Annotated in this window: 53 protein-coding genes and 5 pseudogenes (2 of these 58 running past the window's edge); 46 read left to right on the top strand and 12 right to left on the bottom strand. The window is 46.0% G+C overall.

What is annotated here, in order from left to right:
• The 5 genes from NQ564_RS01410 to NQ564_RS01390 all read right to left on the bottom strand — a co-directional run.
• On the bottom strand, positions 1-468 hold the beginning of the coding sequence (locus NQ564_RS01410; RefSeq protein WP_008151827.1) for a hypothetical protein. Its footprint begins 1,068 nt before the window's first position; the window shows 468 of its 1,536 coding nt (coding positions 1-468); the start codon lies at positions 466-468; its stop codon lies off the left edge, out of view.
• The gene (locus NQ564_RS01405; protein WP_227963202.1) at positions 465-1,487 is read right to left on the bottom strand and encodes a hypothetical protein; all 1,023 of its coding nucleotides are present in this window, start codon (positions 1,485-1,487) and stop codon (positions 465-467) included. Before NQ564_RS01405 ends, NQ564_RS01410 begins: the two co-directional genes overlap by 4 nt.
• Positions 1,488-1,762: 275 nt before the next feature.
• Positions 1,763-2,740 carry a hypothetical protein gene (locus NQ564_RS01400; RefSeq protein ID WP_227963201.1) on the bottom strand — a complete coding sequence of 326 codons (978 nt, stop codon included), beginning with the start codon at positions 2,738-2,740 and terminating at the stop codon, positions 1,763-1,765.
• A gap of 8 nt (positions 2,741-2,748) precedes the next feature.
• Positions 2,749-3,651, bottom strand: a complete 903-nt coding sequence (locus NQ564_RS01395) for a hypothetical protein (protein ID WP_008151831.1) — start codon at positions 3,649-3,651, stop codon at positions 2,749-2,751.
• A 185-nt stretch (positions 3,652-3,836) separates the two neighbouring features.
• On the bottom strand, positions 3,837-5,246 hold the full coding sequence (locus NQ564_RS01390; RefSeq protein ID WP_008151833.1) for an ATP-binding protein: 1,410 nt from the start codon (positions 5,244-5,246) through the stop codon (positions 3,837-3,839).
• 418 nt (positions 5,247-5,664) lie between these two features.
• On the opposite strand from NQ564_RS01390, the gene NQ564_RS01385 reads away from it, so the two are divergent.
• The 18 genes and pseudogenes from NQ564_RS01385 to NQ564_RS01300 all read left to right on the top strand — a co-directional run bounded on the left by NQ564_RS01385 (position 5,665) and on the right by NQ564_RS01300 (position 20,707).
• Entirely contained in the window at positions 5,665-6,018 is a 354-nt protein-coding gene (locus NQ564_RS01385) for a hypothetical protein (RefSeq protein WP_008151836.1), read from the top strand.
• Positions 6,019-6,231: 213 nt separating this feature from the next.
• Entirely contained in the window at positions 6,232-7,575 is a 1,344-nt protein-coding gene (locus NQ564_RS01380) for a hypothetical protein (RefSeq protein ID WP_008151842.1), read from the top strand.
• 52 nt (positions 7,576-7,627) lie between these two features.
• On the top strand, positions 7,628-8,413 hold the full coding sequence (locus tag NQ564_RS01375) for a hypothetical protein (protein ID WP_008151843.1): 786 nt from the start codon (positions 7,628-7,630) through the stop codon (positions 8,411-8,413).
• Between the two features lie 156 nt (positions 8,414-8,569).
• A complete protein-coding gene (locus tag NQ564_RS01370; RefSeq protein ID WP_050771060.1) occupies positions 8,570-8,977 on the top strand; it encodes a helix-turn-helix domain-containing protein in 408 nt (135 codons plus the stop codon).
• Positions 8,974-9,423 carry a helix-turn-helix domain-containing protein gene (locus tag NQ564_RS01365; protein WP_008151846.1) on the top strand — a complete coding sequence of 150 codons (450 nt, stop codon included), beginning with the start codon at positions 8,974-8,976 and terminating at the stop codon, positions 9,421-9,423. Before NQ564_RS01370 ends, NQ564_RS01365 begins: the two co-directional genes overlap by 4 nt.
• Positions 9,420-10,487 carry an AAA family ATPase gene (locus tag NQ564_RS01360; protein WP_008151848.1) on the top strand — a complete coding sequence of 356 codons (1,068 nt, stop codon included), beginning with the start codon at positions 9,420-9,422 and terminating at the stop codon, positions 10,485-10,487. Before NQ564_RS01365 ends, NQ564_RS01360 begins: the two co-directional genes overlap by 4 nt.
• A 58-nt stretch (positions 10,488-10,545) precedes the next feature.
• The gene (locus NQ564_RS01355; protein WP_008151850.1) at positions 10,546-11,430 is read left to right on the top strand and encodes a toprim domain-containing protein; all 885 of its coding nucleotides are present in this window, start codon (positions 10,546-10,548) and stop codon (positions 11,428-11,430) included.
• A 232-nt stretch (positions 11,431-11,662) separates the two neighbouring features.
• On the top strand, positions 11,663-12,112 hold the full coding sequence (locus NQ564_RS01350) for a hypothetical protein (RefSeq protein ID WP_008151853.1): 450 nt from the start codon (positions 11,663-11,665) through the stop codon (positions 12,110-12,112).
• A 1-nt stretch (position 12,113) separates the two neighbouring features.
• The gene (locus NQ564_RS01345; protein WP_039848333.1) at positions 12,114-12,440 is read left to right on the top strand and encodes a DUF4134 domain-containing protein; all 327 of its coding nucleotides are present in this window, start codon (positions 12,114-12,116) and stop codon (positions 12,438-12,440) included.
• Positions 12,441-12,514: 74 nt separating this feature from the next.
• Positions 12,515-12,880, top strand: a complete 366-nt coding sequence (locus NQ564_RS01340; RefSeq protein WP_008151856.1) for a DUF4134 domain-containing protein — start codon at positions 12,515-12,517, stop codon at positions 12,878-12,880.
• 12 nt (positions 12,881-12,892) lie between these two features.
• Positions 12,893-13,189, top strand: a complete 297-nt coding sequence (locus tag NQ564_RS01335) for a DUF4133 domain-containing protein (protein WP_008151858.1) — start codon at positions 12,893-12,895, stop codon at positions 13,187-13,189.
• 107 nt (positions 13,190-13,296) lie between these two features.
• Positions 13,297-14,664 (top strand): annotated as a pseudogene (locus NQ564_RS01330) (TraG/VirB4 family ATPase); the annotation flags it as partial.
• A 227-nt stretch (positions 14,665-14,891) separates the two neighbouring features.
• Positions 14,892-15,728 (top strand): helix-turn-helix domain-containing protein, encoded by an 837-nt coding sequence (locus NQ564_RS01325; protein ID WP_177909364.1) that lies wholly within the window; start codon positions 14,892-14,894, stop codon positions 15,726-15,728.
• Between the two features lie 14 nt (positions 15,729-15,742).
• A complete protein-coding gene (locus NQ564_RS01320; RefSeq protein WP_008151864.1) occupies positions 15,743-16,855 on the top strand; it encodes a site-specific integrase in 1,113 nt (370 codons plus the stop codon).
• A gap of 14 nt (positions 16,856-16,869) precedes the next feature.
• On the top strand, positions 16,870-17,274 hold the full coding sequence (locus NQ564_RS01315) for a helix-turn-helix domain-containing protein (protein ID WP_008151866.1): 405 nt from the start codon (positions 16,870-16,872) through the stop codon (positions 17,272-17,274).
• A gap of 11 nt (positions 17,275-17,285) precedes the next feature.
• Positions 17,286-18,038: a hypothetical protein gene (locus NQ564_RS01310; protein WP_039848389.1), complete on the top strand. Its 753-nt coding sequence runs from the start codon at positions 17,286-17,288 to the stop codon at positions 18,036-18,038.
• A 364-nt stretch (positions 18,039-18,402) separates the two neighbouring features.
• Positions 18,403-19,953, top strand: a complete 1,551-nt coding sequence (locus NQ564_RS01305) for a mobilization protein (RefSeq protein ID WP_039848334.1) — start codon at positions 18,403-18,405, stop codon at positions 19,951-19,953.
• Positions 19,954-20,422: 469 nt separating this feature from the next.
• The gene (locus NQ564_RS01300; RefSeq protein ID WP_008151875.1) at positions 20,423-20,707 is read left to right on the top strand and encodes a hypothetical protein; all 285 of its coding nucleotides are present in this window, start codon (positions 20,423-20,425) and stop codon (positions 20,705-20,707) included.
• A 48-nt stretch (positions 20,708-20,755) separates the two neighbouring features.
• Here the strand turns inward: NQ564_RS01300 and NQ564_RS01295 are convergent, their stop codons facing one another.
• The 5 genes and pseudogenes from NQ564_RS01295 to NQ564_RS01280 all read right to left on the bottom strand — a co-directional run bounded on the left by NQ564_RS01295 (position 20,756) and on the right by NQ564_RS01280 (position 25,143).
• Positions 20,756-21,013: a hypothetical protein gene (locus tag NQ564_RS01295; RefSeq protein WP_039848335.1), complete on the bottom strand. Its 258-nt coding sequence runs from the start codon at positions 21,011-21,013 to the stop codon at positions 20,756-20,758.
• A 104-nt stretch (positions 21,014-21,117) separates the two neighbouring features.
• Positions 21,118-21,399: a hypothetical protein gene (locus tag NQ564_RS01290; RefSeq protein WP_008151879.1), complete on the bottom strand. Its 282-nt coding sequence runs from the start codon at positions 21,397-21,399 to the stop codon at positions 21,118-21,120.
• Positions 21,400-21,407: 8 nt separating this feature from the next.
• Positions 21,408-23,726 (bottom strand): carboxypeptidase-like regulatory domain-containing protein, encoded by a 2,319-nt coding sequence (locus NQ564_RS01285; protein ID WP_117852450.1) that lies wholly within the window; start codon positions 23,724-23,726, stop codon positions 21,408-21,410.
• Positions 23,727-24,109: 383 nt separating this feature from the next.
• Positions 24,110-24,400, bottom strand: a pseudogene (locus tag NQ564_RS19295) (hypothetical protein); the annotation flags it as partial.
• Positions 24,401-24,414: 14 nt separating this feature from the next.
• Complete coding sequence (locus tag NQ564_RS01280) at positions 24,415-25,143, bottom strand: DUF5036 family protein (RefSeq protein WP_008151886.1); 729 nt, start codon at positions 25,141-25,143, stop codon at positions 24,415-24,417.
• 569 nt (positions 25,144-25,712) lie between these two features.
• On the opposite strand from NQ564_RS01280, the gene NQ564_RS01275 reads away from it, so the two are divergent.
• From NQ564_RS01275 to NQ564_RS01185, 19 genes and pseudogenes are all read left to right on the top strand, one after another.
• Complete coding sequence (locus NQ564_RS01275; protein WP_008151888.1) at positions 25,713-26,195, top strand: hypothetical protein; 483 nt, start codon at positions 25,713-25,715, stop codon at positions 26,193-26,195.
• A gap of 312 nt (positions 26,196-26,507) precedes the next feature.
• Positions 26,508-27,851 (top strand): annotated as a pseudogene (locus tag NQ564_RS01270) (TraG/VirB4 family ATPase); the annotation flags it as partial.
• 13 nt (positions 27,852-27,864) lie between these two features.
• Entirely contained in the window at positions 27,865-28,551 is a 687-nt protein-coding gene (locus NQ564_RS01265; protein ID WP_039848395.1) for a hypothetical protein, read from the top strand.
• 4 nt (positions 28,552-28,555) lie between these two features.
• A complete protein-coding gene (locus NQ564_RS01260) occupies positions 28,556-31,093 on the top strand; it encodes a hypothetical protein (RefSeq protein WP_008151891.1) in 2,538 nt (845 codons plus the stop codon).
• Complete coding sequence (locus tag NQ564_RS01255) at positions 31,090-31,815, top strand: hypothetical protein (RefSeq protein WP_008151892.1); 726 nt, start codon at positions 31,090-31,092, stop codon at positions 31,813-31,815. The genes NQ564_RS01260 and NQ564_RS01255 overlap by 4 nt, the downstream gene beginning before the upstream one ends.
• Before the next feature lie 19 nt (positions 31,816-31,834).
• Positions 31,835-32,602, top strand: a complete 768-nt coding sequence (locus tag NQ564_RS01250; RefSeq protein WP_008151893.1) for a DUF5045 domain-containing protein — start codon at positions 31,835-31,837, stop codon at positions 32,600-32,602.
• Between the two features lie 12 nt (positions 32,603-32,614).
• Positions 32,615-33,460 (top strand): annotated as a pseudogene (locus tag NQ564_RS01245) (hypothetical protein); the annotation flags it as partial.
• Positions 33,461-34,007: 547 nt separating this feature from the next.
• On the top strand, positions 34,008-34,343 hold the full coding sequence (locus NQ564_RS01240; protein ID WP_008151899.1) for a helix-turn-helix domain-containing protein: 336 nt from the start codon (positions 34,008-34,010) through the stop codon (positions 34,341-34,343).
• Between the two features lie 28 nt (positions 34,344-34,371).
• Positions 34,372-35,145: a helix-turn-helix domain-containing protein gene (locus tag NQ564_RS01235; RefSeq protein WP_008151901.1), complete on the top strand. Its 774-nt coding sequence runs from the start codon at positions 34,372-34,374 to the stop codon at positions 35,143-35,145.
• A 199-nt stretch (positions 35,146-35,344) separates the two neighbouring features.
• Entirely contained in the window at positions 35,345-35,695 is a 351-nt protein-coding gene (locus NQ564_RS01230; RefSeq protein WP_008151902.1) for a plasmid mobilization protein, read from the top strand.
• The gene (locus NQ564_RS01225) at positions 35,692-36,768 is read left to right on the top strand and encodes a relaxase/mobilization nuclease domain-containing protein (RefSeq protein ID WP_008151903.1); all 1,077 of its coding nucleotides are present in this window, start codon (positions 35,692-35,694) and stop codon (positions 36,766-36,768) included. Before NQ564_RS01230 ends, NQ564_RS01225 begins: the two co-directional genes overlap by 4 nt.
• Positions 36,765-37,544 carry a hypothetical protein gene (locus tag NQ564_RS01220; protein WP_008151905.1) on the top strand — a complete coding sequence of 260 codons (780 nt, stop codon included), beginning with the start codon at positions 36,765-36,767 and terminating at the stop codon, positions 37,542-37,544. Before NQ564_RS01225 ends, NQ564_RS01220 begins: the two co-directional genes overlap by 4 nt.
• A gap of 11 nt (positions 37,545-37,555) precedes the next feature.
• Entirely contained in the window at positions 37,556-38,767 is a 1,212-nt protein-coding gene (locus NQ564_RS01215) for a site-specific integrase (RefSeq protein ID WP_008151907.1), read from the top strand.
• Positions 38,768-38,997: 230 nt separating this feature from the next.
• Complete coding sequence (locus tag NQ564_RS01210) at positions 38,998-43,983, top strand: DEAD/DEAH box helicase (RefSeq protein WP_008151909.1); 4,986 nt, start codon at positions 38,998-39,000, stop codon at positions 43,981-43,983.
• A gap of 42 nt (positions 43,984-44,025) precedes the next feature.
• Positions 44,026-44,994, top strand: a complete 969-nt coding sequence (locus NQ564_RS01205) for a DNA-processing protein DprA (protein WP_008151911.1) — start codon at positions 44,026-44,028, stop codon at positions 44,992-44,994.
• Between the two features lie 4 nt (positions 44,995-44,998).
• Positions 44,999-45,496, top strand: coding sequence for an HAD family hydrolase (locus NQ564_RS01200; RefSeq protein WP_008151912.1), 498 nt, complete (start codon positions 44,999-45,001; stop codon positions 45,494-45,496).
• Positions 45,497-45,503: 7 nt separating this feature from the next.
• Entirely contained in the window at positions 45,504-46,421 is a 918-nt protein-coding gene (locus NQ564_RS01195; RefSeq protein ID WP_008151914.1) for a hypothetical protein, read from the top strand.
• A complete protein-coding gene (locus NQ564_RS01190; RefSeq protein WP_008151916.1) occupies positions 46,418-48,178 on the top strand; it encodes a YqkE family protein in 1,761 nt (586 codons plus the stop codon). The genes NQ564_RS01195 and NQ564_RS01190 overlap by 4 nt, the downstream gene beginning before the upstream one ends.
• A gap of 136 nt (positions 48,179-48,314) precedes the next feature.
• Positions 48,315-49,010 carry a HEPN domain-containing protein gene (locus NQ564_RS01185; RefSeq protein WP_008151918.1) on the top strand — a complete coding sequence of 232 codons (696 nt, stop codon included), beginning with the start codon at positions 48,315-48,317 and terminating at the stop codon, positions 49,008-49,010.
• 124 nt (positions 49,011-49,134) lie between these two features.
• Here the strand turns inward: NQ564_RS01185 and NQ564_RS01180 are convergent, their stop codons facing one another.
• Both NQ564_RS01180 and NQ564_RS01175 read right to left on the bottom strand, forming a co-directional pair.
• Positions 49,135-50,283 (bottom strand): site-specific integrase, encoded by a 1,149-nt coding sequence (locus NQ564_RS01180; protein ID WP_008151920.1) that lies wholly within the window; start codon positions 50,281-50,283, stop codon positions 49,135-49,137.
• Positions 50,284-50,303: 20 nt separating this feature from the next.
• Complete coding sequence (locus tag NQ564_RS01175) at positions 50,304-51,473, bottom strand: site-specific integrase (protein ID WP_008151922.1); 1,170 nt, start codon at positions 51,471-51,473, stop codon at positions 50,304-50,306.
• A 234-nt stretch (positions 51,474-51,707) separates the two neighbouring features.
• Here NQ564_RS01175 and NQ564_RS01170 point away from each other — a divergent pair.
• From NQ564_RS01170 to NQ564_RS01130, 9 genes and pseudogenes are all read left to right on the top strand, one after another.
• Positions 51,708-52,016, top strand: a pseudogene (locus NQ564_RS01170) (hypothetical protein); the annotation flags it as partial.
• A gap of 27 nt (positions 52,017-52,043) precedes the next feature.
• Positions 52,044-52,439 (top strand): hypothetical protein, encoded by a 396-nt coding sequence (locus tag NQ564_RS01165; RefSeq protein ID WP_008151927.1) that lies wholly within the window; start codon positions 52,044-52,046, stop codon positions 52,437-52,439.
• Between the two features lie 3 nt (positions 52,440-52,442).
• The gene (traK, locus tag NQ564_RS01160) at positions 52,443-53,057 is read left to right on the top strand and encodes a conjugative transposon protein TraK (protein ID WP_008151929.1); all 615 of its coding nucleotides are present in this window, start codon (positions 52,443-52,445) and stop codon (positions 53,055-53,057) included.
• Positions 53,058-53,068: 11 nt separating this feature from the next.
• Complete coding sequence (locus tag NQ564_RS01155) at positions 53,069-53,434, top strand: hypothetical protein (protein ID WP_008151931.1); 366 nt, start codon at positions 53,069-53,071, stop codon at positions 53,432-53,434.
• The gene (gene traM / locus NQ564_RS01150; RefSeq protein WP_008151933.1) at positions 53,431-54,576 is read left to right on the top strand and encodes a conjugative transposon protein TraM; all 1,146 of its coding nucleotides are present in this window, start codon (positions 53,431-53,433) and stop codon (positions 54,574-54,576) included. The genes NQ564_RS01155 and traM overlap by 4 nt, the downstream gene beginning before the upstream one ends.
• 172 nt (positions 54,577-54,748) lie before the next feature.
• Positions 54,749-55,600, top strand: a complete 852-nt coding sequence (traN, locus tag NQ564_RS01145) for a conjugative transposon protein TraN (protein WP_039848397.1) — start codon at positions 54,749-54,751, stop codon at positions 55,598-55,600.
• A complete protein-coding gene (locus tag NQ564_RS01140) occupies positions 55,597-56,109 on the top strand; it encodes a hypothetical protein (RefSeq protein ID WP_008151938.1) in 513 nt (170 codons plus the stop codon). The genes traN and NQ564_RS01140 overlap by 4 nt, the downstream gene beginning before the upstream one ends.
• Positions 56,110-56,116: 7 nt before the next feature.
• Positions 56,117-56,788 (top strand): DUF1566 domain-containing protein, encoded by a 672-nt coding sequence (locus NQ564_RS01135; RefSeq protein WP_008151940.1) that lies wholly within the window; start codon positions 56,117-56,119, stop codon positions 56,786-56,788.
• 138 nt (positions 56,789-56,926) lie between these two features.
• Positions 56,927-57,671, top strand: the 5' portion of a protein-coding gene (locus NQ564_RS01130; protein WP_129649713.1) for a type IV secretory system conjugative DNA transfer family protein. It continues 1,442 nt past the right edge of the window; only the first 745 of its 2,187 coding nucleotides appear in the window; its start codon is at positions 56,927-56,929; its stop codon lies off the right edge, out of view.

The following is a 57,671-nucleotide window of genomic DNA, read 5'->3' as shown; positions in this document are numbered from 1 at the left end:
CATCACGGCTCTCAATTGCGTTGACACCTTGTCATAAAGGGCTACTAACTGTTCATATACCTGAGCATACTTACTCCTTTCGAATCTTTGGTATTCATGTCTAAGTTCACATCCGAGCTTCGTCCATACTGCCCCCTCTCTTTCTTCACCATGACCTAATAGCAAACGGCATCCCTCCACCCTAATACCTTCAAGGTTCTTGATATGATAGCATTTCTCAAAGGTGTATGTACCATTCAAACTGCCCCTTAAACTGGTCATCAGGTCTATCAATATAAACCTCATGTCCATCCGCAGTTCTACAGCCAGTCTTAGCAATTGTGGTACATCTTCATTTAATTCTTTCAAGAGTGAAATATCTTCTACTACCTTCTTGTACAAATCCTCGATGGTCTTTGAGAAGTTGCCTATCAGGTTCTCTACAGTCTCTTTTGAAGCCTCCTTATATATAACTTTTATATCTGTCATTTTGCTTTCTCTACTATCTTCCTTGCAAGTAATGTCGTTTCTATCAGATGTAATATCAATACATGACAAAGTCTACAAACCGACATCAAAGTCGTTTCATATACCTTACTATCATCAGTTGCATCGTAGTGGCATTTTATGTGTTGTGTCGTGGAATCGTAATCAATGCCTCCACTATGACTAGCAGCATTCCTGATTTTATTATTCATTGAACCGTCCAGATAATCCATAAATGCACCATTCCCTTCAAGAACTTCTATCATCTTTCCTGCTGCTTTTCCGGCAAACTTTGTGATAGTATCAACATCGCTTAGCCCAGAATGGGTAAACACATCTATATCTCCGTTCTCTTGAAGATTGTTCAATCCTACAAGTATCTTTAAGCTATGTGCAAATACCTCATAACCTTCTTTGTACAAATCCATAACATCATCACAACCTATAGTAACAATCTTCAAATCGCCATTTTCTGTCACATCTTTGATGCCAGCACTTGCATATATCATGACCGGTAGAATTTTTTGTATGTTGTCAATAGACTTAGCTAAAAAAGGCAATACCTCATCTTTATACCATTTTGAAATCAAGCCGCTAGCATCCAGTTTAACTTTGATATTCCGCACCTCATCTACAGTCAACTTATTGATAAGGTCTTCCAGCGGTTTAATAAACCTTGCATGGCAGTCATCCAGATAGTATTGTGGAGCAATGTTTAAATATACAACTTCCAGCAGCTTAAAGTAGGAATCATACATATCCTGAACACTGCCAAGGGGCTTATATTTCTTCACATCGAACAATGTGGCCATCTTCTGACTAAACGCTTCCGCATTCCCTTTCTTCAGGATAGGCAATAGTGAATTCAGTGCTCCCTTATAGGGTAACAACCCATTCTGCATCCTTGTTAAGAACACATCATACTTATGAATCTCTTCTAGTGAAAAAAAAGGACTTTTAAACGATAAACTCAAAAATAACGATGAAAGAGCCATGGACTGTGCAAAGTCTAAGTCTTTCATATACAAATCGTCAATAATTGGCAGAGATGAAGAATAACCAATGGTTGTTATTGGTGGGTCTTGAGGCGAAGGCATGTACATAAATTCCCTTGGGGAAAGGCCTCGCTTCCCATATTTATAAGTAAGGTTATCTCCGCAATCCACGCACTCAAAATTGATGGGCCATTCATAGATGTTTATGGTCTGGTCTATCTGAAACTTCAACTGATATACTTTCCCGCAACTGGGACATTTTACATATATGCGCTGTACCATAAATTACCTTTAATTTATTTTTAAATCATCAATCTCATCCTTTCCTGCATAGTTTTAGCTGCTGCCAAGATGTTTGACAGCGAGCAAATTTCTCCTAACTTTTGCCATTCACAGAACTGATAGATTAACGTCCACAAATAAACATAGCTAAAAGTCAACAAATAGTATGAAAAAGCATAGGTATTTAGTGTCGCCTTATCGCTCTTAAAAGGAGAGAAATAGTCCCCATGAAAACGTTCACACCTATACGTATAAAGCACACAACTCAACATAAATAATAGCCGGTTTTCTATGTCAACCATATATTCATTGCTGTTCACCGTCACTTTTTCTCCTCTCAATATCTTCTGGAGCAAAAGCGAAGACCGCCTCAACACGTCTGCACTAGGCTTCACCGTTTCCTCAAGTTTATACTTGGCTTTAAGATCAGCATACAATTCTTTCGTTAAGATGTCTTTTGCCCTTTCCGAAACTTTTTCTGCTTTATCTGTAATAGCCAAATCATGTTGGATAAAGCAGCGCAAAATTGCAAATCTTAATACAGAAATGGGTATTTCACTTAAAAACCTCTCCCACATTTCTTTTACCCGCAGATCTTTATTGACAAGAGGCATGATCAACTCTTTTACTGTTCTCAGCATTAGGTGAGTTGCCTTATCGTTATCTTTCGGCCACGCTATACTTCTATGATGATTCATAAATATCTCCAGCGAACGCCATGCGATATTGAATCCTTCATCTGGTCTGTAAGGTAATTCGTCATAGATATCAATGATACCCGAGAACACCTTGTTCAATTTCGCATTGGGAAATAGGATATCTTTTGCCCCTTCTGATAACTTCACAGGTTCAAAGATTTGTGTTATCCCTTGCCCATGAAGCCATTCGTCTAGCATCTGCTGTACATCACTATACCACTGTCCTGCTTCTGGCCACGTATTGTTATAGGTAATACGTTTCTCTGTCCAAAGCAATTCTCGCTTATCTTTTTCTATCATAACCATTTTTATATGCCGTAAAGTTCTCTTAAAGTTTTTACTCTCCATGTCTGTGTCCAAAAGTTGTTGTTCACGACATCATAGAATCTAATTTCATCTCCATACCGTCTACAAACAAAAACGAATTTATATCTATTCCGAAAAGGACGTCCCTTAGGCTCCACATGACTCACAAAATACTTCGCATTCGCTTTAATGTTCTTTCCAATATCATTTAACCTTCTGACCATTTCTACGTAACTCCGCATTGCCATCATGCTTGTCCCTGCTGACGTTATACCACCTCCCATAGGTAAATATGAATCCCCGGTAGATAATTCATGAAAAGTATTTACACCAGATTTTCTTAATAACGTGATATTCTTTTCGTCAAATGAGGTTTCAGGTTTCCCTCCTTCCATCTTATAGATTGAAAGTAATTCTGGCCAGTTCTCGTTTACTATTTCCAAAAGTCCTTTATCCGACCATCCTACGTGGTCTCTGATATCAATAAAGTATACATTATCGTTACGAAAAATGGCGAAAAGCACAGGACCTGTACGCTTTACATAGCCAGGGGCAGAAAACGTTTCTCCTAAATGCAAATGATGTATGCCCCAGTCATACAAAAGCCCATCAAGTTTGTCTTTCTTGGTAGCATTGTTCAAGTGAGGATTCACACTTTCTCCTTTACGAATTTTCTCTTCCAACCATTTTAGTCCAATCTCTACTTCTACTGGACAAGTAAAAGAGGTTGCTTTGTAAATTGTCCTGGGCCTTTTATCTATAAGACGATAGGTGTATGAACAGTAAGACTGCAATACATCATCATTAGTAGTCAAAGAAGATGTATCAAAACCTAGTTCTTCTATTTCTCTCTTGAAAATATTGGCAAGCGTTTCCTTAAGTTTACAAGTAATTTCTATACCCATTGTTTAACCCTTTTATACGCTTCATCATAGTACCAATGAAACGAAACAGTTCGTGTTAAGACCTTAAACGAAAGAAACATTAATATAATATTTCTTAATCCCATGGTTTCTATAATCTTAATCAAGATAATTATAATAGACGTTATCAATTGATAACTTACAAAACCAATTAAAGTCCTTTAGCTTTACTTCATTCCCGTGTTCATATTTACGTTAAATAAACTCACATCAACATCAGGAATGATAACGTCCGCAAGCTTATCTTCGACAAGGAACCCCATATACAACGGAATGGTCAGTATATCCCCCTCACGTCCTACATTATATTGGCCCAACTTGATTGCATTCCCGACATGATACACATCCTTGTTTCTAAGAATTGTTGTCATACTTTTTGTCTTACCCGTCTTTGCCTTGACTTCAAGGATAACGCATTCACCCTTGAACCTTACCAGAAAGTCCAGTTCAAGTCCACTGTCTTTATGGAAATAGTATAGTTTCTGCCCGGACTTGCATAGGAAATCCGCCATGAGATTCTCAAAGAGAGCCCCCTTGTATCCAAGAAGATTACCCTTTAAAATATCTGCCTGAGTGCCATAATCAAGCATTGCCACAAGGATACCTATGTCGGTAGTGTACACCTTGAAACAATCTTTGATAGAATTGCCCTCTAACGGCAGTTCCGTAATCTGCGTATTGTAGCATCTACGGACTATTCCGGCATCTTCCAACCATTGAATGCTACCGATGTATTGAGAAGATCTTCCTCCTTTCTTAACTACGGAATACTGGAATTTCTTGTTCTCCTTGGCTAATTGCTTCGGAATGGATTCAAAACATTCACGGATATTAGGTTTGTCCGCATCATCTGCATATTTAACCATATCCTCTTCGTATTCGGCAATAAGATTACGCTGCACTTTATATATAAGTTCGATATTCTTGGTTTCAAGGAAGCAATTCACCACTTCCGGCAAACCTCCGACAATGACATATCTGTACAACAGCTCCATCATTGCCTTGTGAACCCCATCGGGAACTGCCTTTTCGTTCTCAAAACATGATCTGACAGAATCAATAACCGTCTCACTGATTCCGTTTGCCCATAGAAATTCTTCAAAATCCAATGGGTACATATCAATCACAGTTTCATATCCGACAGGAACAGAATCTTGTCCGACATCCTCTTGCTTTTTCTTACTTTGACCGTAGCCTTTCACTCCCAAAAGAGAACCTGTTGCAATAACATCGAAACGTCCGTCTATATGAAATGACTTCAAGGCTGTCCTTGCTTCCTTGCATTCTTGAATCTCATCAAGGATAATACAGGTTTTCCCTTCAATGAACCGACTGCCTTGAATCAAAGCGGAGAGATTGAGAATGATGGTATCGACATCTATATTGCCAGTAAAGGCAGACTTCTTATCAGGTTCAAGAATGAAGTTCATATAAACCACACTCTCATAATTCTCCTTTGCAAATTTCTGGACAATATATGTCTTTCCACACTGGCGGATGCCTTTTATAACAAGAGGCTTTCTGCCCTCAGTCTGTTTCCAGTTGGCTAAATATGTTTCTATTTTCCTTTTAAGCATAGCGCTATCTTATTCTTTCCGCTACAAAATTACACTTTTTCAAGCGAATAAACAAGAATTGAACACACTTTTTCAAACGAATAAATTCGATTTGCTACACTTTTTCAAACGAATTATCCCCATTACACGACATTTTTTCAAGCGAATCACAGCAGAAACTAACTTTACTTTATCTCCGTATTCATATATACGTGCATTAAAGTAAAGCTAACAGAGGGAGAAAAAGAGATGGCTTCACCAAAGTTGAGCAGAGCCATATCTGCCGACTTTCTCTTTTATTCATCAACCAAGATACAAAAAAGTCTCTTGAATTTAATTGAGATTATCGACGAAGACATAGCTAAATTTTGTACTTTTGTAACTGGATAGAAAACAGATAAATTGCAAGGGAACAACATTATTATCAAACTATTAATTTATGAAACAAAAAAAAGCATGCATCACAATACTTATATGTATTTTAGCACTCTCATTATTAAATAGCTGCACAATAGATATTGATCCGTCAGTAGCCAATACAACATTTGGTATGCAAGCTCTGCATTATGAATTTATCATCATCTTGATCAGCCTAATTGGCGGAATAGGATGTTTAATTGCAGGAATAGTTTTAACCGTACTTGGATTTACAGGTTCAATTGAATGGATAATTGAAGTCTCAGGATTCACATCAAGACTAATCAATGCCTCTCCGGGTATTGTATTAATGATTTTAGGGTTATTTTTAACACTTAAAAGCCGTTTAAAAATAAAAGCAAAGAAACACAGTTAGGTTTACATTATCGGCGAAATTATCCCCGACATATCTTATCTTTGCGAATCGGAGGTTTCGGGGCGAAAGAGAGCGATTTTCTCCATTTTCCCTCTGTTTTGAGACAGGCAACGAAGAAAAGTGTTAAATCTTCGATTTCCAGCGAAAAAACAAGTAAATTTTTGAGCCTTCTATCTTTTAAACCATAAACCACTGATAACTAACCAGTCTAATATGCTGTATCGCCAAATAACCAATATCGGATTTACCGATTTGCTGGAGGATTATGTGCAAAAACATGAGGAAGAGATCGAGTCCGCCTATGTTTGGGTGCTTAACAAGTATGTGAAACAAATGCGAGATTTGCAGTCTCTCTGTGATAAACAGAGCGTCAAAGAGAGAGGCCCGTATAAAGATTTGATAGCATCGTTGGCCAACGAGCAGGTTGCGACTTTGCTGCAAAGAGCGGTTGATGCGGGAATACTGGATTGCCATTACCAGCCTACCCTCCAAGCAAAGACCATGCAACTAAAAATCATCGCCTTTGCGGTATCGTCTCTTTGTGGTTTTCCCCGTGCCTATGCCCATTTCGAGAAGCAATGGAACCGGGAAGGAAATCGAATCGCCACATGTCGTATGCCCAGACGTCATGTGGAATGCTATGAAGCGGCCAAAACCCTTTATCCCGAAGTGGATTTCTCCTCGTTCGAGCCGAAACATGAGATTGCCACTTTTTATGTTCCGCAAGGCGATGACGACATAATAGAAATGTATAATGACCTGATTAAATTCGGCTATATTGCGCCGGATACGGATTTATCCGTATTCTTGGGAATCTTTGACAAGAAGAAGTTCCGGAAACCGGTGGAATGGATAAAGGGGCAACGTCAGTTGGCCTATTTCGTCTATCTGGCTTTCCAGAAGTTCAACAAAAAGACCTTGTGGATAAAAGGCGAGACTTGTTTCCGTGTCAACGGGAATATTCCCCACAGGGCGAGTTTTGTTACGGGGTACAGCTACCTCAAACGGGCCGGCTGGATGAATAAGTACGATGTGAAGTTACAAGCGATTTGCAATAAGTTCAATCATATAGAGGGGAGTGTAATGCCCCACGAAGGCACGGACGAGCGACTGATACATACAAGCCGGTGCGTATTTTATAGCACCAAGGGCGACAAGGAAAAACAGAAGATGTATTCGGATCTTGCAGAAGGAGGATACATCGCACCGGAAACGTCTTTTTCCATATTCGAAGGCATCTTTGACGAAACGAAGTTCACGGAACCCGTTCAATGGACAAAGAGCCAAGCACAGCTCATGTATTTCGTTCAACTGGCGTTCAAGGCGGACAACCCTTTCGACGTATGGAGAAAATGCGTCCACTGCTTTTGCTTTCCGGGCGGAGCAAAACCGAACCGGGGCAGCATGAACAGCAATTTTCGCTCTATCAAGAAAAAGGGGTTGTTGGACACGTTTAACATTGAATTGAAAAGGATAGCTAACAACTATACTTGTAAGGATATGGACGTTCCCGACCAAACGGGAGCGTTTATATTCAGCAATTTAACACCAAATTAAATCAAAATGACAAAGAATTTTCCTTTGCACCTCTCTCTTTTTGAAAAGAGCGATGCGGGGCTTCCGAGGGATGCCTGCGCAGACCGGTAAACAAGGGCTATTCCGGTTGGTCAAGCAAGCCCAAGAGTCGTACACTGCCGAGGTTTTGACTCATCAAAAGAGTTACAGGCGATATGTACTTGATTTTATACATTCCAAGCGCTATCACGATGAAACAGATGCTTGGAGTAAGAACGAGCATTGGAAGAATTACCGTACCATTGCTGATCTGTTAAGCGACCACGAAGAGTTGGTACGCAAATATTTCGAGCGGGCCGTGTTCGACGAAAACAGCATTTCCGATTTGCTTAACGAGTTCTACACCCTCGACCTGCCACAGACAGACGTCCCGGAGAACATTCTGGAAGGCACTTCGAATCCGCAATCAACAACATCATCATCTTTCATTTTCAAGCCTTCACTTGACAGGGCCACTATTGACCTCATTGTACAACTCGTCAATGAGGTCAATTTGTTTAAGGAAAAGTTGAACGCGGACGATGTTTTCGCCCATTACGAAACGGACACGTTGCAGGCTGTCACGTCGAACAACAATACCCGGTTGGCTCTGGCGTTCGACAAGCTGGCTTCGCATGGCATCATACCCTACCATTGGCAATCCTTTATCGCGAAAAGGAGGCTTATCATAAGTTCTTCGGGTAGGAAGTATCTCGACCAGCACGATCTGTCCTCTACCCTCAATCGGATAAAAGACATGCAGCCCGGCATCTCCGAAAAGAAACTTCTGGCTGTCATCGACAGGTATGTAAAGCTAATCAAGAACAAAGAAGTCCAATAAAAGAAACCCGATTTGTTGATAGTTGTATCGAGAGATACGTTGACACTCAATAATATCAACATCGAAGGCCGGACATACACTTTTACCTTTGCCCTCCGTAATCGATTACACTACGGAGGGTAAACTTCTTTTTGTCAAATCAAATTTTACAAAACAATGAGACATAGAAAGACAACAATGGGAAACAATGCGTTTTCCAAATACATGGCTCAAATGGAAGAGATTATCTCCATGATGACATCGGAGAAACCCATTGAACGTATCAAAACGTTGGAACGGAAAATCAATGAGGTGGAAAAAATCAAATCCATCGAGGCCAGTATCAGACAAATCAAGGAACAGATGTGGACTGTCAAAGAAACGCTTACGATTCATGAGGCATCGGTCTATCTGGGTGTTTCGGAGAGCTATATCTATAAGCTCACTTCATCGAAACAGATTCCCCACTACAAGCCTAACGGCAAGCTGGTCTATTTCAACCGGAAAGAGTTATGCAAATGGGTTATGAGAAATCGAGTACAAACAACCGGGACTACACCCCGCACGGAAAACGAAGCGTTATGAATAGAAAAGAGATTGACTTATTGCTCTCGCGAATCGAAGGGCTTAAAGCCTTTCTCGAAAACAACTCTCTGGAAGGCTTTAAGCAAGAGGTATTGAGAGTCGAAAAGTTCCTGCAACGGTTCGGTTCTCTGAACGAATTGCTGTCCCATCTGGCAAGGGTGGAAAGAATAGCGTATATGGCAAAAGATTTTTTGAGCATAGATGAAGTAGCGGCTTATCTGCAAGTATCCAAAAGCTACGTTTACAAGCTGACCTCTTCCAGAGAGCTGACGGTGTACAAACCCAATGGCAAGAACATCTTCATTCTTCGGAATGATCTGAACGAGTGGATAAAACGTAATCCTTGCCTGTCCAACGAGGAAATCGAGAAGCAGGCGAACATCATGGCTTATCTATTGGATAAGGATAACAAACAAAAACAAATCAAGAAAGGAGGGAAACGATGAAAACAGATATGGCTTTACCCGATAATCACCGTATTGACGAAGAGAAATACCGGTCGCTATTGAAATACATCCGGTTGAGCGTTACCGAAAAGTATGACTTCCCGCAGGAGATCGTACAGATAGACGGCGTGACCATCGCAACGTTAGGCAATTTCAGTGCATCTACCGGAAAGCCCAAAAGCAAAAAGACGTTCAATGTCAGTGCCATCGTCGCGTCCGCCCTTTCGGGGAAAGAGGTATTGAAATACAAGGCAGAGCTGCCTCCCTGCAAGAACCGTGTCCTGTATATCGACACGGAACAGAGCAAATGCCATTGCCACAAAGTCCTTCACCGGATATTGACCTTGGCCGGCCTGCCGACAGACCAAGAAAACGACCGGATAGAATTTTTCGTCCTCCGCGAATATACTCCCGACCAGCGTCGGGACATTATCCGGTGGGCGCTTCACGAGGAAGAGAACATCGGGCTGGTTATCATCGACGGTATCCGCGACCTGATCCATGACATAAACAGTCCGAGCGAATCCCTCGACATCATCAATGAACTTATGAGATGGTCGAGCTATTACGAGTTGCATATCCATACGGTTCTGCATTTGAACAAAGGCGATGACAACACGAGAGGACACATCGGTACGGAGCTGAACAACAAAGCCGAGACAATCCTGCAAATATCGAAAAACGCAGAGAACGGCAAAATCAGCGAAGTCAGGGCCATGCACATAAGAGACCGGGAGTTCACCCCTTTCGCATTTGAAATCGGGGACGATTCTCTTCCGCACTTGGTAGAAGACCACCAGTTCAAAATGAGTAAAAGAGAACGGTTGTCGTCTTATACGGACATGACGGAGCAACAACATCGTTCCGCCTTGGAGGCGGCCTTCTCGGACAATGATGTTTCAGGCTACCAGTCCTTGCTCGATGCCTTAAAGAAAGGGTACGACAGTATCGGCTATTGCAGGGGGCGCAACACGCTGGTCAATCTGTGCAAGTTCCTTATCCAACACGACGCCATACAAAAAAACGGACGCGGGTACGTGTACAACGAGAATTTCCATATCTGACCATGCCGGTTTAGTTTGTGGATATATATAGTAGAACCATACTAAACGCTCCTTTCCCATGAATATATCAGAAGCAAAGCGAATCCGGATCGTCGATTTCCTGCAATCGCTCGGTTATGCTCCGGTCCGGGTCTGCAATCACCAGTATTGGTATTTATCTCCTTACAGAGAAGAACAGTCGGCATCTTTCAAGGTCAACGACTGGTTGAATGAATGGTACGACTTCGGTTTGTCAGAGGGCGGCGGCATCATAGAGCTTGTCATGCAACTCTACCGTTTGAGTACCGTGCATGAAGCTCTACGCACGATAGAGAGCCGGTTGAGCGTATCGCTTCCTGTCCATACCCGTATGCCTCGTTTCGACACCGACATCGAGGAAGCCATGAAAGACGTGCGGGTACTGGATTTGAACCACCACGCGCTGCTGTCGTATCTGCATTCTCGCAGCATAGATACGGACATTGCCCGGAAATACTGCAAAGAGATCCATTATGAATTGCGCAAGCGGCATTACTTCTCGATTGCCTTTGAGAATGTGTCCGGAGGGTATGAGATACGCAATCCTTATTATAAAGGTTGTATAAGGAATAAAGACATATCCTTCATCGGGCATATCGCAGAAGAAAGACAGAAGCACGTTTGCGTGTACGAGGGTTTTATGGATTTTCTGTCCTTTCTGACCTTGCAACGAAAAGGCGACACGGTTGCCTGCGTTCAAGTGCCGTGCGACCATGTTGTCATGAACTCCGTCAGCAACCTGAAAAGAGCCTTGCAGGTACTGGAACCGTATTCATATATCCATTGCTACTTGGACAACGACATGGCTGGGCAAAAGACCGTGGAGACCATCGTCGAGCTGCACGGCATCGGAGCGATCAACGAAACCGCCCGCTATGCCGAGTACAAAGACCTGAACGACTACCTGCGCGGGAAAAAGCGGTAAATCATCATCTGTCCCATTCCCCCGAAAGCTCTCCGACAGGAGGGCTTTTTTTATGCCTGCCTATCCTGTAAAAAAACGCCTTTAAGTATGAAATTAGAGTATGATTTTTATATTTTAGAAAAATATTTTCCCTAAAATAATGATTTAAGAATAAGTTTCTTTTGCGTTTTTAGATATAATACTTTTCTTTGCGATCATATTTTAATTAAAGTCTAATTTCATACTTAAACAGATGGATTCATACTTTATATTCGCCATTGCCCTAACGGTAGTGTATATCATCTATTATGCAGTCATCGTCGTTCAGGATCTTTATGGGAAAAAAGGGACGGATAAACCGGGCGAAGAGATTTTCGACCTCGATATGGAAGACACCACGGAAGAGAGTATCGACGTCTCGGAGAACGATACCGGTTTCAGTATCGGCAGCGAGAAATACGATACGGAAAATTTTCAACCTGCTTCCGAACCACCCCAAGAAACCGACACCGATCAAGGAGAGGGAGCCGCGCAGGAGCGGTTCGAACAACTGAAAGCGAAAGTCGAAGCACGGCTGGAAGATACCGAACCCTACCTGTCCGATCCGCTGACAGCTGAAGAGATGTATAAAGCAATGGTCTCCGGAGGACGGCTGGACGGGCGTGCCGAACTGTCATGGAAACCTATCAAAGATAAGCTGTAAGATGTCGAATACAAAGAAAATACTGTGTACGTTATGCTCCATTATTCCCTGTTCGGCAATGGCCAAAAGCGGCAGTGTGAATTACAGTTGGGGCGCCGACGCACTGGCCACGATGCACGATTTCGTAGTTACCAATATGCTGTATGTCCTGTACATCTGCTACGCTATCGCCTCGCTCTGTGTCATCGTATCCGCGCTCCAGATTTACATCAAGTGGAATGCCGGTGATCAGGACATTCTCAAGTCCATTATGACGCTCTTCGGGGCGTGTCTTTTCATTATCGGGGCTTCTATCGTTTTCCCGGCCTTTTTCGGCTACCGCATATAAGCGTCAGAACGATTCCCTGCCGCCGATAAGCCAATTCGGAACAACCATAATATTCACTTAAAATACAATCAAGCATGTTTCAGAAGACAAAAAAACTGATTAGAAAGATGATTTCTGCGAAAAAACCGCAGACGCTGATGCTGATGCTGCTGTGCGGAGTGACAACCGTCATGGCGCAGAACTCCGCCGGTGATTATTCAGCCGGTACAACCGCTTTGGCTACCGTAACGGAGGAGATTGCCAAGTATGTCCCCATTATGGTCAAATTGTGTTACGCCATCGCGGGGGTCGTTGCCATCGTGGGCGCCATCTCGGTATATATCGCGATGAACAACGAGGAGCAGGACGTCAAGAAGAAAATTATGATGGTGGTCGGAGCCTGTATTTTCTTAATCGCTGCCGCTCAAGCCCTTCCGATGTTCTTCGGTATTGGCGGATAAAGGTCTTGCACGATGAAAGGTAAGGACGAACGCTATCTCGACTACCCGCTTTTCAAAGGTCTGCAACGACCTCTGGAACTGATGGGACTGCAAGGCAGATATATCTATTGGGCGGCGGGTGCTGCCGGCGGTGCTATCGTCGGTTTTATCATCGCCTACTGTCTGATCGGGTTCGTGGCAGGACTGGTTACGCTGGTCGCTGCCTTATCGACGGGTATTGCGCTCATCATGCTCAAACAGCGTAAGGGTCTGCATACCAAAAAGAACAGACATGGTGTGTATATCTATGCCTATTCGAAGAAGTTATGACCTACGAAAGAAAAACCATCACGAACAACGTGTGGTCTTATTGATGTTGAACGCGGGCAGGTCCGCCTGAAGTTCAGGCGGGCTTGCCTTTATTTATGGATTTTGAAATGACTCTGTACATTATTCTGATCTTCATAGCCGTATGTACCGGCATGGCCATATCGGTCTATGCTTTCGGAACCGGCGGCAAGCGTAAACGTATCTTTCAGGACATTTACTATTCCGTGGAAGATACGGACGGCATAGGCGTATTGTACACCAAAAGCGGCGAGTATTCCGCCATCTTGAAAATGGAGAATCCGGTGCAGAAATACTCCGCGAATATCGACAGTTACTACGAGTTCACGCAGCTTTTCACGGCCCTTGCACAGACTTTGGGCGAAGGATATGCCATTCACAAACAAGACATTTTCGTCAAGAAACAGTTCGAGAACGAGACGGGCGGCAAGCACGAGTTTCTCTCGTCGGCCTATTTCCGCTATTTCAAAGGGCGCAACTACACGGACAGCGCGTGCTACCTGACGATTACGCAGGAAGCCAAGAAAAGCCGGCTGTTTTCGTTCGACAGCAAGAAATGGCGTGATTTTCTCGTGAAAATCCGCAAAGTACACGACCAACTGCACGATGCCGGCGTACAGGCGAGGTTTCTGAACAAGAGCGAAGCAAGCGAGTATGTGGACAGATATTTCGCCATGAATTTCAAAGACAAGGTAGTCTCCATGAGTAACTTCAAGGTGGACGACGAAACCGTCTCGATGGGCGACAAACGTTGCAAGGTGTACAGCCTTGTCGATGTGGATTGCGCAGCTCTGCCTTCTCTTATCCGGCCCTACACGAATATCGAGGTGAACAATACCGATATGCCCGTGGACTTGCTGGCCGCCATCGACAGCATACCGGGTGCGGAGGCAGTCGTCTATAACCAGATTGTCTTTCTACCCAACCAGAAACGAGAACTGGCGCTGCTCGACAAAAAGAAGAACCGCCATGCCAGTATTCCGAATCCTTCCAACCAAATGGCCGTAGAGGACATCAAGCGGGTGCAGGAAGTGATTGCACGAGAGAGCAAGCAACTGGTGTACACCCATTTCAACCTTGTGGTGGGGATAGCAGCGAACACCGATATACAAAAATGTACCAACCATTTGGAAAACAGTTTTTCCCGCATGGGTATCCACATCTCCAAAAGGGCATACAACCAGTTGGAACTGTTCGTGAGTTCGTTTCCGGGCAACTGTTACAGCATGAACGAGGAATACGACCGCTTTCTGACGCTTAGCGACGCGGCGATGTGCCTAATGTACAAGGAGCGTATTCTGCACAGTGAGGAGACACCGTTGAAAATCTACTACACGGATCGCCAAGGTGTACCTGTGGCCATCGACATCACGGGAAAAGAGGGAAAGAACAAACTGACAGATAATTCGAACTTTTTCTGTTTAGGGCCTTCGGGGTCGGGGAAATCTTTCCACATGGAGTTTCGGAGGGCAAAACGGCGACAAATGGCTGCAAAAATCGGCGTTATAATACCTTGATTTTCAGCTAATAGATTTTAACAAACGAGATTTTCGCCTGTTGGCGATTCGTCCTTTTCGGAGTATTTTTGTACCGCGATTGTACCACGCGAGAGGGGTCACACGGCACGACTTCCTTTCAGCAACGTGCAACAGCTTTCAAGAGCGTGCAACAAATTTCTTCGATAATGGACCGTCAAATTAAACACAATTTAACAGGTCAGCCCGGATATGACCGGGGCATGACCGACAAGCCTTTCCTCACCATCGGGGAAGTGGCGGACATCCTGCAAGTGAGCAGCCGGACAGTGTATAACCTCATTTACAAAGGAACTCTCCGGGCTTGCAGACTGACATACCACATCACAATCATCACCAGGGAGGATTTCTTTCTGATGATTAGAGAGACAACCTACTGCAAGCGGAGTGCTTCAATCTTCGCCAAGCAGGGTAAAAAGACAAAGAAGAAGATGAACGAAGATACACCGAACACTGAAAAAGACCTTTCCCAAAAGGAGGGAAAGAAGAAAGCGAAGGGCAGCCCGAAACGGCAGCTCATTCCGGCGGCTAACTACAAGCAGTCCGTGCGCGACACGTTCACGGAAAAAGAGAGTGCCGGAGGCGACCTTTATACGATGGCTGAGATATGCCGGAAATTCAATTATACCTACGGGCGATTTTACAATCTCCGTATGCGCTACTCGATACCCTGTGTCAAAGCCAATGCCACAAAGTGCTTCCCGAAAGCGGAGGTTGACAAGGCTATGGCTCAGGAAGCGGAACGGCTGGGAAGCAACCTATCGGAGCACTGGTATTCCTGTTTCGACATCATGCGCCTGTTCGGGCTGGGAAAAACCCAAGTCCGCAGGTTCGCGCTCACCCACGGGGTAAGGACGAAACGCATCCACGGCAACCGCCTCTACTACCTCAAAGCCGACTGGGACGAGGCACGGAAGGTGTCGGAGCGAAAGAGCGCAAGCACCAAAGCCAAGAGAGAGCCGGACAATGAATCAGACAACAATTAAAAATCACAACCGATATGACAAACATCTGCACGAAAGTGACGGTCAGGAAACGACCCATCAAGAACGGACAGGTATCACTTTACCTTGACTATTACCCGGCAGTGCGGCATCCCAAGACTGGCAAGCCGACAAGACGGGAGTATCTCGGCATATACATCTATGCCGACCCTAAAGACAAATTCGAGACAGAGTTCAACAAGACCATGCTCCGCAATGCCGAGCTTATCAAGTGTCGCAGAACCGAAGCCATCATCAACGAGGAGTACGGCTTCCTCGACCGCAACCGTGGCAAGGAGAGCTTCCTTGAATACTTCCGCTCAAAGATGGCTGACGACGACAATTTCAGGAACTGGAACACCGCCTACAAGCATTTTGAAAAGTATTGCTGCGGAAGCTGCACCTTCGATGATTTGACACTGGAATACTGCCAGGGATTCCTTACCTACCTGCTGTCGCTCACCACTCAGACAAAGGGCAAGATGATGGCTTCGACCGCCAACAACAACCTTAACAAGCTGAAATGCGTTCTCCGCATCGCCTACGAGGAAAGACGCATCAAGGAGAATATCGCCCCACGGCTGAAACACGCGAAGGAGGACAGCACAAGGCGCGAGTTCCTGACGCTTGAAGAGGTGAGGATGCTTGCCGAGACCCCTTGCGAGAAGCCTGTCATAAGGAGTGCCGCGCTGTTCTCCTGCCTTACGGGGCTGCGCATCAGCGACATCATCCGTCTGCAATGGGAGAACATCATAAGAGGAGCTGACGGCGGCTGGTGCATGCACATCGTCACCAAGAAGACACGGACGGAAGCAGTGCTGCCGCTGTCGGATGAAGCACTCGCGCTGTGCGGTGAGCGCGGCGAGGGTCAGGTGTTCAAGGGGCTGACAAAGACAATCCTTCCCCTCTATCTCAAAGACTGGATAAAGTCTGCCGGGATAAGGAAGCACATCACGTTCCACGGGTTCAGGCACACCTACGCGACCCTGCAACTCGCCGCCGGGACTGACCTCTATACCATTTCAAAGATGCTTACGCACAGCAACGTGGGAACGACACAGGTTTATGTCGATGTCGTGAGCGACCTGAAGCGCAAGGCATCCGAACAGATTACACTCAAACAGCAATAAACACACAACAGTATATGAACAACATAACATTTGAACAACTGCCGCAGGCGGTCTCCATGCTGATCGAAAAGGTGGGGCTGCTCACCGACAAGGTGGAGAAAGTGCTCGGCATGACACCTCAGCAGCATGGCGAGTGTCGCACCCTTCTCACCCTTAATGAAGTCGCGGCACTTCTCGGCAAATCGGCTTCCACCATCTATGCCATGACCTCCGACAAGCGCATCCCGTATCACAAAAGGGGCAACAAACTCTACTTCTTCGAGGATGAAGTCATCGCTTGGATCAAACAAGGAGGCACATCGGGAGTAGCCAACGAGAGTGATATTGAAAGACGGCTTGAAGAACTGCGCAACGGCAAGAAACGCAAGCCGGGAGCGTTGACGGACGGCAACAGCCGGATGTCCGCAGTAGCACCATAATGTCACAGACCATGAGCAACGAGATACAGAACATACACTATTGCACCATCCTTTCTGCCGGACAGTGGGATTTTCTTTTGGAAGGCAGGTTTTCCCCTCTCAGGCAAAAGTGCCTCTTCCGTCTGATGAATGGTGCTGTGCGGACAAGAACCGCCTATAAAATCAAGGGCATTGATATTGTGCTGGAGGTGGGACAGGTGGCGGCTTCCGATGTGGAGCTTGCGGAGTTTTTGGACTGCAACCGTAAGACGGTCGGCAAGCTAATCGCCAGATTCAACCGCCTCGGTATGCTGACCACCCGAACCAACAACCGCACTTCCGTTCATTCCCTGCATTTTCTCACTGGCTGGTATGTCGGAGGTGTCCTTATCACCAATCCCCATTATGTCAGACCTTCGGCTACCGCCAAAGGACAGACAGGCGATGTGCGGACACCTGTTTCCGACAGTCTGCCATCAGGGGATGAACTGGAAGCCGCAGCCGTTGACTGCCACACAAGAGGGAAGGAAACGGACAGCCAGGCGACAGGCGCGGCATCCCTTTATTCTTCTTATTCTTCCCTTCTTTTGTCAGCCAGTTCCAATCCGTCAGCCGATGTGCATGACGGCGACAGCCATAATCCGCCGTCCGATATGTTCATGGCGGACACAGCCGCAAATCGGTATATCATAGACAGTGGCGACATGGCATCCGGCGGAAACGGCGCAGGGAGCTACAGCGAGGCGCAGGACGGCACGGATGGCGGCGAGGTTACTCCGGCATAGGCTCGGCAGGTCGGGAAGCATAGGGAGCGTTTTTGAGCGGTACTCCGTTGTCGTGGGGTGACTGACTGGGCTTGTCCAGATATAGCCCACTATAACTACACGCTTCGCTTCCGTAGTTGTGGGCTCTCCCGAGGGGCTGGGCTTTGCCCCGTCCCACTTATGGCTCTGCCCTAAGAACCCGGTCGGAGGCTTTCAGTCCCCAACACCCCTGACCAAAGAGTGACCCTCTCTTTGGAAACTCCGCTCAGAGGTCTCTACCCCTGAGAACCCCGAGCAGGAAGTGACCCTCTCCCTGCACCCTCCGATTAAGGCTCCGCCCTAATGACCCTTTCCCTATTGTAAATCTGTAAACATCATCATGCCTATGGCACAGAAGACATCAATCAACATCAAGCCCTGCAACATCGGAAGCAGCGAGGCGCACAACAGGCGGACAGCGGAATACCTCGCACATATCGGCAAGGAAAAGTTCTATGTCCGCACTGACCTCATGGCGGCAAACGAGACATGGGTAGCACCTGATTTCGGCGGCACTTCGCTGTCGGAACGCTACAATCAGATAGCCGCGATGGTAAAGGAAAAGACAGGTCGGGCGATGCAGACCAAAGACCGGGAACGCGTGAACAAGAAGACCGGGAAGGTGACCGTCGTGCGCGGCAGCACTCCGCTCAAAGAGGGTGTCGTGGTAATCAAGAATGATACCACTTTGGAGCAGTTGCAGCATTTTTGTGAGGTGTGCAAGGAGCGGTGGGGAATCACGGCACTGCAAATCTTCATCCACCGTGACGAGGGGCATTACGGCACTCCCGGAGATACCGCCACATGGAAGCCCAACCTTCACGCCCATATCGTATGGGACTGGATGAACCACGACACCGGGAAATCCTGCAAACTGGACGAGAAAGCCATGAGCGATATGCAGACGCTTTTGGCTGAGTGTCTTGACATGGAGAGGGGCACCTCAAAGGAGCAGACGGGAAAGGAGCACCTTGAACGTGCTGACTTCATCATCGCCAAGCAGAAGCAGGAAGCCGAACAGGTAAAGGCGGAAAAGGAAGCAGCCGAAGCCGACAGGGATGCCGCGATCCGTGAGACGGACAATGCCAAATCCGAACATGAAAAACTCCAGATCAGGAACGAGGAGAAGCAGCGGCGCAGCGAGGAACTTGACAGCGAAATCGCCGAAAAGGAGGAACGTGCGAGAGAGGTTGACAGGGAGAATACGGACAGCATAAAGTCCGGCATCGCCAACCTTTTCGGCAAGGGCAAGTACGCAGCCATCGAGCAGGAGAACGAGAGACTGAAAGCCGAGAACGAACATATCAAAGAATCGTTCCCCGATGAAGTCAGGAAAGAGGTGGCGAAGCGGACAAAGGCACTGACCGAGGCGAAGCGGACGGTCGAACTGGAGCGAGACAGTGCTATGGCAATCGCTGACACTTATGAATCCGAGAGGGACACGGCTCTGCGGCAGCTCCGGGAGCAGAAGACCGGGGAGCAGCACCGCATTAGCATGGCGGTGAGCCGGGCAACGGCGGAGAAGGACAAGACCATAAGACAGTTGCAAGGTGCGCTGAAATCGAGCCGGGATATTCTGAATATCATCGCCGATATTCTCTACAAGGCAAGCGAGGTGTTCAGGCGAGCCATTGAAGCGATTATCCATTTCGCCACGGAACGGCACAAGTCAATCTTCTCTCCCTCCGAAGCCGCCGACATCAAGAGCGTCATGCAGAGCTACGGCGAAACCATCGAGCAGCGGAAAGCGGTCGGCACATGGCTCTGTGACTATGCGGAACACCGACAGCCCTTTGATGAAATAAAACATCGCCATACACTCAACGAGGTTGGCGATGTCGCGGAAGGTCGGTATGATTGGAAGATTGATAGAGGGCGAGGTGGAATCCTAAGATAGATTTTCACTTTTGAGGGTTGAATGTGTCAGATATTTGCTTTGCAACCCTGTTTATTGCTCCTTTTATATCATGCGAAGCTCCTGCAACCCCAAGAGAGGAATATGCGCCTTTGCATGATGCTACAGGACGCCCTGTATTATAGTCTATAAAATTGACTGTAACAATAGTCTCTTCGGGTTGCACGTTTATACAGGAAGCACAAAACGAGAAAGGAAGAAAAAGAGAGTAATTGATTGATAATGAGAAGTAATTGGCTTTGAATGTCTTTGGTTGCCGAGTGGGTGAAATGCAGTTTTTAGCGGATAAAAGCAAACATTCCGTTTCTATCCCGTTACCCATTTTAGGCGGAGCAAAACACAGCAGTTGAGTGCCTTTAAGTGGCTGACTATAACGCTGTTTGTCTTCGGTTTACATTGTTCAAATAACTCACAATGGAAGTAATTTTATCAACTTAAAAATGTGAGTGTTATGAGCAACGAATTAAAAGTGTCTTTTTACCTGAAACGGGAAAGTAGATTAGAAAAAAGTAGTGTCGGAGAAAACACTGCTTACCCGATAATTGGGAAAATCATTATCGGCAACAGTATCGCCCAGTTCAGTACCAAACTGAAAATAGAAGAACGCTTATGGCACGTCAAGTCAGGACGGGCAAGCGGAAAAAGCCATACGGCTGTCAAACTCAACCGTGAGATTAATAAAATTAATCTCACTATACACGCACCAAAGTTCGGCAGAACGAAGCAACAAAAATAGGGGAATCCCTATGGACTCCCCTAAAATAGATTTGTAAATTCATGTAAATTAACGATTTACAAAATCATCTTTTTTCATCTTCTTCTTGCGGCTTTCACGAACGATAAGATTTTTCAGGTAATCTAACGCTTTGGTTAAGTTGTAGGGCTTGCGTTTGAATACTCGTTCTTTTGACTTGTGGGCATCCCCGAACGTGAAATTGAATGCCTGCTCCAGAGCATGGGCGATATGAATATATGGAGCAGGATTTCCTTCTTCATTAAAGAACTGTCCTGAAAGTTCAAATGAAACAGCAAATTCTCCCACGCTATCAATCCCCAAGCCTTGCGACTTGGGGACGAAATATACTTTTGAGTTGTAGGGAATAACGTTTTTATTAATAAGCTGATTCGTTTGTCTAAATGTGAATTTCAGTAAGTCAATTTCAGACTCAAGAAATAAAATCGCCTTTCGCTGATAAGTTTTTTTGAGCCTATTTTTTTTTCCAACTCGCAAAGAGGTGATGTTCCCAGAAAATCAAGCTCAATACGAGTAATACTTAACATCCGAAATATTTCAGAATAGCTTTGTTTAGATTGACTAATAGTCTTTACCAACTCCATAAAGTGCGTATAAGCATCTTGCATTTCTTCATTTGTCACTTGTGAAGCATCAGACAATAGCCTGAATAACTTCAAATCTATTTTATTCATAATAGACTTTATTTGTAACTGCCTTTTATTCCATAATCCGCATCTTGATTATTAAGAGATTTGTTTCCAGAACTATGAGTTTTTCCAAAACTAAAATTCCACGTAAGAGTAGCAACGATGGTTTGTGAAGCACTACTGAAACTTTCCCGTCTGAAAGGTGCTTGATTATTTTTATTCTCTATCACAGTACGTGAAACATTCTTGAATGGATTGAACGCTCCTATACCAAAAGAGAAGTTATCGGTATTGTATTGAATGGCTAAATAATGATAATTACCACTCTTAATAACGGTTTCACCATACAGCTTCTCATCAAATGGCTGTATCTGAACGATAAACATCCATTTCTTATACATTGCCAAGACATTCGCACTATAATAGAAATTAGAGTATTCATGAGAATAATTGTTCCCTTGACTGTTGAAATGATTGTACCCACCTGTAAGCGAAAATTGCAGTATGTTTTTTATCATTCCCACCTTTAGGTTCATTTCTGCATTATACTTGTTCCAACTCTTCATATTTTCGGGTATTATCAGGAAAATATTACCTTGTTCTTTGACTGATTCCATGATGGGATTATGCTTGTAATGATGTCGTAGGTTAGCATTGAATGTAAACAAGCCTTTTTTGTGTTCGTAAAAAAGGTTATTGTTCAGATTGCTGTAAGGCTTTAATAACAAGTTTCCTCTTTCGGCAAGATAAGGGTCGAGCCTTATTTCCGTGTCAGTCAACTCAACTAAAGTCGGGTTGGTTTGGCTCATCTCCACATCGTAACGAATAAAAGAATTTTCATTTAATCTATATCCCAACATGGCTTTAGGCAAGAAGTTATAATAACTCTTATTAATTGAGATATTAGAAAAATGTACCCGATTAGCCTTTAACCCAAGAGAACAGCTGAATTTATCTTTACTGTGATTCCATTCTGAAAAAACGGAAGTTTCCATTTGATTCAAATCGGACTTAAAAACTCCATTTTGCTGAACTTCTTGTTTCGTAAACGATTGAATATGCTTTGCTCCAAATTTCAAACTGCCATAAGTAAAGCCCTTCTCGTAAATACCTTCTGCTATCAATGAATATTTATCAGATGACAAACCGAACTGCTCTTTGAAAAGAGTATTGGCATTGTCGTATTCTATATAATTACGACCTGTTTCTACTTTGGCATAACTCCCAACAATGTTGGCATAGACTTTTTGCTGATTCTTCAAACCACGCTCATAGTATAGGTCTATTGAAGGGGTATTTATTTTCTGACTAACGCCATCAAATATCTGCCCTATCTTTATGCCATTTTCTATCAAATTACTTTTGAAATCATTATGCGGATGATTTGTCAAAGCATACTTCAACTTTGCATTGAAGAATACCGAATCACTTTGTTGATAGTTATATCCGAAAGTAACATCATGCATCTGATATGAATAATCTCCACCATCTCCGATTTCATCTCTCTGTATCGGAGTTGAGTTTTCAAACTGATAGCTTCCGGTACGTGTCCGATTATTGCTATTGAATTTCTGAAAAGCGGTTGTGTAATTTAATGTATATTCCGACTTCCCTTTGTTAAACTTGGCGAAAAGCACATCGCCGCCCGCAAGAATATTCAAAGAGTTCATCAAGTCCACTCCGATAACACCACCCTTATCGTCCCTTATAACAATAAAATTAACGATTTTAGATGCTGCTCCATATCTTATTCCTGCGTAATCCAAATATTCAACCCGCCTAATTTGACATGGTTGCAAAGTCTGAATCTCTTCTGAAGTAACATTTACTCCATTGATTTGCAACATGACTTTCCCGCCATCGAAGGATGAAATCGTATTCGTCATTGGGTTAATGTTCAATCCTGGAAGCATCATAGTATTCAATAGTTGCATTCCGTTTGCCGAATGGTTAAGTTGTAGTTTTGTCGGAAAAACTATTCGCTGATTTATTTTATTGATTGTGGATGAAGCTGAAATAACAATCTCACCAAGCGACAATACACTTTCATTTAATAACACGTCTATTTCTGCCGATTCTGAAAGGTTTTGTAACAAGATTTTTTTAGCTTCAAAGCCCATACAAGATACCGACAATACGTAATCATCGGAAGTGAGGTTTGTAAATACAAATCTTCCAATTGAATCAGCTGTCGTTCCGTTTAGGAATACGGAATCCTGCTTGAATAGAACAACACTGGCGTATTCAACAGATTCTTTTGTGTTTTGATTAAGTACTCTTCCTGAAATGCTATTCGATTGTCCCGAAGCATTCAAACTTAGAAATAGGAAAAATACAGTAAGATATAATAAATGCTTTTTATTTAAGTCCATACTTGTTTTCTTATAAATGAATATAGACACAGATATAGCATCTGCATCAAAATCCTGATTAATAAATAATAATAGAAAATCCGCCCTCAGAAGATTTGAGGGCTATAAGAAAACTGAGAAAACCTTTCTCAGTATAGACTATGCACGGATTCTAAAGGTACGTGCTAATGCACAGCGTATGCTTGACATGATTTGTTTATACTAAATTTTATGCAAAGATAGGCTTTTTTCTGAAAAGTAATATCTTTGTATTGAGTTTTTTTGAAACAATGGAAAAAGAAAGCAGACCGAAGTCTTTCGTTCGTCTCTAAATCGTTACCCATTGTTTATTCTCCTTTCTTAAAGCCCTGATATTCAGCGGACAAAAATCCAATTTTGTACTTCACGTTTACGCCATACTTGACTAACAAAAGTTTTTCCTGTTGTGACGGTGTCAACTCGTAGATTCTGGCATCACTTACAAGTTTTAAGTGTGAGTTCTCCACAGCATCAAAAAGCTGAATCTCGTACTCCATCAACTCTGCCGGAATATGATAGGTGTCGTTATTGATTATAGATGCATACTCATATCGTGACAGGTTGACATTCGTTGAAACTGTAGACTTCGATGTAGTGCAAGCCGTAAACAATATTAAGGCAGCAAGTATTGAAAGAAATTTGAATCGATGGTTCATGATTCTGCATCGGATTATTCGAAGTCCAACAATACACGTGTATACACGCTCTCATAGCGGATCAAAAGTCTGACATCCGGCTGATGGCTGGTTAAATACGGATAAGTTATCACTATCTGATTTTCTTTTATCTCGAATTCGAGTTCATCAGTTAGGTTATTATATCCATCTGTGAAATAGGCATCTACATTCTTGTCAATATGGCAGCCTTTGGAGAACGTGAATGTCGCTCTTTCCTTGCCGTACCCGTCATTTTGATGGGTCCCGGAGAAATGGCTGTCCCATTCGGGAAGCTGTTTGACTTCGGGGAAACACTCAGTATAGCTGATTTTTGCTCCGGCTATATCTTTGTCCTTATCGTAAATCCATGAATCAACATAAACGTTGTAGTAGTTGGTGTTGATAGGAAGTGCCCGGTCTCCGGCAACTGTCTGAACCTTGTTGGCAAGAACAATCTGGTAGAAATTGCCGGGCGTAACCGCAATCTCCTGGGCAAGCTGCGATAGATTTGGGTTCTGATTGAAACCTCCTTTTCTACCGAGGTCTGCAATTCCACAATCATACGATGTGAAGTTATTGGAAGCATTGATGAAAACATCAGAGCCGCCAATGGTTGTTTCGCTATCTCCAATCATCATATTCAATGCGATAGCATTAGTCGGCATTTTCGGTTCATCGTCATCACTGCATGAAACAACAGCGATAGCAAGGAATGAAAATAGTGTGATTAAAAGTTTATTCATTTTTTACTTACTATATTCTCGATTGACTCTATCAAGAGGTTGATTCTATAAGAAAACGTGAGCCAACTATGCCACGTCTTAACTTGAAGGTCGTAGGAAACCATTAGGACAGATGTAACAATAGTGACCCACGCATATGCGAGGGAGTCACTATGCTAATCCTTGTCCCATTTGAAAGTGTCCTACGTTTTCAAGTTACAAGATTGAGCATAACGCTTCTTAATTTCGTATGTCTTGGATAGAGTTACCCCAATCCAAATACAAAGGTAATACAAATACCTTAAAGAACCTTCGTTTACAGGTAAAAATCAGCGTTTCAAAGCTCATTTTTCCTCTTTTTGTACCGCCATTGTTCCTCAAAGCGTCCAAAAGCCTGTTTTATAATGGCAAAAGATAATTCCTTGACAACTATCTCGCGACTCTCAGCCCTTCAAGGGATTTGTATCAAAAGGATTCCCTGTCAAAGCAAAAAACACGCCATGTTTTCACATCAACGACCTTGAAGATATTTCACTAATAAGGCAATAAACGCCTTTTATTTACGTTATTATAGAAAAATATCACTGATTATGAACAAGTATCTATTGCTTTTTATTTTGCCATTTCTTTCATTTGTAATGGTAGGTTGTAACGATAACGAAGACGATGTTGTGTTTGCACCGAAGTTGGAACTTTTTGGTGGAACTTGGGAAGTCGTTGACCAAGGCAACCAGAAGGTTTTTGAAAGAGACTGCATACTTGATATAACATCTGCTCAAATTTATGAAGGTTACGGAGGTTATCAGGGATATATCACCACTTACTTTCTCACAGTTGCCGGGATTCCGAAGCATGACAGAGTTTTTACTTTCTCTATCCTTGAAGTGGAGAACAATCAGCCATTGTTAGACGTGTCATTTCAAGGCGAACTTGATAGCGATGATGTCTGGGCAGGAAATTATCCATACAAAATAATCAAATTGACTGACACTGATATGTGGTGGCAGGTTAACACTAACGGAGATAAAAGCATAATAAAATTCAGACACCGTAATGACATCCAGATTGAATAATTAAGCGTCTTTTCGCACCACATACATGCTCCATAATTTTGCGGCACAATCCACAAGATTATGGAGCATATTTTTTGTCCTTTTTTAAGTACGTTTTTGTTTTGACCTAATTCCATGCGGCTTTTTCAATATGATAAAAAAACTTGTAAAATGTTAAGGTTTGGTTAAATCTTTCATTCAAAACACACGCCTTTCCTAATCCATTCACTCCCTCAAAGCAACTTTTTCACTCCCTCTTTTCTTTTAACGGATAGTTGTACCGTTATTTTCTTATGTAGCTGATTTTCAGCGATAAAAGTCATTGAAAATCAATTTCACATGAACTCGGTCGTGCGCCAGCTTTACGAGCAGAATACGGACGTGGTAATGGTCGATACGGGTAACAGCTACGAAGGACTTTGCGAGTATCTGGGCGGCAAGTATATCAGCTATACCGAGGAGCGTCCTATCACGATGAACCCTTTCCGTATCAACCGGCAGGAGTTGAACGTGGAGAAAACGGGCTTCCTCAAAAACCTCGTGTTGTTAATCTGGAAAGGCTCGCAGGGCACGGTCACGAAGACGGAAGACCGTCTGATCGAGCAGGTCATCACGGAGTATTACGATACTTACTTCAACGGCTTCGACGGTTTCACACCGTTGCAACGGGAAGATTTACGCAAAAGTCTGTTGATCGACGACCGTAACCGTTCCGACCGGCAGGACGAAGACGAGGGACAACGTGCCGAGCGTATCGAGCAGATGATCGACGAGATGGAGCGCCGGCGTAAGGAATTGAAAGTGCCGGAACTGTCGTTCAACTCGTTCTACGAGTTTTCCGTGCAGCGTATTCCCGACATCTGCGGCGAGAATCACATTTCGGGCATCGACATCTCGACCTACCGGTATATGATGAAAGACTTCTACCGGGGCGGCAACCATGACAAGACGTTAAACGAGAACATGGACAGCAGTCTGTTCGACGAGACGTTCATAGTCTTCGAAATCGACAGTATAAAAGATGACCCTCTCCTTTTCCCTCTTGTCACGCTGATTATCATGGACGTATTCTTACAGAAGATGCGTATCAAGAAGAACCGCAAGGTCTTGGTCATCGAAGAGGCGTGGAAGGCTATCGCCAGCCCGCTGATGGCGGAGTACATCAAGTTCATGTACAAAACAGCCCGTAAGTTCTGGGCTTCGGTCGGCGTGGTGACGCAGGAGATACAGGACATCATCGGCAGCGAAATCGTCAAAGAGGCTATCATCAACAACTCGGACGTGGTGATGTTGCTCGACCAGAGCAAGTTCAAGGAACGTTTCGACACCATCAAGGCTATTCTCGGCCTGACGGACGTGGACTGCAAAAAGATATTCACGATAAACCGACTGGAAAACAAGGAAGGGCGCAGCTTCTTCCGCGAGGTCTTTATCCGTCGGGGCAGTACCAGCGGCGTGTATGGCGTGGAAGAGCCTCACGAGTGCTACATGACCTACACCACCGAACGGGCGGAAAAAGAGGCTCTGAAACTCTACAAGGCCGAGCTTCGATGCAGTCACCAAGAGGCTATCGAGGCTTATTGCCGGGATTGGGACGCCAGCGGAATCGGCAAATCGCTGCCTTTCGCGCAGAAAGTAAATGCGGCCGGACAGGTATTGAACTTAACTGCAAAATAGAGGAACAATGAAAATGAAAAAAAGACGAATCCTAATCACTCTGGATCTCTGCTACGGGCTGAACGTGATGCTTTATGAATGCGGCCTGACGAAACAGCAGATTTCAATCGACTGCCCCGCGCTCAAGGGCTTATCCCTTCGTGAATTTTGTATGCTGACGAAAGGGAAAATCCTCTCCGCAGAAGGCATGACACCGAACGAGCTGTCTTTCATCGAACGGCTGCTGGGCGAATATTCCCTCCGGCTGGGTATGCCTGACACAGAACTGGAAGCATACTTGAACCAATACTACCGGGAAAATCCCGAAGAAAAGGAATTTTATGATTTATGCGACAGAATATGCGGAATCACCCCGAATATGGACAGCGCGAACCGTTCGGAAACGACGGTGGAAGAGATGCCGGCTTTCGATGAAGAGAAATTCAGACAAGAGATGGACAGACAGCTTCACAGCAACCCTATGAACGGGAAAAGACTCGGCGATTTGGGTTGGTTACGCTACCAAAGCGTGCAAAAGGCTTATTTATGCCAGCCTTGGTATATGAGGTGGTTCTGTTCTCCCAAAGCGCGAATGAAAAGGGCTATCAAAGAGGCTTTCTGCATATATGAGATATTCTGCCTGCTCACTACGGAAAGCTGTATCGAATCCGAGCGGAAGTATTTTGAAAACAAGGAAAAGAATCCGTTAAAAGAACATTAAAACGATGAAACGACTGGCTCTCCTTATAACCGTCCTATTACTTGCTGTCATGCGGCCTGTCCATGCGCAGTATTACAGCGTGAACTACGACACCCGTACCGTGGCGGCAATGGCCGCTGCTTTCGGCACGGAAGCCGTGGCCGAGGGGTATTACCGGGAGCAGGTCGATAATATCCTGAAACATTATAACGCGGCAGAGGTGGCTGCGGCAGGGATTTTCGCTTCCAAATTCTTGGAGCACAAAGCATTTTCAGACCTCGGTATCTGGTGCAGCAGCACGGAGAACTATTATTACCGCCGGATTTGCCGTATGGTGGCCGAGAAAATCATGCCGAAGATATGGGTCGTGGCGAAACAGATGCTCCACTCGCCGCAGACGGCGATTTACTGGGGCAGTTATCTAATGAAAATCTGCGACGAGACGAAAAGCCTATGTATGCAGTTCGAGAGCGTGGTGACGAACAGTACGCTCTCGTTTTCGGACATCGTATTTCTCGAAATCAACCGGGACATCGCTGCCTTGCTGAAACTCTCGGAGATAGGCGGTATCGACTGGCAGCGAATGCTGGACGATCTGGCCGGAGTACCGGGCAACTTCACCAAAGAGAACCTGCAACATGACATCGACAACCTCTATAACATGGGGGTCGGGTTGGCAACGGCGGGTATCGACAACATCGGGGACGCCCTGCTGCAAACCAGTTCGTTCCATAACCTGATAGGCGGCAAGGTCGGGGAAATCATCAATCTGTACGACCATTACCACGCACTGTTCGAGCAGGCGGAACATAACATCGGCGGTCTTCTGATCGACATGGTGGGCGGAGAGGATAATGTCGCGGGACTGTTCGACTTCGGGAATTACGACCTCACGTCGTGGATAACCGACTATCTGGACGAAACCGCCGGAAACTATTATACCCAGCGGTGGTATATCGCCCGCCGCGAACAAGGCAGTATCTCCCTGTGCGACTACTACCCGCCAACGGACGACAACAGCATACTGAACGGCGGCGAATGGGCACGCTTCGAGACGACAGACCCCGGCTTCTATCCCAACGCTTCGCAGCGTGAACAGGCTCTCTCCAATTCGGAAGGATATGCCGGGTGGTCAAGAAACCGGGTACAGCAGCTCAACAACCAGAACGACGGCTATACATACAGTATCAACTACTGGATGAGCGCTTATGTCATCAGTCGGGGCGGCAAGCAGACGAAAAAGGCATACGCCTACGAAATCCATGTGAAGAAAAGTTGGAACCGCGAAGAGGTCATTTACGAAGATGTCTTCGATTCTTACTCGATGGATCTGAATACGTTCAAAGCGCAACTCAATGCCCGTCTCTCGGAGTTCAACGACAACGAAGACGGCTATACCTATTATATCGCTTCCGATGCACGGAACTATTATCAGGCAACCGATGCGGCGAAACTGCAAGGCTGCGAAAGCGTGACTATCAGCGTAACCTGCTCGGACGGGGCGACATTGGGACAAGGCTCGACACAATACAAGTGCCGCAAATGCGGAAGTTCGCTGAACGCTCACTCGAAGGAGTGCGCCATGCAGACTACGGTATCGGAGAATGATTTGGATTTGTCCGAGCTGGACGCTTTGTTGCAGGAAGCCGAAAACAAGATTTCCGCTCTCGAATCGCAGATAAACGCCTTGGAAAACGAGAATGCCTCCCTGCTGAAGCTGATAGCTCAAGCCAGTGTGGAAGATGCCGCGACCTACCGCCAGCAATACAATGCGAACAAGACACAAATCGACCGTCTGAAAAGCGAACTGGCGGAGTGGCAAAAGAAAAAGACGGAATATGCCGATGCAAAAACGGAAGCGGCGGCGGACAATGACGTGGCAACGGACGACTATTACCGTATTCCGGCTATCATGCAAGACTGCAAGACGGCTTACAGCCTCTCGTGGCAGGACGGCGGTGCATGGAGCGGCTACTCGTATATCCGCAAAGCGACCATGCCGAACATCAACGGCATCATCACCTTCAAAGCTACGCTTTCGATAGCCCGGAAGCCCAAGTATTTCCTCGGTATCAAGATTCACCGCGCCATTCTGCAAATCAGCTGGGAGCTGACTACGGAGTACAGCGATACGCACGTGGCCGATGTGCTGACGCTCGACCCGAATATGTCGGACGCAGAGAAAACGAAACTGGTAAACGACCGCATTGCGGAGATTGCACGGGAATACCCTTCTTGCAAGATAACGACGGAATATGCCCGCACGCCACCGTTGGAAGAAAGTCCGACCGGAGAGGTGTACCACCTGCTGTGGTCGAGCGACCGCCTCGAAATTGCAAGGGAGGTGGATTCGCGTATCACCCAGATATATGCCGACCTCGTGTCGTTGGAGAAGATGATGTACTACAAACGGAGCATTATCGACGTGTTGAAAGACGTCTTGCCCGAACTGAACACGGACGAAGGACGCAGGCTTACCCTCGTGGAAGAGTGCCATGACCGGTGGATAGAGAATGCCCGAAACCTGCGGAGCGGAGCCGGCAGAAAGGAGGTACGGCCATGAAACGCACCCTGCTGATAACGGTCGTGCTGCTGGTGCTCCTGCCCGACATCGCCAAAGCGCAATGGACATTCGACATCGTGTCGGTGGAAGCCTACATCAACGACCACAAGAAACAGCGCAGCCTGCTGCTTGCCCGCAGTACACTGGAATACAGCAACAAGCTGCTGCACGAGTACAGCCATAAGGAGGTCGGCCAGTACAAGGAGTTGAATGTGGACTTGGACCGTTACACCCGTGCTTTCGACGTTATCGACATCATGTACCAGTCCCTGCGGACAGTGCTGAACGTGAAGAATACCTATACGGCTGTCAGCGACCGTATCGCCGACTACAAAAAACTGTTGAACGATTTCAACGACAAGGTATTGAAACGCGGGACTATCGAACTCTCCGACACACGGATACTGATGATAAACGAGAAAGCCATACGGGACATCGCCCACGACGGGGAACATCTCTACAAATCGGTCAGCGATCTTGTGCTGTATGCCACGGGGGCAGCGGCCTGCTCGACCTCCGACCTGCTGATGGTACTGGAAGCGATCAACTGTTCGCTGGACGACATCGAGCGACACCTGAACCGGGCATATATCGAAACATGGCGGTACATACAGGTACGCATCGGCTACTGGAAGTCGAAGATTTACCGCGAACGTACCAAGCAAGAGATTATCGACGGTGCTTTCGGCCGGTGGCGTAGCGCAGGAAAACTGGATTATTAACGATAAAAGGGAAAAGAACATGAACAGAAAACTTTTGCTTATGACGGTAGCCGTCCTTGCAACCACGGCGGCACAAGCGCAGTCCGTGACCTACAATCACGATTCGCCGAAACAGAACCAGATTACGGTCATGGAGACCGGTACAGGCGCTCTCTCGCCCGAACTCTATTACACCGTGCTGCACAACTCTTACAAAAAGTCGGCGGCCAGTAAGAACAAACTTTCGTTCCGCACCCTTGCGGGTGTCAATCTGTACAATCAGGTGGACGAAGCGGAATCCATCGACTCGGCACTGGTCAAGCGGGCGGAAATCGAGGCGTTGAACGTGGCCGACCGGCAGATAGACCTTGCTTGGCTCGCCGAGGGGGATAAGGTCAGCGAGCAGATGGAACGGTTCAAACGCAACATCGACCGTATTCTGCTTGCCGGAGGAACGCCCGACGACAAAGAACGGTGGACGGAATATTATCAGGTGTACCAGTGCGCCATCAACGAGACCAAGAACGCTTACATGCCCAACGCCCAACGGAAAAAAGAGTACCTGCGAATCTATGAGGACGTGGTGCGACAGAACGAAATCCTTGTCGGCTATCTCGCCCGGCGGCAGAACGCTACGATTACGAGTAACCTGCTGAATGCGACCTCCGACCGGACATTGGACAAGGGCAGCGTTATCCGCGAGGCCATGAACCGATGGAACGAATCGCGCTTTGCGGTGCGTGGCTCCCAATCGGGCGGCGACACGTGCAGCGGCGATGGAGACGAGACAGTAAACAGAGGAAAATAAAAAACAGCGCACATGGCAGACGGAAATATACTTTCGGATTTCGGCATCAACATCTTGGAAGAAGAAATCGACGATGTGATTTTTCAGACCAACGAGTTCCTGACCGATGCGACCTTCACCGGCTCGCAAGGGCCTTTTTGGTGGATACTACAAATGTGCATGGCTTTGGCCGCACTCTTTGCTATCATCATGGCAGCGGGCATGGCCTACAAGATGATGGTCAAGCACGAGCCGCTGGACGTGATGAAACTCTTCCGTCCCTTGGCCGTCTCGATTATCCTATGCTGGTGGTACCCACCGGCAGATACGGGCATGGCCGGTAGCGGGAGTAGCTGGTGTTTTCTGGACTTCCTCTCCTATATCCCGAACTGTATCGGCTCGTACACGCACGACCTCTATGAAGCGGAAGCCACGCAGATAGCGGACAAGTTCGAGGAAGTGCAAGAGCTTATCCATGTGCGGGACACGATGTACACGAGCTTGCAGGCGCAGGCCGATGTCGCCCATTCGGGCACGTCAGACCCGAACCTGATAGAAGCGACGATGGAGCAGGCGGGTGTGGACGAAGTGACGAATATGGAGAAAGACGCCTCGAAGCTGTGGTTTACCTCATTGACTTCGGGCATCGTGGTCGGGATAGACAAAATCATCATGCTGGTCGCCCTCGTGGTGTTCCGTATCGGGTGGTGGGCCACGATTTACTGCCAGCAAATCCTATTGGGAATGCTCACCGTTTTCGGGCCTATACAATGGGCTTTCTCGCTGTTGCCCAAATGGGAAGGTGCGTGGGCCAAGTGGCTCACAAGGTATCTGACGGTGCATTTCTACGGCGCCATGCTCTACTTCGGAAGTTTCTATTCGTCTATATCTTGTTGATTATTAATTATATAAGTTTTACAAAATTGCTCGCGCAACAAACGTGCAACAAAAATCAGAAAAACTATTTCCCCCGTATTTAACACTATTGTAATCGAATGTTAAGAATCAGACTTGCAAGTATGAATGTTAAATCTTCATTTTCCGTCAGATGTTTTTGGGTTGGCATTTGGACTGTCACATTAGCCACTGCAACCGACAGAAATATGCTTGTACACTCCAATATTCAAGGTTGTGGCAAAGTTAGCAAATTTCTGCTGTTATAAAAACCTGTATGCAAGGTTAAAAGTGAATGTTGCCAATGGAATTTTGCCGCTGTATGACTTGTACACTTGGTGCGGAAAACCGACATCTTTTGAGTTGGCATTTTAGCTGGATATTTGTAATATAAATCGCTGTTATACAATTAGTTAAAGCCAAATTGGAGTATTGTTTTCATATCCTTTTCGCTTTAACTTTGCACTTGCCAACCTAAAGAAACACAAGCGAATGGCAACGATTAAGAACAACAATTAAACAGATAAAGACTATGTGTAAAACAGAACAGAACCCGAACGAAACCGCCTTACTCCGAAAGATGGTGGACGGGCTTAAACAGGAGGTTGAAAAGGTAAAGAACGTGGTGTATGCCTCAAAGGAAGTGCTGAATTTGGAAGAAGCGGCAATGTTCCTCGGCATATCCAAAAGCTCGCTCTACAAGATGACCCATAACCAAGTCATCCCTTATTTCAAGCCGAACAACAAGATGGTGTATTTTGAGAAATCAGAGCTTCTGAAATGGCTGCGGCAGAACCCGGTCGCATCACAAGCACAGGTTTCGGAGGAAGCACAGGCCATCATGCGCAAGCTCGCCCGTGCGGATTGATTTTCCCTACATTCAATAATTCTTTAATATGACAGACAACGAACCATTGCATATGTCTTTTGATAATCTGCCCCGTGCCGTGGCAGAACTCCATTCTAAAATCGACACGCTTACAGAAATGGTGGAGAAACTGATGTCTGCAAACGTTGCACAGCCTTTGCCGGAGATAATGACAGTGGAGGATGTATCGGCGATGCTGTGCAAATCCGTTTCCACCATCTATGCCATGACTTCCGAGCATCGCATACCCTACCGCAAGCAAGGCAACAAGCTCTACTTCATGCGCACGGAGATTAGGTCATGGCTCAATGACTCCGTAGTGCCAAAGGATGCGCCCAAGCGAAAAAGCGTGCATGAGACCAAAGACTGCGGCAACTCTCCAGACGAACCGGCTCCCGAAAAAGAGAGCGGACAAGTCGAGGAAGTAACCGGAACACAAGACATGCAAACAGGCGTACCCACACCGGATAACTGCGCCGGACAGGAACAACAAAATCCACCTTACATCATCGAACAAAGGACGCATTCAAGAAGCGGTGCGGAGATTTTCGCCGTGCGTTTCTCCAATGAATATGAAGCAGCCGGAGAACGGAAATTTAACCCAAGAGCACGGGAGTTCAACGGCTACTGGAGCGACTACGGGAACGGCGGATATGTGTTCAATACATCAGCAGATGCAGAGAACTTTGCCGATGCGATAACAGGGAAAAAGGAAACCGAGCAATCCCCAACCGATGACGCGGGGGAACAATGTCGTGACCACAATTCATCATGGCAGCCAACGCAAACGGACATACTTTAGACGGTAATACCTCTTATACAAAGGTGGGAAATTGGGCATGGAATGAACCATTTATAGAGGCGTTTTTTAGGGCTGGCAAGTTAATGTTTTCGTCCACGAAAACTACGCCACTGACGGCGACCCGACCACGCGGAAAACGGCAAGGCCGGATTGCAGCCCTAAAAACGCCGACCCATTTGTAACAGACAATAACAAGCGAATGACAGAACAAGATAACAATCATAAAGGAGGCCGCCCCAAGGCCATAAAGGGCAAGGCGCGGACTAAGACCATATCCACACGGCTCACGCTGGCCGAGTGGAAAACGGTCATGAAACGGATTGCTGATGCAGGCAAGAAGCCGTCGCACTTCCTGCGCGAACTATTGCTTCATGGCAAAGTAGTGGCGGCACGGACACAGGAGGACAGACAGCAGATAAGGATGCTGGAGGGTGGTTGCAATAACCTGAACCAGTTGACGAAGATGGCACATCAACAGGGCTTTCCGAGAACCAAAGAAAAAATCACCGCCCTGCTGGACGAGTTCAACAAAATCATCGCGGGGATATGATGGGCGACTTGAAGAAACGGGCGAGCTTCGCCAAGCTGGTGAACTATGTGAACAACCCGAAAAAGGCAAGGCTAATAGACAGCAAGGACGTGAGGCTTGACAATAATGCAACCATAGCAGCGAGTATGCAGGGACAGGCTGATGACAAGCCGGGGCGCAAACTGAAAAATCCGGTGTACCACATCTCATTGGACTTCGCCCACGAGGACACGCCCAAGCTGACGGACGGTTTGATGACTGAAATAGCACGTGAGTACATGAAGCGCATGGGCATTGTGAACACCCAATATATTGTATGCCGCCACACCGACAAGGAACACCAGCACTTGCACATCGTGGCCAACAGGGTGGACAATGACGGGAACACCATCAGCGACCGGAACGATGCCATACGCAACGTAGCGGTGTGCAAGGCTCTCACAAGGGAATACGGACTGCACTTTTCCAGAGGCAAGGTGAACGTGAAGCGTGACCGTCTGCGCGGCAAGGACAAGGTGAAATACCAAATCCATGATGCCGTCAAAGCGGCCTTGCCTCATTGTAACAGTTGGTCGGAATTGTGCGATAGGTTGGCCAAGCAGGGCATCGAGGTAAACTTCAAGCTCGACAGGCGTAACGGGAATATCATTGGTGTGTCGTTCACGAAAGATGGAATATCGTTCAGCGGTTCACGGATAGACCGCAGCATGGGCTTTTTTAAGCTGGACAAGCAGTTCGGAGGCCGTATCGCCGAGGGCTTGGAATGGAGAAACAATCTGTACCATACCCGACCAACGGCTGAAAGCGGAACAAGCCAAACGGAAACCATATATGAACCGGACAATTCATTTGAACAGACGGATAAGGCCTATTCTACCGATGGCCATGCAGAAGCATCCGGCAGCGGAACTTTCGCCGATGCCGATACGAACACAGGCATAGTCCAAGTGGGCATCAACGCACTTATCGAGTTGTGCGTCCAACCTCACCAAGCCAAGGTTTCATCCGGCGGTGGAGGTGGAGGAAACGAAAGCGGATGGAGCGAGAATGACAAGGAGAAGAACAAGTATAAACCCAAAAAGATGAGAAGATGAAAGACAACTTACAGAACATATCCGACCTTATCGGGGTATTGGCAGAGGACATTGAGGAAATCAAGAAGATACTGGCCACAAAGGACGCTTCGGACAAGGACGAGACAGTGAAAAGGCTTGCGGTGAAGCTGGAGCCAATCATACGTTTCTTCGGCGGCAGCACACCGGAGAACATCAACGGTATTTTCGGGAGCAAGGAAACCATCGAGGCATACAAAAAGTCATTGGGCGGTGAAATGATTGTGAGCTTGCAGGAATACACCGATGCCAACGACAAAGATATGCGCAAACGAGGCATCCCTACCACCAAAGATTTGCTATACAAGATATTGGAAGTGCTTACCGACCATGTGGAGAAAGACAAACAGGTTTCACAAAAGGCACGGCAAAAGCAAGGCTTCACACAGAAACTTTGTCAAGCTATCCACTTTTACAAAGTTAAAAGCGGAATCCGGCGGCTATGGGACAAAGTACCCGATGGTTGGTACAAGAATCCTTACGCATGGGCTGGTATCGTTAGTACACTCGTGTTCTTTGCCCTGTTTGCCATTAGTTGGGTGCGATGGCATGAATACCGGGAGGAAAACAGACGGTTGAGAACGGTTGCCGACAAGTACCAAGTAACCACATTCATGCTCAACGAGCTATACCCTGAACTGGCAGTGACCGTCGGTGCATACGAGAGACTGGTGGAAACGGTCGGTAAGGATTCCACGCTGGCCGTATTCAACAGGCAGCTTAAAAAAGTGAGAAATGAAAACGAATCCAAACAATAAAAATAAAGTGAATGGCATCCATCAAGGTAAAATATCGTCCTTCCGCCACAAACGGCAAGGAGGGCAGCATCTACTATCAGGTAATCCACAGGCGAACAGTCCGCCAAATCGGAACGGACTTCCGCGTGTTTGATGCGGAATGGAACAAGGAAGCATCGTCCGTCCGAATCATGCCTGAAACCAGCGAGAACAGGAAACGGTATCTCCACAGCGTTGCGGAACACATCGGTTGGGACATCCGGCGTTTGCAGGCCATCATCGCACAATGCGACAGGCAAGGCGGAAAATACTCCGCAGATAATATCATAGAGAAGTTTAACGGACAGATGGATGGGCAATCGCTATTCGGTTTCATGCAGGGAATTATCGGGCAGTTGAAGCAGCTTGGCAAAGTGCGCACGTCGGAAACCTACACCGCTGCCTTGACCAGTTTTATGAAGTTCCGCGAGGGGCAGGACATTCTTCTGTGCGAGATAGACAGCGATACCATGATGCTTTATGAGGCATGGCTCAAAAGCAAGGAAATCTGCCCCAACAGCACTTCCTTTTATATGCGCATACTCCGTGCCGTCTATAACCGTGCCGTGGAAAAGGAACTGACGGAACAGAAATATCCGTTCAAGCATGTTTACACGGGCATCAGCAAGACAGTGAAACGTGCCCTCCCGTTGAAAGCGATAAAACGCATCAAGGAACTTGACTTGACCTTGAAACCGCATCTGGACTATGCACGGGATATGTTCCTCTTTTCATTCTATACACGCGGAATGTCGTTCATTGACATGGCTTATTTGAAAAAATCGGACTTGAAAAACGGCATCATCATATACCGCAGGAGAAAGACGGGGCAGCAACTGACTATCAAATGGGAGAAATGCATGGAGGACATCATCGCCAAAAACGACGGTTGTTCCACCACCCAATACCTGCTGCCGATAATCACCAACCCATGCGCAGACGAGCGGACGCAGTACCGCAATGCCATCAGCCGTATTAACGTGGCGTTGAAAGAAGTCGCCCGTTTAGCCGGGTTGAATATGCCGCTGACCATGCACTGCGCGCGCCATTGCTGGGCAAGCATCGCCAAGAGCAAGAACATACCGCTTTCGGTCATCAGCGAGGGAATGGGGCACGATTCGGAAGAAACCACGCGCATCTACCTTGCATCGCTTGACACAAACGTGGTGGACAAGGCTAACAGCCTAATCTTAAAAGACTTGTAACCGAAAAATTTCGATGGAACCTGTTTAGCAAAAACCGTAATCCCTTGATAAGAGATATATCTTGGAAATACAAATGCTGTGAATCAATAAGTTAACAGGCTTCCAAAATCGGTTTTACTAAACAAAACCGTACCAAATATCCTTTATATCCCATTATAAATGAGGCAAAAGTGCGGATTTTGCAATATTATGCGTATCTTTGCAATATCAACTGTAACTCTTATCAAGAGATGAATTTCAAGGACATACTGCATAAATTCCGTACCGAATCGTTTACCGAAAAGGAAAAGGGTACAAAGTTCGAGCGCCTGATGCGCTCATGGCTGTTGACAGACCCACGCTACAACGAGCTTGAAAAGGTGTGGCTGTGGGAGGATTTTCCGGGGCGCAAGGACTTCGGAGGCACGGACACGGGCATCGACCTCGTGGCCAAGACCGAGATGGGCGACTATTGGGCTATCCAGTGCAAGTGCTATGCGGAGGATGCCGTGATAGACAAGCCAGCCGTGGATTCATTCCTCGCCACCTCCAGCCGCACGTTCACCAACGAAGTCACTTTCCAGACCACCCGGTTTGCCAAACGGATATGGATTTCAACCACCAACCATTGGGGAAGCAACGCCGAGGAAGCCATCCGCCACCAAGACCCGCCTTTTTCACGGGTTGGGCTTATTGACCTGAACTCCTCCTGCGTGGACTGGCAAAAACTGATGGATGGACTTACAGGAAACTCCGCGCTTGTAGAGGGCAAGAAACCGCGCAAGCACCAGTTGGATGCCATATCCAAGGCATACACGCACTATATTATTGACGGCAACGACCGTGGCAAGCTCATCATGGCCTGCGGAACGGGAAAGACCTACACCTCGCTGCTCATCACCGAACAGTTGTTGGGCGGCAAAGGACTGGTGCTGTTCATGGTTCCGTCCATCGCCTTGTTGGGGCAGTCACTCAACGCATGGTCGGCAGACGCGAAGAAACCCATCAAGGCCGTCTGCATCTGTTCGGATTCCAAAGCCTCACGGAAGATTCAGAACAAATACGACGATATGGATGACAGCGTGGTTGACCTTGCCGTGCCTGCATCCACCAATCCTAAATCCATCGCTTCGCAGTTGAAGAAATACTGCAGCCACGATGGGTTGGTGGTAGTGTTCTCCACCTACCAGTCCATTGATGCCGTTTCAGCGGCACAGCAGGAGATACTTTCCGAAACAGACGGCGAGTATGGCGTGTTCGACTTCATCATCTGCGACGAAGCCCACCGCACCACGGGCGTGAAGCTGTCGGACAAGGACGAGAGCAACTTCACCAAGATACACTCCGATGACAACGTACAAGGCAGAAAACGGCTTTACATGACCGCTACGCCACGACTGTACGGTGAATCTGCCAAGATAAAGGCATCGGAAAAGGACTGCATCCTCTGTTCGATGGACGACAAGGCTCTGTACGGGGAGGAGTTCTACCGCGTGAATTTCTCCTATGCTGTGCAGAACGGACTGCTGACCGACTACAAGGTGCTTGTCCTTACCGTCGGTGAGGACGATGTACCGGAAAACATCCGACGTGATGTAACCGACACGACCACGGAACTGAACTTTGACGACACTTCCAAGCTCATCGGCGTTATCAACGGACTGTCGAAGATGATACGGGGTGATGACCACCGCACATGGGATGCCGACCCGCACATGATGCGCCGTGCCGTGGCGTTCTGTTCGTCTATTGACAGGAGCGCAAGCAGGACGGGCATCGCATCCAAATATGTGGCTTCCGTGCTGCCGCAAATATCGGAAAAGTACGACGAGAATCTGGATGAAGAGAGCCTTTCGCATACCGTTTCGATAACCGCAAAGCACATAGACGGCTCAATGAACTCACAGGAGCGCAATGGAATCCTGCAATGGCTGGCGGATGAGCCGGACAATGACCGGGAGTGCCGGGTGGTGACCAACGTGCGCTGTCTGTCCGAGGGCGTGGATGTGCCGTCGCTCGATGCCGTGCTGTTCCTTTCCGCCCGCAACTCGCAGGTGGATGTGGTGCAGTCGGTAGGCCGCGTGATGCGCACTTTCCACAAGGGGCTGCCCGACGAGAAAAAGTACGGGTACATCATCATCCCTATTGTAGTGCCGTCCGATGTTTCTGCGGAGGAAGCACTCGACAACAGCAAGACCTTCGATGTGGTCTGGGAAATCCTGAACGCATTGCGCTCCCATGATGACCGTTTCAATGCGATGGTAAACAAGATTGCGCTCAACAAGCAGAAACCCAACAAGCAGTCCTATACGCCGTCCGTCACCATCGGCAGGCCGGGGTTGGGCTTTCAGGAGGGAGAGGAAGAAGCACGGCAGATGGAGAACGCGGAAATCGCCCGACAGTTGGAACTTCGTTTCGGCGAATTGCAGGACGGCATGTATGCCAAGCTCGTGGAGAAGTGCGGCGACCGCCTCTATTGGGAGAACTGGGCAAAGGAAATCGGTCTTATCGCGCACAAGTTCATCGAGCGTATATCCAAACTTATCCAGTCCGGCGTACACAAAAAGGCGTTCAACGAATATCTCAAGGGATTGCAGCGCGACCTTAACCCGTCCGTGGACGCGGCACAGGCCATCGAGATGCTGGCACAGCACATCATCACCCGTCCGGTGTTCGATGCGTTGTTTGCCGATTACCAGTTCGTGAACAACAATGCCGTGAGCCGCTCCATGCAGCGCATGATAGACCTTTTGCAGGAGCAGGCTTTCGAGAAAGATACCGAAGTGTTAGAGAAGTTCTATCAGTCGGTGAGGACAAATGTAGGCGGCATAGACAATCTGGAGGGCAAGCAGACCATCATCAAGAACCTCTATGAAAAGTTCTTCAAAGGCGCGTTTCCGCTCACCGTGGAGAAGCTGGGCATCGTCTATACGCCCGTGGAGTGCGTGGACTTCATCATCCGTTCCGTGGATGATATCCTAAAGGCAGAGTTCAACACTTCGCTGACCGAACAGAATGTGCATATCCTTGACCCGTTTGTGGGCACTGGCACATTCATCACGCGGCTGTTACAGTCCGGCCTTATCCGACCGGAGGACATGGAGCGCAAGTACCTGAATGAAATCCATTGCAATGAAATCGTGCTGCTGGCCTATTATATCGCCGATGTGAACATTGAATCGGTATTCCATGACATTACCCGTCGGAAAACCTATTTGCCGTACAGCGGCATCTGCCTGACGGACACATTCCAACTGGCAGAGAAGAAGCACAACGAACTTTTCACGGAGTTCTTCCAGGACAATTCCAAACGGGTGAAGAAACAGATGGCCACACACGTGAGGGTCATCGTGGGGAATCCTCCGTATTCCATCGGGCAGAAATCGGCTAATGACAATGCACAGAATTTGTCATACCCTGCATTGGAAAGAAGAATAGAAGATACATATGTAAAAAAATCATCTGCAGCTTTATTAAAAGGTGTTTATGATAGCTATATCAAGGCTTTCCGCTGGGCCTCAGATAGATTAAACCCAAATGAAGGAGGAATTATTGCTTTTATAACAAATTCAGGCTGGCTTGACAAACCAATGGGAGAAGGTTTTAGAAGGACAATAGAACAAGAATTTTCAAAGATTTATGTATTTGACCTCCGTGGAGCTGTTAGGGCAAAGACAAAAGAAAATGCTCGTAAAGAAGGCGAAAATGTTTTTAATATCATGACAGGCGTTGCTATTACAATTCTTGTTAAAAATCCCGCACATCAGAAAGAAGACAAATGTGAAATTTTATATCGAAACATTGGCGACTATCTTACTCGTGAACAAAAACTTAAAATGATAAAAGACTTTCGCTCCATTACCTCAAAGAAATTGGATTGGCAAGTCATCATGCCTAATGAGAAGGCTGATTGGATAAATCAACGTGACGGTGTTTTCGATAGTCTGATTCCACTGGCTCCTGAAAAGAAATTTTCGCTGGGTACTCAAAGCGTTTTTAGTACTTATGCTATTGGTATAGCTACTAATCGCGATGCTTGGGTATCTGGTTTTTCAAGAGAAAAGATTGCAAGTAATATGCAGTCAATGATTACATTTTACAATCAACAAGTTGGCAAAGACGACATTTCAGAAGATAAAACAAAAATTAGCTGGACTGTTAATCTTAGGAATGATTTGGGTAAGTGCGTAAAACACCAATACAAGGCGACAGCCTTTGTGAATACCGCATACCGGCCATTCAACAAAATGAAATTATATTATCATCGACCATTCATAGAAAGACCAGGAATATTTGATAAATTGTATCCCAAATCTTTTGACAATCAAATGATAACCCTCACAGGGACGGGGTATAGGAATGACTTTTCCTGTCTTATTACAAATATATTCCCTAATCTTCATTTATCAGAAAATGGTCAATGCTTCCCACTCTATTGGTACGAAGAAAACAATAATCCGCAGGCTTCCCTTTTCGATGATGCAGAAACGAACTATTATATCCGTCGTGACGGCATAACCGACTGGATTTTGAAGGAAGTCCGTAGTCGTTTCGGAGGTTCACGAGCCATCACCAAAGAGCACATTTTCTACTATGTATATGGTCTGCTTCATTCCAAGCAATACCGTGAGCGTTTCGCCGATGACTTGAAAAAGTCATTACCACGCATCCCCATTGTAGATAATGTGCAGGACTTCATGGCCTTTTATAAAGCTGGAAAGGAGCTTGCCGACCTGCACCTGAACTACGAGCAAGGTATTAACGTGCAAACAACAGGACATGACGGCGATTATACATTTTTCGCAGAAATGCCCATGTTGGCACATCGTTTCTTTGGTGTAAAGGTTATTGGCGACAACAACATTTGGCAGAGCGAATGGGCAGATGAAACTTATCAATACTTCGCCGTGGAGAAGATGAAATTCGCCAAAGTCCGTGATGAGAACGGGAAACTCGTTGCAGATAAGACACGCATCATTTACAACGGTCATATCACCATCGAGAACATTCCACTCAAAGCCTACGAGTACATTGTTAATGGCAAGTCCGCAATCGAGTGGATAATGGAACGCTATGCCGTCACCATCGACAAAGCATCCCAAATCAAGAACGACCCTAACGACTGGTCAAGAGAACACGAGCAACCTCGCTACATACTCGACCTCCTGTTGTCAGTAATAAATCTCTCTTGTCAATCGGTAGACATTGTGAATACTCTACCTGAGTTGAAGCTATGATGAACCAAAATCATAAAGACGAATCCTAAAAACATCAAGACTATGACACTTTCGACCGAAATGATACTGACTCTCCAACAATTGGATGGTATTGGAAATAAAACGATTTTAAAAATAGCCAATCAAGCACCAACCTCCATTGGTGACTTCGGACAACTTTGCGATTTTTGGAAGTCGCTGAAAGGAAAAAAATTTGAGTCCTTTTCTAAGAGAGACTTTGAATATGCCTATCAAACCGCACTGCGTATCAAGGCGCGCTGCGAGCAAGAAGGAGTTGGTATCATTTCCTACTACGATGATGACTTTCCTAAAATGCTTCGTGATTGCACCGATGAAACAGGGAAGCTCAATCCTCCTATCATTCTTTATTACAGAGGAAACGTAAAGGTATTGGAGAAACCGGGGGTAGCGGTAATTGGCACAAGAGAACCAACGATGAACGGCACACAGGCCGGGAAATACTTTTCAAGTGAATTTGCCAAAAGAGGGTATAACATTGTTTCAGGACTTGCAATGGGATGCGATGCTGCAGGCCATCAAGGTGCATTGGAGGTTGGCGGTGTGACCACTGCTTTTTTGGCTAATGGGCTTGATTGGGAATCTATCTATCCAAAAGAGAACCTTGAACTAGCAAAGGACATCGTAGAGAAAGGAGGTTTGTTACTTAGCGAATATCCCGTTGGTCAGAGTTGTGGTAGATATGGCTTAGTTGCTCGTGACAGACTGCAAGCAGGACTTTCTTATGCTACAGTTGTTATCCAAACAGGCGAGAAAGGCGGCACCATGCACGCAGTCAATGCAACGATAAATTCCGGCAAACTCCTGTTTGCCGTAGAATACAAGAGCGATGAAGATTGCACCCATGAAAAAGTGCAGGGCAACATAAAGCTCATCAAAGAGGGGAAAGCGTATCCCCTGCGTTCGGCATCAATAAACGAGGTTTTCCTGATGTGTGAGAAAGCCATCCGCTCAGAAGTGAAAACAGTCAAACAAACATCATTATTCGACTGAGGGTATGAGAAGCATTATTTTCGATATGGACTTAACCCTGGTTGATACCACTCTGTTGGAAGAATCGCGTCATCGCAGAGATTGGACACAGGCATATAGCTTGATTCCACATACAACAATGTATGATGGCATGGCTGGCGTTCTGGAAATCATCCGCAAATGTAACATAAAAACTTGTATTGTAAGTACATCTCCACGGCCATATATTGATAAACTGGTAGCATATTACCACATACCAGCCCAGTACATTGTAGGCTATCATGATGCAAAGCCAACAAAGCCACACCCGGCACCCATGCTCAAAGCAATAGAACTTATGGGCATTTCGGCTAAAGAAGCCATATCGTTTGGTGACCGAGTAATTGACATCCAATCATCGAATGCAGCTGGTATTGAAAGCGTTGCGTGCTTTTGGGGGACAAAGGAAAGAGTAGAACTCCTACATTCGGGGTATTCTCATGCCATTGTCAAACCGGAAGAGATACTAACCTTAATAAGATGATGAAACTATGGATAAAAAAGATTTTGGCTATTTACCACCGAAATATGTTGACGGTGTTGAGGAATTGCATAAACGCCTAAATGATGCCTATAAAAAGGCTATAAGAATTTCAAATCTTCTTATCGGAACTCCTTTGTCAGAAGCCCGTGACGTGTTCGATATTTTTATCGATTCCAATAATACTCTGCCATCGAATAAGCTGAAAGGGTATTTCATGTTTAACAAGATTATCCATAGATTCCTTTCTGTCACGTTCGACATGGCTTTACTATTCCCTGTTAGAAATCACGGTGGAGGAAACATCAGAATGCTTAAAAACATTGTCTGCAAAGATGTCTGTGAGCGGGTTAAGGATGGTTGTGTATTACATTGCGGAGTTGAAATAAACGAAAATAAGATGCCGCTCCACAGAATAATACCAATATATCCCGAATCGCATTTCTTCATGAATAAAGATAAAGTTGATGACATTGGTATGCCTGTAAACAGGTTTCCAGACATCGAGGAATTGAAAATAACGGATGTTCCAGAACTGTTTTTGACAAAAAAGTTTTCGCTTGTAGGAGAACAATTCTATGCTCCTTATGCAACATGCCATGATACCTATTGTGTACTATTTGCCGAATTGGAGAACGAATATGATGCAAATGCAATTAAAGTGCTTCGTTGGTTACCTGTGAATAAGGGGTGTGAAGTTGACCAACTCATGGGACTTGAACCTAATGGTGGTGATTTGTTTTTTGAGTGGGGGTATATTTCAAGAACGGAAAACTCAGAACTCCACGACTTTATGGTAGATAAAAAATCAAGGTTGCTATTTGGGAAAGTCGCAGACAAGAAAATTTCCATAATGGGCGGAGTAAAAACATTCAAAACCAGCAGTCTTAAATATCCCAAATGTCTGTATAACATTAAATTATCATGAAATCCATATTTGCCTACATATTCAAGCACAAGGACTATAATAATGTTGTAACAACCTACGACAAGGTAATTAAAAACTATAAATCTGCTTATGAAGTTTGGATGAAACAGCAATCCAGACCATTGTTGAAAGGCTATGAGCATAAAGAGATTGTTGCTGAACATTTCTCGGAAATAAGAACCATAGATTCTTGGATGAAAACCTATTCACAACTGATACGTTCAAATAAAGAGGCTGTGGATAGATTTATCGGAACGAAGAGTTCCTACCATTCTTTTGTGGAAATTCAAAGGGTTGGTCAATCCAAGAACCGAATTGAGAATATTGCTTCAGTTCTTAAAGAAGCCCATCGGATTGAACATAAATACAGTAAAGCATGGAAGAACTTTTCTCACGGCAGAATATTCGATGATATTCCTTTAGACGAGTTGAATACTGTCGATGAGGAAAAATTTGAAATCAAAAATTGTTTCTTGGCATTATATGATAATCATGCTAAATTGATAAGTCTCATAGCTGGCTGTAGAAAATTTTGTCTCAACTCTTTTTCCAAAGATGAAATTGATTCTGAGGCAGAGATTATTCATATTTTGTCTTCCAACGAATCAGAAACCGTAACATCTTTCAATGCAGACATATGCATTGACGATGAGAAAAAATTGAAAAGAGCTATTTTGGATTCAATCTACTATGGCGAGAAATGCAACTTTACTGACAGTTTCACGATAGCTGACTTCTATGATCTCCGCAGCAACTTTGATGAAATAGGGATACCATTCGATGATGCAGTCTTAGCAAAACAGAAGAATGCCAATGCCATTAAAGCTTTTAATAAAGCAAAATATGGTAAGTCAGAGATTTATATAAGCGACTATTTTGATGTTGTAAAAGTAGGAAGCGAACTATTCTTGTATGTTGAAAAATATAATCAAGAACAAGAATCAAGAGAGGCCGCAAAGCATTTGCGACAAATCTATTCAATGGGATTCAATGCAATATACGGCACTATAGATTTAGATGAATGTGACTTTTCGCTAATACTGGAAATCTTAAATTCCGAAACTAATATCAATAGCAAAGACCGGGAATTACAGGAGATTGAACGGGAACGAAAAGAAGCGGAACAAAGGCGTAGAGATGAGGAACGGAAGCAACAAGAAAAGAACGCTTTATTAAAGTGTGTGTCTGATTGGTATACACACACATGGAATGGTTCTGTAAAGCACAAATGGTGTTGTGACTACTACAGTTATAAAAATTACAAGGATTATGCTACGAGCGAAATGTGGGATGCATGGAAATTTATATGGAGTTTCAAAAATGATCCGTTCAAAAACGTTAGTGAATACGAACATGATATGGCATTAAATCGAGCTGTTAAATGGACTGAAAATATACTAAGTGAGACCTTTGGCACAGACGTTTCCAAACTTACGCTCGTGTGCTTAACAGCTTCCACCCGTATGAAAAATGATAGACGTTTCAAACTGTTTGCCGAAAAAGTATGCAGTGATTTAAATATGTATAATGCTTACAACCACATAAATATTGTAGCAGATGGAGAAGCTAAACATGAAGGAGGAACAGTTGCCGTAGGAAAATCGTATGACGCAAATTGGTTCAAGAACAAATACATTGTTTTATTTGATGATGTACGTACTTCTGGTAACGGTATAGAACATGAAAAAAGAATTCTTGAATCATTTGGGGCAACTATTATTTGCGCTATAACATTAGGACAAACCAAATCATGGTAGAAGTCTGTTTCTAATAGAGAGATACTAAAATTCTAATAGACAAAAGTTATTTCATAGTGCAATAATTTTAAGCCACAACTATCGTTTATTGAAATGCAAATAGCTAATTTTGCGTTTGTTAAATATAGTAGTAGCAATGAGTAGAAACAGAAAATTAGTAAAAGAAAATTTACACACAGAAGATGTGAATGATGCTTATGCTATAATAGCAGGCTGCAATTGTGCAGGTATTAAATGGTATATTGTGGCGACAGAAAATTTGGCAACAGCAAAAGTCCTTTTTAAGAATGAAAGGTTTGCGCATTGCATCTTCTTTCTCCAGCAATGTGTCGAATGTCTAATAAAAGGCATCCTTCTGGAATGTGATGTAATTGATAGACCTATTGGTTTAGGACATGCACCAGAAGAAGCCTTCAAAGAACTTTATGAAAGATTTGATAATGGATATAATGCAGAAAATTGTAAATTTATATCTCAAGCTATCAATGGTATAGAAAATAATTTCGAGAAAAAACTACCAATTATAGTCAAATTAGTGAATAAGGCCACAACAGTATATTCAAATAATTATATAATGATGCTTACTGGACATGATGAAGTAAAATATAATTATGTAAATACGGTACTCTATTGTTTGGGTATTCTATTCAATGGTACAGAGGCCACTACGAGATACCCAGACAAAGAAGTTTGTCCTGAAGAGAAATATAGTACAAATGCAATTCAAACACAAATACCATCTTTGCTTAATTTGATAGAAAGAATAATTGGAATTATTACCTGGGGATTGCCAGAATACAATATACACAAAATTCCAAAAAATAATCTATAGCTTGACTTTTTATGTTTGACGTTTGAATATACATATGTTTATATAATACGCTTCTACATTACACAACAAAACAGTGTGTGACTTTTTACCGTTTCGGGCAATATAAATATTAACACCTATCACATTATTTGGAAAAATAGCTTGAAATCCGGCTGATTGCTTCAACCTTTGTTTCCATTACAGCATCGGCATAGACCTGCGTTGAGTTGATGCTTGTGTGCCCGAGCAATTTGCCCACCGTATAAATATCGCCACCTGCGGCCAGTGCCAAAACTGCGAATGTATGGCGGCTCGTGTGATAGCTGATTTTTTTCTCTATACCAGCAGCAGCGGCAATCTTTTTCAGACATTTGTTGCAGGAACTCAAACAAGTCATGTCAAATACCTTTTGGCTCGGTTTGCAACCGTTTCTGTCCGGCAGCAGGCTTATCGCTGATTGATTCAGAGGTATTACCACCTGTTTGCCTGTCTTTTGCATGGCCTTTACAGACACCATCCAGCCGTTATCTCCCTGCCTGATGTCACGCCATGTCAATGCGCTCACATCGCTGTATCGCAACCCGGTGAAGCAGCAGAACAGGAAAGCCCGTTTGGTCGTTTCATTGACGGTAGGAGCTTCGGCAAACGCCATCAGTTCCTCTTTGGTCAGATATTCTTTTTCGGCCTGTTGCTTGCCGATTCGGTCTTTCCGCTCCAACGAGTAGAATGGATTTCTATCCAATACCCCCTCTTTTACAGCCGCATTGAGCATACGCACCAACGTGGACTGGTAGAGATGCAGCGTATGGGGCGACATTTCCTTTGGATTGTCTGGCGATTTGGTGTTGCGGTAGGTATGCTCTATGAAGTCAATAAAGCCGAGGACAAAGCCTTTGTCTATTTTAGACATCAGCAACCGCTGTCTGCGGAGGTGCTGCAAATACGCCTTTATCACATTTACGGTTGAACGGTAGTTACGGTATGTGGATGCGGCATAAGACGGATTGCGTCTAATCCCCTCTATATGGTCGGCAAGCCAGTCTGCAAACACACGCTTGGGGAGTTCCGATTGTTCGTCGTCGTTTGTTTCCTCCTCTATACCGAGCATACGCTTGGATTTTATGGTGTTGGCCTTTGCCATAGCAGCCTCATTTAGCCTTTTCGCATCCGGCTCATCATCCGGTATGAGGAATAGGTTAAGATATTCATTCCATCGCTTACCCTTGTCGTAGAAGTCAAGGTATATCGAGCGACTTCCCGTCCGAAGCGTCCGTGTTCGTATCGTTATTTTCATCTTTTCCCCTCTGTTTGCTATTATCTTGAAAAGAAGTTATCTACAAGTCCGACCGTTTCTATCTTCTTCTGGTCAACTATTTTGGCGTAAATGGATGTCGTGTTCACGTTGGCATGACCGAGTAGCTTGGATGTTGTGTAGATGTCCGCACCGAGCGTAAGCATCATCGTTGCGAATGAATGGCGGCTGCAATGGTAGGTTATGTGCTTGGTTATCTTTGCGTTCTGCATCCACTTAGTCAAGTTTCTTTCTATATTGGAAGCTCCTGCAGGGAGTGTGAAAATCGGCTCGTCGGCATCATCCTTAGGATAAAGGCAATCCAAAGCCTCCTTTGACAGAGGCACGTTTAACAACTTCTGCGTTTTTTGCATCCTTACCCTTATATATAAGGTATGCCCGTCCGGTGCCTTGATAATTTTACCCCATGTCAAAGAGCGCACATCGCTCAACCGAAGCCCGGTGAAGCAGGAAAATAGAAATGCCCTTTTCACATCATCACGGGGGCATGGAGCGGCCATCGCCGCTTTCAACTCCTCCAATGTCAGGTATTCCCTGATGCTTTCCGAGGGCTGGTATTTCTCTTTCGAGGCCAAGGATTTCAAAGGATTGGAAGTCAATATACCTTCACGGACAGCCTTGTTCAAAGCCCCATTCAACACGGCCTGATGGTGGTGTGCCGCCCCGTTGCTGATGGTGCTGCCGTCCTTGCGCACGCTGTTTTTCGCATAACGCAGAAAAGCGATGAAGCCACGGCAAAAGTCCGCATCCACATTGGCCAGTACAATATCGGGCTGGCACGTTTCGTTTAGATAGGTTTCGACTTTGAGCCGCAAATCCCGTCTGCCTTTCAAAGTGGATGCAGAAAAACCGAATTTCTCCTGTTCGTACTCTTTCAGGAAATCAATGAGGGTAATGCACGACCGCTTGACCTTGTTCCACTGGCGCACACCGTGGTTCTGCAAGGCTAAAATCCGTTCTGCCTTGATTTTCCCTGCCACTTGCATGGCGTGGGCGTTCTGTTGCTTGTCAATCGGTGTCTGTTCCGGCACAAGGTACAATCCGAGGGATTCAACTTTGCGTACCCCTTTCACATAGACATCAAGATACAGGCTCATATTTCCATTGGCCAACTTACGCTTTCTGATGCGCACAGGCTCTTTTACCTTTTGCACTTTCTTCGGTCGTGCCATGTTCTTTTCCCTTTCTTTTATTTGGTTTCAATAAGAGGATTTTCCTCTGTCTTACGAGGGCAAAATTAACAATTAAATCTGTTACGTGCAACAAATATGCAACAAAATATCGTTAAAACTATGGCATTTTATGCTATTTCGGTCAAAATAGGAAAATAACATAAATACCTAATATAATGCACTTTATATTACTTTTCTTTCCTATTTTACTCCTTTATTTTCACTATTAGAACCCTATACTTCGTGGGTTTCTATGTATTGCTCTTGTTCGACATCGTGCTGTGTATTCAGGTGGAGAACCTGACAGCGATAACCGCCAGCGAGCAGACGATGGCCGCCTACCTGCAAAACAGCTTCTTCTCGGCGGGCTACCTGATGGCTGCAAGCATCGTGGCTCTGAAATGTCTGAACCTCGTTCCCGACCTTGCGGCATGGATGATACCGGAGGGCGACACGGCTTTCTCTACGCGAAACTTCGGTGAGGGCGTGGCACAGCAGGCCAAGATGACGGCGACGGGAGCTATGGGCGGAATCATGCGATAAAGACAATCAATAATCCTATATGTAAAAATGAAAACTCAAAAGAAAATCGAAAACTGGTGCAGGGACGAAAAGTTCATGCGCTATGCAGACAAACGTATGGGCGAGGCATTCAACGACGTAGTGGAGAACCAGCCGCTTGACCCGCAGTATGAGGAACTCGACGAGGAGTTCGAGTGGAACGACCGTTATGTGGTTCCGCTGGCGGATTATCTCACTTATCGGCTGCACCTCGCCAAGCTCCAAAAAAATCCCCAAAAACGCCGGAGCGGTATCTGGTGGGTGTTTACCCATGTGTTCATGCTGGGACATTACCTGCATGTATTCGCCGGGGTGTTCGCCCCGCTCGTGACCGAGTTGCATGAGACGGTGATGACTATGCTTCACCGTGAGTATGTAAATGAACTGAACGGTAAAAACAGGTAGCGTATGGTCATCAAGAATCTGGAAAACAAGATCAAGCTGGTGGGCATTATCTGCACCGCATTTCTCGTGGGGTGCGTCATTATCAGCCTATCGAGCATTTGGACGGCCCGCACGATGGTCACGGACGCACAGAAGAAAGTATATGTGCTGGACGGAAACGTGCCGATACTGGTACACCGGACGACGATGGACGAGACGCTGGACGTGGAAGCCAAAAGCCATGTGGAGATGTTCCACCACTACTTCTTCACGCTGGCTCCCGACGACAAGTATATCCGTTACACGATGGAGAAAGCCATGTATTTAGTGGACGAAACCGGACTGGCGCAGTATAATACGCTCAAAGAGAAAGGATTTTATTCCAATATCTTGGGGACGAGCGCGGTCTTCTCCATTTTCTGCGACAGCGTGGCTTTCAACAAGGAGAAGATGGAATTTACCTACTACGGCCGTCAGCGTATCGAACGTCGCAGCAATATCCTTATGCGCGAACTGGTTACGGCAGGGCAACTTAAACGTGTGCCGCGCACGGAGAACAACCCGCACGGGCTGCTTATCGTGAATTGGCGCACCCTGCTGAACAAGGACATCGAGCAGAAGACGAAAATCAACTATTAAACAGCAAGGTTATGAATATCAAAGGATTCAGACGTATGCTCTTCGGCGAGAAAATGCCGGACAAGAACGATCCGAAATACAAGGAACGCTATGAACGTGACGTACAAGCGGGCCGTAAGTTCGCCCAAGCGACCCGTATCGACAAGGCTGCGGCCAAGGTACAAGGCTTCGCCAACGTACACCGGACGCTGTTTCTGGTGATCGTTTTCAGTTTCGTCCTCGGCGGACTGGTATGGAACATCTATCGGCTGACGGTCGTGTACCGCCATCATCCTTCCCGGCGAACTGCAACGGAGATGCAGGACAGCCTGCTAAGGGAACGGCTCTCGCAGCCCAAGGCAATACGTGTTCAACCCTACAATGAGAAAAGACAATGAAAATATTAGAGAAAATCAATTTCAGGCAACCGAAGTATATGCTTCCGGCCATTCTTTATCTCCCTTTGTTGGGTGCGTCGTATTTCATTTTCGACCTGTTCCACACCGAAAAGGCCGAGATACAGGACAAGACGCTCCAGACAACCGAGTTTCTGAACCCCGAACTGCCGGACGCAACCATCAAGGGAGGCGACGGTATCGGAAGCAAGTACGAGAACATGGCCAAATCATGGGGGAAAATACAAGACTATTCCGCCGTGGACAACATAGAACGGGACGAACCTGACGACAACAAGGAAGAGTATGAGTCGCAATACACACAGGACGACATCGCCCTGCTCGGACAACAGGAGCAGGAAAAGGCTATGGCGGCGCAAGCAGCCGACGCCAAAAGGCGGGAACAGGAAGCTCTCGCGGAACTGGAAAAAGCCCTTGCCGAAGCGAGGCTAAGAGGACAGAGAGAAGTAGCGCCGGCCGAAGCGGACAGCTCCGTATCGACGGCTCCGCCAGACACAGCCATACAAGCCAAAGGGATTATCGACGAGGAGAGCCGTTCGGTCAAGGCTCCGTCCGAGCATGACAAGGCGAGCGAGGTCGTGAAGAAGGTGAAGACCACTTCCGACTACTTCAACACACTCGCCCGCTCCGGAGAAGAGCCGAAGCTCATCAAGGCGATCATCGACGAGGACATCAAGGCTGTGGACGGTTCGCGCGTGCGCCTGCGTCTGCTCGACGACGTGGAGATCGGTGAAAGCGTAGTCAAGTGCGGCACGTATCTGTATGCCACGGTCAGCGGGTTCTCTTCCGGACGAGTGAAAGGGAGCATCAACAGCATACTCGTCAATGACGAACTGGTCAAGGTCAGCCTGTCGATATACGACACAGACGGTCTGGAAGGGCTGTACGTGCCGAACAGCCAGTTTCGGGAAACAAGCAAAGAGGTAGCGAGCGGTGCGGTGACGGGCAACCTGAATATGAATACCGGCACTTACGGCAACAGCCTTTCCCAATGGGGAATGCAGGCCATACAGAACGCCTACCAGAAGACGAGCAATGCCATCGGCAAGGCCATCAAGAAGAACAAGGTCAAGCTGAAGTACGGTACGTTCGTCTATCTGATAAACGGACGTGAGAAACAATAGAGCAAACCCGTGGCAGCGATTCGTACAATCAGGCGTTCATACCGGTTTCGAAACAGAGGAAACGTATTACGAAATTGCTAAACGGAGAATCCGGGAAGAGATGGAACGCAGGAATGAGGCGAAATGAGGAAAAGAGTAAACAAGAGGAATCAACAGAAACAATGATATGAATATGAATTTGAAAAGGACGATAACGGTATTTTTTCTCGCAGCCGGTCTGTTCACGAGCCGTGATGCGCTGGCACAGCGAACCTATGAAGAGATGGAACAACTCACGGTCAACGAGCAGGTGACAACGGTCATCACGGCTTCGGAGCCGATTCGTTTCGTGGACATCTCTACCGATAAAGTAGCGGGCGACCAACCGCTCGACAACATCATCCGGCTGAAACCCAAAGAGGCCGGGCACGAGGACGGCGAGGTGCTGGCCATCGTAACCATCGTGACGGAACGTTACCGCACGCAGTATGCGCTGCTCTATACGACACGGGTACAAGAGGCCGTGACCGACAAGGAAATCCAGTTGCAGGAACGGGACGCCTACAACAATCCGGCGATCTCGATGTCCACCGCAGACATGACACGTTTTGCAAGGCGCGTATGGAACTCGCCCGCAAAGATCCGCAACGTGGCGACCAAGGCGCACCGTATGACGATGCGGCTGAACAACATCTACGCCGTGGGCGACTACTTCTTTATCGACTTCTCCATCGAGAACAGGACGAATATCCGTTTCGACATCGACGAAATTCGGGTAAAGCTCGCGGATAAGAAGTTGACCAAGGCCACCAATGCCCAGACCATCGAGCTGTCGCCCGCGCTGGTGTTGGAACCGGGCAAGACATTCCGGCACGGCTACCGGAACGTAATCGTCATCAAGAAGATGACTTTTCCCAACGACAAGCTGCTGACTATCGAGATGACGGAGAAACAGATCAGCGGTCGTAACATCAGCCTGAACATCGACTACGAAGACGTCCTTTCGGCCGATTCGTTCCATGCGGACTTATTAGAGGAGGAATGACGATGAGAAAGACGGTTATCCTACTTATTGCCTGCGTGTGCTTTGCCATGAGCGCCAACGCACAGCGCAACAGCGGACGCCTCTCACTCGGTGTCGGAGCGCTATACAAGAACGGGCTGGACATGACGCTCGCTTACGAGCATGAAATGAACTACCGCCATGCGTGGGAGTTCTTCGCCAACGGCTACCTGCAATGGACGGAGTGCGTCACCTGCGGCCATATCTGTCCGGAATCCTTCTGGCGGAACTACCGTACCTACGGCTTCGGGGTGGCTTACAAGCCGTGCGTCGTGCGGGGACGCAACCACTACGGAAACCTGCGCATAGGCGCTTCGGCAGGCAGCGATACGAACAAATTCCTTGCCGGGCTGCATTTCGGTTACGAGCATAATTACGTGCTGCGCTCCGGCTGGACATTGTACTGGCAGGTGAAAAGCGACATGATGATAAAGGGGGCGGACTTGTTTCGGACGGGTATCGTCCTCGGTGTAAAACTACCAATAAAATAAGGGAAAGATGAAAGAGAAAATTATCAGAAAGGTGTGCCAAATCCTGCCGGTTCTCCTGATGGCCGGCGCTTTGACCGCCTGCGACACACATATCGAGGTTCCCGACACGGCGGTACGTCCCGGCCATGTCCTCTGTGTGGACGGTAAAACCATGCCGTACAACGAGTACGAGCAATCGGGAAAACAGGCCATCGGGATTGTTTTCGACACCCATCAGGAAGGCAAGAGTGAGGGGTACGGGTATGCCGTCTATCTGTGGGACATCGAACCAGCGGCCTTTGCCGACAGTCTCGGCGTGGAACAAGGTACGTCGGCCGACATCGAGGCCCATGACGGGAACACGAACACTTATGCCTTGCATAGTACGGAAGATGTCGCCTCGCCTATGGCCGAAGCAGTCTTCGGCATGTGGTGGTACGGGCAAAGCGCATACGTCCCTTCCGTAGCACAAATGCGTCTGCTGTACGCAGCCCAAGACATTATCAATCCGATGATAGAGAAATGCGGCGGCACTCCGCTACCACAGAACGATGAAAACTGTTGGTACTGGACATCCACAGAGGTAGAAGGCCAGCAGGCGGAAAAGGCATGGCTTTACTCGATGGGCAGCGGCGCCATGCAGGAGACCCCGAAGACAAAGGTTCACAAGGTGAGACCCATCATCACATTAAACCGATAAGCCGATAACGGCGGCCATGTTCCGCATGGCTTCGCATAACGAGGCGCAACGCTGCCCCGCCATGTCCTCCGTATGTATAAACCAGAAATAAAGTATGAAAGTTACTTCCTATAAGTCAAATATATACAGCAATTATAGATGGAAGAGAGCAAAGAATTACAAGGATTTTACAAGATATTCCGCACGGTCATCTATGTATCCGTGCTGATGGAATTTTTCGAATATGCCATAGACCCTGCCACACTCGACCACTGGGGCGGCATACTTTGCGACATCCACGGGCGTATCAAACGGTGGATGATATATAACGACGGCAACCTCGTGTACAGCAAGGTCGCCACGGTGCTGCTGATCTGCATTACCTGTATCGGGACACGGAGTAAAAAACATCTGGAGTTCGACGCCCGCAGGCAGGTGTTGTACCCGCTGGTCAGCGGCATATTCCTGCTTGTCCTCTCCGTATGGCTGTTCAATCATCCGATGGATATACGCTTCTACACATTGAGGCTGAATATCATCTTCTATATGGCCACGTCCGTCGTGGGCGTGGTTCTCATGCATATCGCCCTCGACAATATCTCTAAATTCCTGAAAGAAGGGTTGATGAAAGACCGCTTCAATTTTGAAAACGAAAGTTTCGAACAATGCGAGGAATTGATAGAGAACGAATATAGCGTAAATATCCCGATGCGATACTACTATAAGCAAAAATTCAGAAAAGGTTTTATTAACATAACTAACTGTTTTAGAGGAACTTGGGTAGTCGGAACTCCGGGTAGCGGTAAGACATTTTCGCTGATTGAACCGTTTATCAGGCAACATTCGGCCAAAGGTTTCGCGATGGTGGTATATGATTACAAGTTTCCGACACTGGCCACGAAAC

Origin of the sequence: Parabacteroides johnsonii DSM 18315, assembly GCF_025151045.1 — a bacterium.
Taxonomy (GTDB): Bacteria; Bacteroidota; Bacteroidia; order Bacteroidales; family Tannerellaceae; genus Parabacteroides; species Parabacteroides johnsonii.
The sequence above is the reverse complement of the archived record's forward strand: the minus strand, read 5'-3'. Positions and strand labels throughout refer to the sequence as shown.

What these genes read in the sequence shown, in the direction of transcription:
- NQ564_RS01320 (WP_008151864.1), top strand. Translation starts at nt 15,743, where the DNA reads ATGACAAACATCTGCACGAAAGTGACGGTCAGGAAACGACCCATCAAG.
- NQ564_RS01310 (WP_039848389.1), top strand. Translation starts at nt 17,286, where the DNA reads ATGAGCAACGAGATACAGAACATACACTATTGCACCATCCTTTCTGCC.
- NQ564_RS01360 (WP_008151848.1), top strand. Translation starts at nt 9,420, where the DNA reads ATGAAAACAGATATGGCTTTACCCGATAATCACCGTATTGACGAAGAG.
- NQ564_RS01390 (WP_008151833.1), bottom strand. Translation starts at nt 5,246, where the DNA reads ATGCTTAAAAGGAAAATAGAAACATATTTAGCCAACTGGAAACAGACT.
- NQ564_RS01365 (WP_008151846.1), top strand. Translation starts at nt 8,974, where the DNA reads ATGAATAGAAAAGAGATTGACTTATTGCTCTCGCGAATCGAAGGGCTT.
- NQ564_RS01395 (WP_008151831.1), bottom strand. Translation starts at nt 3,651, where the DNA reads ATGGGTATAGAAATTACTTGTAAACTTAAGGAAACGCTTGCCAATATT.
- NQ564_RS01155 (WP_008151931.1), top strand. Translation starts at nt 53,069, where the DNA reads ATGAATATCAAAGGATTCAGACGTATGCTCTTCGGCGAGAAAATGCCG.
- NQ564_RS01375 (WP_008151843.1), top strand. Translation starts at nt 7,628, where the DNA reads ATGCGGGGCTTCCGAGGGATGCCTGCGCAGACCGGTAAACAAGGGCTA.
- traK (WP_008151929.1), top strand. Translation starts at nt 52,443, where the DNA reads ATGGTCATCAAGAATCTGGAAAACAAGATCAAGCTGGTGGGCATTATC.
- NQ564_RS01215 (WP_008151907.1), top strand. Translation starts at nt 37,556, where the DNA reads ATGGCATCCATCAAGGTAAAATATCGTCCTTCCGCCACAAACGGCAAG.
- NQ564_RS01350 (WP_008151853.1), top strand. Translation starts at nt 11,663, where the DNA reads ATGGATTCATACTTTATATTCGCCATTGCCCTAACGGTAGTGTATATC.
- NQ564_RS01280 (WP_008151886.1), bottom strand. Translation starts at nt 25,143, where the DNA reads ATGAATAAACTTTTAATCACACTATTTTCATTCCTTGCTATCGCTGTT.
- NQ564_RS01180 (WP_008151920.1), bottom strand. Translation starts at nt 50,283, where the DNA reads ATGAAAATAACGATACGAACACGGACGCTTCGGACGGGAAGTCGCTCG.
- NQ564_RS01355 (WP_008151850.1), top strand. Translation starts at nt 10,546, where the DNA reads ATGAATATATCAGAAGCAAAGCGAATCCGGATCGTCGATTTCCTGCAA.
- NQ564_RS01265 (WP_039848395.1), top strand. Translation starts at nt 27,865, where the DNA reads ATGAAAAAAAGACGAATCCTAATCACTCTGGATCTCTGCTACGGGCTG.
- NQ564_RS01305 (WP_039848334.1), top strand. Translation starts at nt 18,403, where the DNA reads ATGGCACAGAAGACATCAATCAACATCAAGCCCTGCAACATCGGAAGC.
- NQ564_RS01195 (WP_008151914.1), top strand. Translation starts at nt 45,504, where the DNA reads ATGGATAAAAAAGATTTTGGCTATTTACCACCGAAATATGTTGACGGT.
- NQ564_RS01300 (WP_008151875.1), top strand. Translation starts at nt 20,423, where the DNA reads ATGAGCAACGAATTAAAAGTGTCTTTTTACCTGAAACGGGAAAGTAGA.
- NQ564_RS01340 (WP_008151856.1), top strand. Translation starts at nt 12,515, where the DNA reads ATGTTTCAGAAGACAAAAAAACTGATTAGAAAGATGATTTCTGCGAAA.
- NQ564_RS01385 (WP_008151836.1), top strand. Translation starts at nt 5,665, where the DNA reads ATGAAACAAAAAAAAGCATGCATCACAATACTTATATGTATTTTAGCA.
- NQ564_RS01285 (WP_117852450.1), bottom strand. Translation starts at nt 23,726, where the DNA reads ATGGACTTAAATAAAAAGCATTTATTATATCTTACTGTATTTTTCCTA.
- NQ564_RS01380 (WP_008151842.1), top strand. Translation starts at nt 6,232, where the DNA reads ATGCTGTATCGCCAAATAACCAATATCGGATTTACCGATTTGCTGGAG.
- NQ564_RS01345 (WP_039848333.1), top strand. Translation starts at nt 12,114, where the DNA reads ATGTCGAATACAAAGAAAATACTGTGTACGTTATGCTCCATTATTCCC.
- NQ564_RS01190 (WP_008151916.1), top strand. Translation starts at nt 46,418, where the DNA reads ATGAAATCCATATTTGCCTACATATTCAAGCACAAGGACTATAATAAT.
- NQ564_RS01200 (WP_008151912.1), top strand. Translation starts at nt 44,999, where the DNA reads ATGAGAAGCATTATTTTCGATATGGACTTAACCCTGGTTGATACCACT.
- NQ564_RS01325 (WP_177909364.1), top strand. Translation starts at nt 14,892, where the DNA reads ATGGACCGTCAAATTAAACACAATTTAACAGGTCAGCCCGGATATGAC.
- NQ564_RS01290 (WP_008151879.1), bottom strand. Translation starts at nt 21,399, where the DNA reads ATGAATAAAATAGATTTGAAGTTATTCAGGCTATTGTCTGATGCTTCA.
- NQ564_RS01275 (WP_008151888.1), top strand. Translation starts at nt 25,713, where the DNA reads ATGAACAAGTATCTATTGCTTTTTATTTTGCCATTTCTTTCATTTGTA.
- traN (WP_039848397.1), top strand. Translation starts at nt 54,749, where the DNA reads ATGAATTTGAAAAGGACGATAACGGTATTTTTTCTCGCAGCCGGTCTG.
- traM (WP_008151933.1), top strand. Translation starts at nt 53,431, where the DNA reads ATGAAAATATTAGAGAAAATCAATTTCAGGCAACCGAAGTATATGCTT.
- NQ564_RS01205 (WP_008151911.1), top strand. Translation starts at nt 44,026, where the DNA reads ATGACACTTTCGACCGAAATGATACTGACTCTCCAACAATTGGATGGT.
- NQ564_RS01260 (WP_008151891.1), top strand. Translation starts at nt 28,556, where the DNA reads ATGAAACGACTGGCTCTCCTTATAACCGTCCTATTACTTGCTGTCATG.
- NQ564_RS01230 (WP_008151902.1), top strand. Translation starts at nt 35,345, where the DNA reads ATGACAGAACAAGATAACAATCATAAAGGAGGCCGCCCCAAGGCCATA.
- NQ564_RS01315 (WP_008151866.1), top strand. Translation starts at nt 16,870, where the DNA reads ATGAACAACATAACATTTGAACAACTGCCGCAGGCGGTCTCCATGCTG.
- NQ564_RS01405 (WP_227963202.1), bottom strand. Translation starts at nt 1,487, where the DNA reads ATGAAAGACTTAGACTTTGCACAGTCCATGGCTCTTTCATCGTTATTT.
- NQ564_RS01235 (WP_008151901.1), top strand. Translation starts at nt 34,372, where the DNA reads ATGACAGACAACGAACCATTGCATATGTCTTTTGATAATCTGCCCCGT.
- NQ564_RS01255 (WP_008151892.1), top strand. Translation starts at nt 31,090, where the DNA reads ATGAAACGCACCCTGCTGATAACGGTCGTGCTGCTGGTGCTCCTGCCC.
- NQ564_RS01135 (WP_008151940.1), top strand. Translation starts at nt 56,117, where the DNA reads ATGAAAGAGAAAATTATCAGAAAGGTGTGCCAAATCCTGCCGGTTCTC.
- NQ564_RS01165 (WP_008151927.1), top strand. Translation starts at nt 52,044, where the DNA reads ATGAAAACTCAAAAGAAAATCGAAAACTGGTGCAGGGACGAAAAGTTC.
- NQ564_RS01400 (WP_227963201.1), bottom strand. Translation starts at nt 2,740, where the DNA reads ATGATAGAAAAAGATAAGCGAGAATTGCTTTGGACAGAGAAACGTATT.
- NQ564_RS01370 (WP_050771060.1), top strand. Translation starts at nt 8,570, where the DNA reads ATGAGACATAGAAAGACAACAATGGGAAACAATGCGTTTTCCAAATAC.
- NQ564_RS01240 (WP_008151899.1), top strand. Translation starts at nt 34,008, where the DNA reads ATGTGTAAAACAGAACAGAACCCGAACGAAACCGCCTTACTCCGAAAG.
- NQ564_RS01335 (WP_008151858.1), top strand. Translation starts at nt 12,893, where the DNA reads ATGAAAGGTAAGGACGAACGCTATCTCGACTACCCGCTTTTCAAAGGT.
- NQ564_RS01250 (WP_008151893.1), top strand. Translation starts at nt 31,835, where the DNA reads ATGAACAGAAAACTTTTGCTTATGACGGTAGCCGTCCTTGCAACCACG.
- NQ564_RS01185 (WP_008151918.1), top strand. Translation starts at nt 48,315, where the DNA reads ATGAGTAGAAACAGAAAATTAGTAAAAGAAAATTTACACACAGAAGAT.
- NQ564_RS01220 (WP_008151905.1), top strand. Translation starts at nt 36,765, where the DNA reads ATGAAAGACAACTTACAGAACATATCCGACCTTATCGGGGTATTGGCA.
- NQ564_RS01140 (WP_008151938.1), top strand. Translation starts at nt 55,597, where the DNA reads ATGACGATGAGAAAGACGGTTATCCTACTTATTGCCTGCGTGTGCTTT.
- NQ564_RS01175 (WP_008151922.1), bottom strand. Translation starts at nt 51,473, where the DNA reads ATGGCACGACCGAAGAAAGTGCAAAAGGTAAAAGAGCCTGTGCGCATC.
- NQ564_RS01225 (WP_008151903.1), top strand. Translation starts at nt 35,692, where the DNA reads ATGATGGGCGACTTGAAGAAACGGGCGAGCTTCGCCAAGCTGGTGAAC.
- NQ564_RS01210 (WP_008151909.1), top strand. Translation starts at nt 38,998, where the DNA reads ATGAATTTCAAGGACATACTGCATAAATTCCGTACCGAATCGTTTACC.